Origin of the sequence: Savagea serpentis (assembly GCF_015351395.1) — a bacterium.
GTDB classification, from domain to species: Bacteria; Bacillota; Bacilli; order Bacillales_A; family Planococcaceae; genus Savagea; species Savagea serpentis.
This window is the reverse complement of record NZ_JADKPV010000001.1, coordinates 749,729-807,399: the sequence shown is the minus strand read 5'-3', so window position 1 is coordinate 807,399 and position 57,671 is coordinate 749,729. Positions and strand designations below refer to the sequence as shown.

At 42.1% G+C, this 57,671-nt stretch carries 59 protein-coding genes, 2 pseudogenes, 1 CRISPR repeat array and 1 riboswitch (2 of these 63 running past the window's edge); of the genes and pseudogenes, 20 read left to right on the top strand and 41 right to left on the bottom strand.

Translation table 11 applies throughout. The annotated features are described in order from the left end of the window. Nucleotides 1-1,306, top strand: partial view of an aconitate hydratase AcnA gene (gene acnA, locus IRY55_RS04115; protein WP_194561975.1) — the final stretch only. The gene continues 1,415 nt to the left of window position 1, outside the view; only the last 1,306 of its 2,721 coding nucleotides appear in the window; its start codon lies beyond the left edge, outside the window; the stop codon is at nt 1,304-1,306. 43 nt (nt 1,307-1,349) lie between these two features. On the opposite strand, the gene IRY55_RS04110 is transcribed toward acnA, so the two are convergent. Next, entirely contained in the window at nt 1,350-1,769 is a 420-nt protein-coding gene (locus IRY55_RS04110) for a hypothetical protein (RefSeq protein WP_194561974.1), read from the bottom strand. A gap of 300 nt (nt 1,770-2,069) precedes the next feature. Here IRY55_RS04110 and IRY55_RS04105 point away from each other — a divergent pair, with 300 nt between their 5' ends. The 4 genes and pseudogenes from IRY55_RS04105 (at nt 2,070) to IRY55_RS13645 (ending at nt 3,562) form a co-directional block, all read left to right on the top strand. Beyond that, entirely contained in the window at nt 2,070-2,279 is a 210-nt protein-coding gene (locus IRY55_RS04105; RefSeq protein WP_194561973.1) for a hypothetical protein, read from the top strand. 21 nt (nt 2,280-2,300) lie between these two features. Beyond that, on the top strand, nt 2,301-2,735 hold the full coding sequence (locus tag IRY55_RS04100) for an acyl-CoA thioesterase (protein ID WP_194561972.1): 435 nt from the start codon (nt 2,301-2,303) through the stop codon (nt 2,733-2,735). Next, nucleotides 2,735-3,028, top strand: a pseudogene (locus IRY55_RS04095) (hypothetical protein); the annotation flags it as partial. The gene IRY55_RS04100 and the pseudogene IRY55_RS04095, both read left to right, overlap by 1 nt. Nucleotides 3,029-3,091: 63 nt before the next feature. Further along, entirely contained in the window at nt 3,092-3,562 is a 471-nt protein-coding gene (locus tag IRY55_RS13645; protein WP_456238889.1) for a DUF3885 domain-containing protein, read from the top strand. A gap of 38 nt (nt 3,563-3,600) precedes the next feature. Here the strand turns inward: IRY55_RS13645 and IRY55_RS04090 are convergent, their stop codons facing one another. Beyond that, nucleotides 3,601-3,891, bottom strand: a complete 291-nt coding sequence (locus IRY55_RS04090) for a HesB/YadR/YfhF family protein (RefSeq protein ID WP_194561971.1) — start codon at nt 3,889-3,891, stop codon at nt 3,601-3,603. Nucleotides 3,892-3,901: 10 nt separating this feature from the next. Next, nucleotides 3,902-4,504 (bottom strand): glycerol-3-phosphate 1-O-acyltransferase PlsY, encoded by a 603-nt coding sequence (gene plsY, locus IRY55_RS04085; protein WP_194561970.1) that lies wholly within the window; start codon nt 4,502-4,504, stop codon nt 3,902-3,904. A 257-nt stretch (nt 4,505-4,761) separates the two neighbouring features. On the opposite strand from plsY, the gene parE reads away from it, so the two are divergent. The 3 genes from parE to IRY55_RS04070 all read left to right on the top strand — a co-directional run bounded on the left by parE (nt 4,762) and on the right by IRY55_RS04070 (nt 10,447). Further along, nucleotides 4,762-6,723 (top strand): DNA topoisomerase IV subunit B, encoded by a 1,962-nt coding sequence (parE, locus tag IRY55_RS04080; RefSeq protein ID WP_194562384.1) that lies wholly within the window; start codon nt 4,762-4,764, stop codon nt 6,721-6,723. Continuing rightward, on the top strand, nt 6,720-9,140 hold the full coding sequence (gene parC / locus IRY55_RS04075) for a DNA topoisomerase IV subunit A (RefSeq protein WP_194561969.1): 2,421 nt from the start codon (nt 6,720-6,722) through the stop codon (nt 9,138-9,140). Before parE ends, parC begins: the two co-directional genes overlap by 4 nt. 122 nt (nt 9,141-9,262) lie before the next feature. Beyond that, nucleotides 9,263-10,447 carry an MFS transporter gene (locus IRY55_RS04070; RefSeq protein ID WP_194561968.1) on the top strand — a complete coding sequence of 395 codons (1,185 nt, stop codon included), beginning with the start codon at nt 9,263-9,265 and terminating at the stop codon, nt 10,445-10,447. A gap of 40 nt (nt 10,448-10,487) precedes the next feature. On the opposite strand, the gene IRY55_RS04065 is transcribed toward IRY55_RS04070, so the two are convergent. Beyond that, nucleotides 10,488-11,138 (bottom strand): DUF5052 family protein, encoded by a 651-nt coding sequence (locus IRY55_RS04065; RefSeq protein ID WP_194561967.1) that lies wholly within the window; start codon nt 11,136-11,138, stop codon nt 10,488-10,490. Nucleotides 11,139-11,227: 89 nt separating this feature from the next. On the opposite strand from IRY55_RS04065, the gene IRY55_RS04060 reads away from it, so the two are divergent. Further along, complete coding sequence (locus IRY55_RS04060) at nt 11,228-11,989, top strand: hypothetical protein (protein WP_194561966.1); 762 nt, start codon at nt 11,228-11,230, stop codon at nt 11,987-11,989. Nucleotides 11,990-12,622: 633 nt separating this feature from the next. Here the strand turns inward: IRY55_RS04060 and IRY55_RS04055 are convergent. Beyond that, complete coding sequence (locus tag IRY55_RS04055) at nt 12,623-13,636, bottom strand: Abi family protein (protein ID WP_194561965.1); 1,014 nt, start codon at nt 13,634-13,636, stop codon at nt 12,623-12,625. Between the two features lie 383 nt (nt 13,637-14,019). On the opposite strand from IRY55_RS04055, the gene IRY55_RS04050 reads away from it, so the two are divergent. Then, the gene (locus tag IRY55_RS04050; RefSeq protein ID WP_194561964.1) at nt 14,020-14,343 is read left to right on the top strand and encodes a hypothetical protein; all 324 of its coding nucleotides are present in this window, start codon (nt 14,020-14,022) and stop codon (nt 14,341-14,343) included. Here the strand turns inward: IRY55_RS04050 and IRY55_RS04045 are convergent. After that, a complete protein-coding gene (locus IRY55_RS04045; RefSeq protein WP_194561963.1) occupies nt 14,332-15,162 on the bottom strand; it encodes a patatin-like phospholipase family protein in 831 nt (276 codons plus the stop codon). The two genes, IRY55_RS04050 and IRY55_RS04045, sit on opposite strands and share 12 nt — an antisense overlap. 217 nt (nt 15,163-15,379) lie before the next feature. On the opposite strand from IRY55_RS04045, the gene IRY55_RS04040 reads away from it, so the two are divergent. From IRY55_RS04040 to IRY55_RS04030, 3 genes are all read left to right on the top strand, one after another. Further along, complete coding sequence (locus tag IRY55_RS04040; protein WP_194561962.1) at nt 15,380-15,535, top strand: hypothetical protein; 156 nt, start codon at nt 15,380-15,382, stop codon at nt 15,533-15,535. Nucleotide 15,536: 1 nt separating this feature from the next. After that, nucleotides 15,537-15,800, top strand: coding sequence for a hypothetical protein (locus tag IRY55_RS04035; protein WP_194561961.1), 264 nt, complete (start codon nt 15,537-15,539; stop codon nt 15,798-15,800). A gap of 95 nt (nt 15,801-15,895) precedes the next feature. Next, complete coding sequence (locus tag IRY55_RS04030; RefSeq protein WP_194561960.1) at nt 15,896-16,420, top strand: GumC domain-containing protein; 525 nt, start codon at nt 15,896-15,898, stop codon at nt 16,418-16,420. Between the two features lie 88 nt (nt 16,421-16,508). On the opposite strand, the gene IRY55_RS04025 is transcribed toward IRY55_RS04030, so the two are convergent. The 3 genes from IRY55_RS04025 to IRY55_RS04015 form a co-directional block, all read right to left on the bottom strand. After that, nucleotides 16,509-17,444: a helix-turn-helix domain-containing protein gene (locus IRY55_RS04025; RefSeq protein ID WP_194561959.1), complete on the bottom strand. Its 936-nt coding sequence runs from the start codon at nt 17,442-17,444 to the stop codon at nt 16,509-16,511. A 189-nt stretch (nt 17,445-17,633) separates the two neighbouring features. After that, on the bottom strand, nt 17,634-18,647 hold the full coding sequence (locus tag IRY55_RS13585) for a DUF418 domain-containing protein (RefSeq protein ID WP_194561958.1): 1,014 nt from the start codon (nt 18,645-18,647) through the stop codon (nt 17,634-17,636). 101 nt (nt 18,648-18,748) lie between these two features. After that, nucleotides 18,749-19,423 carry a hypothetical protein gene (locus IRY55_RS04015; protein ID WP_194561957.1) on the bottom strand — a complete coding sequence of 225 codons (675 nt, stop codon included), beginning with the start codon at nt 19,421-19,423 and terminating at the stop codon, nt 18,749-18,751. A 262-nt stretch (nt 19,424-19,685) separates the two neighbouring features. On the opposite strand from IRY55_RS04015, the gene IRY55_RS04010 reads away from it, so the two are divergent. Further along, nucleotides 19,686-20,786 (top strand): tyrosine-type recombinase/integrase, encoded by a 1,101-nt coding sequence (locus tag IRY55_RS04010; protein WP_194561956.1) that lies wholly within the window; start codon nt 19,686-19,688, stop codon nt 20,784-20,786. A gap of 53 nt (nt 20,787-20,839) precedes the next feature. On the opposite strand, the gene IRY55_RS04005 is transcribed toward IRY55_RS04010, so the two are convergent. The 5 genes and pseudogenes from IRY55_RS04005 to tnpA all read right to left on the bottom strand — a co-directional run bounded on the left by IRY55_RS04005 (nt 20,840) and on the right by tnpA (nt 24,831). Further along, on the bottom strand, nt 20,840-21,358 hold the full coding sequence (locus IRY55_RS04005) for a DUF3841 domain-containing protein (protein ID WP_194561955.1): 519 nt from the start codon (nt 21,356-21,358) through the stop codon (nt 20,840-20,842). 10 nt (nt 21,359-21,368) lie between these two features. Continuing rightward, nucleotides 21,369-22,658, bottom strand: a complete 1,290-nt coding sequence (locus IRY55_RS04000; protein WP_194561954.1) for an NCS2 family permease — start codon at nt 22,656-22,658, stop codon at nt 21,369-21,371. 89 nt (nt 22,659-22,747) lie between these two features. Beyond that, on the bottom strand, nt 22,748-23,011 hold the full coding sequence (locus IRY55_RS03995) for a hypothetical protein (RefSeq protein ID WP_194561953.1): 264 nt from the start codon (nt 23,009-23,011) through the stop codon (nt 22,748-22,750). Between the two features lie 307 nt (nt 23,012-23,318). Further along, nucleotides 23,319-24,431: an RNA-guided endonuclease InsQ/TnpB family protein gene (locus IRY55_RS03990; RefSeq protein ID WP_194561952.1), complete on the bottom strand. Its 1,113-nt coding sequence runs from the start codon at nt 24,429-24,431 to the stop codon at nt 23,319-23,321. Nucleotides 24,432-24,442: 11 nt separating this feature from the next. Further along, nucleotides 24,443-24,831, bottom strand: a pseudogene (gene tnpA / locus IRY55_RS03985) (IS200/IS605 family transposase). 178 nt (nt 24,832-25,009) lie between these two features. On the opposite strand from tnpA, the gene IRY55_RS03980 reads away from it, so the two are divergent. From IRY55_RS03980 to IRY55_RS03970, 3 genes are all read left to right on the top strand, one after another. Further along, entirely contained in the window at nt 25,010-25,453 is a 444-nt protein-coding gene (locus IRY55_RS03980; protein ID WP_194561951.1) for a DUF4825 domain-containing protein, read from the top strand. A gap of 240 nt (nt 25,454-25,693) precedes the next feature. After that, a complete protein-coding gene (gene abc-f, locus IRY55_RS03975) occupies nt 25,694-27,289 on the top strand; it encodes a ribosomal protection-like ABC-F family protein (RefSeq protein ID WP_194561950.1) in 1,596 nt (531 codons plus the stop codon). Nucleotides 27,290-27,370: 81 nt separating this feature from the next. Beyond that, a complete protein-coding gene (locus IRY55_RS03970; RefSeq protein ID WP_194561949.1) occupies nt 27,371-27,901 on the top strand; it encodes a GAF domain-containing protein in 531 nt (176 codons plus the stop codon). A gap of 557 nt (nt 27,902-28,458) precedes the next feature. Here IRY55_RS03970 and IRY55_RS03965 read toward each other — a convergent pair. From IRY55_RS03965 to IRY55_RS03880, 18 genes are all read right to left on the bottom strand, one after another. Next, nucleotides 28,459-29,067: an alpha/beta hydrolase gene (locus IRY55_RS03965; protein WP_194561948.1), complete on the bottom strand. Its 609-nt coding sequence runs from the start codon at nt 29,065-29,067 to the stop codon at nt 28,459-28,461. Nucleotides 29,068-29,071: 4 nt separating this feature from the next. After that, nucleotides 29,072-30,043, bottom strand: a complete 972-nt coding sequence (locus IRY55_RS03960) for a ring-cleaving dioxygenase (RefSeq protein WP_194561947.1) — start codon at nt 30,041-30,043, stop codon at nt 29,072-29,074. Then, nucleotides 30,043-30,588 carry an NADPH-dependent FMN reductase gene (locus tag IRY55_RS03955; protein ID WP_194561946.1) on the bottom strand — a complete coding sequence of 182 codons (546 nt, stop codon included), beginning with the start codon at nt 30,586-30,588 and terminating at the stop codon, nt 30,043-30,045. Before IRY55_RS03955 ends, IRY55_RS03960 begins: the two co-directional genes overlap by 1 nt. A 118-nt stretch (nt 30,589-30,706) precedes the next feature. Next, nucleotides 30,707-31,198, bottom strand: a complete 492-nt coding sequence (locus IRY55_RS03950; RefSeq protein WP_194561945.1) for a GNAT family N-acetyltransferase — start codon at nt 31,196-31,198, stop codon at nt 30,707-30,709. Nucleotides 31,199-31,315: 117 nt separating this feature from the next. Then, nucleotides 31,316-31,855, bottom strand: a complete 540-nt coding sequence (ssuE, locus tag IRY55_RS03945; RefSeq protein ID WP_194561944.1) for an NADPH-dependent FMN reductase — start codon at nt 31,853-31,855, stop codon at nt 31,316-31,318. 130 nt (nt 31,856-31,985) lie between these two features. After that, the gene (locus IRY55_RS03940; RefSeq protein ID WP_194561943.1) at nt 31,986-32,813 is read right to left on the bottom strand and encodes an aldo/keto reductase; all 828 of its coding nucleotides are present in this window, start codon (nt 32,811-32,813) and stop codon (nt 31,986-31,988) included. Between the two features lie 35 nt (nt 32,814-32,848). Beyond that, a complete protein-coding gene (locus tag IRY55_RS03935; RefSeq protein WP_194561942.1) occupies nt 32,849-33,607 on the bottom strand; it encodes an AIM24 family protein in 759 nt (252 codons plus the stop codon). 96 nt (nt 33,608-33,703) lie between these two features. Continuing rightward, on the bottom strand, nt 33,704-35,056 hold the full coding sequence (locus tag IRY55_RS03930; RefSeq protein ID WP_194561941.1) for a GntP family permease: 1,353 nt from the start codon (nt 35,054-35,056) through the stop codon (nt 33,704-33,706). 12 nt (nt 35,057-35,068) lie between these two features. Continuing rightward, entirely contained in the window at nt 35,069-36,181 is a 1,113-nt protein-coding gene (locus IRY55_RS03925; protein ID WP_194561940.1) for a glycerate kinase, read from the bottom strand. 68 nt (nt 36,182-36,249) lie between these two features. Then, nucleotides 36,250-37,296 carry a sugar diacid recognition domain-containing protein gene (locus IRY55_RS03920; protein WP_194561939.1) on the bottom strand — a complete coding sequence of 349 codons (1,047 nt, stop codon included), beginning with the start codon at nt 37,294-37,296 and terminating at the stop codon, nt 36,250-36,252. 66 nt (nt 37,297-37,362) lie between these two features. Next, nucleotides 37,363-39,135 (bottom strand): glycerophosphoryl diester phosphodiesterase membrane domain-containing protein, encoded by a 1,773-nt coding sequence (locus tag IRY55_RS03915; protein WP_194561938.1) that lies wholly within the window; start codon nt 39,133-39,135, stop codon nt 37,363-37,365. Between the two features lie 100 nt (nt 39,136-39,235). Further along, nucleotides 39,236-40,870, bottom strand: coding sequence for an AMP-binding protein (locus tag IRY55_RS03910; protein ID WP_194561937.1), 1,635 nt, complete (start codon nt 40,868-40,870; stop codon nt 39,236-39,238). Beyond that, nucleotides 40,867-41,580, bottom strand: a complete 714-nt coding sequence (locus IRY55_RS03905; protein WP_194561936.1) for an ABC transporter ATP-binding protein — start codon at nt 41,578-41,580, stop codon at nt 40,867-40,869. The genes IRY55_RS03910 and IRY55_RS03905 overlap by 4 nt, the downstream gene beginning before the upstream one ends. Next, nucleotides 41,571-42,386, bottom strand: a complete 816-nt coding sequence (locus IRY55_RS03900) for an ABC transporter permease (RefSeq protein WP_328799612.1) — start codon at nt 42,384-42,386, stop codon at nt 41,571-41,573. The genes IRY55_RS03905 and IRY55_RS03900 overlap by 10 nt, the downstream gene beginning before the upstream one ends. Nucleotide 42,387: 1 nt before the next feature. Next, nucleotides 42,388-43,353 carry an aliphatic sulfonate ABC transporter substrate-binding protein gene (locus IRY55_RS03895; protein ID WP_194561934.1) on the bottom strand — a complete coding sequence of 322 codons (966 nt, stop codon included), beginning with the start codon at nt 43,351-43,353 and terminating at the stop codon, nt 42,388-42,390. A 34-nt stretch (nt 43,354-43,387) separates the two neighbouring features. Further along, on the bottom strand, nt 43,388-44,770 hold the full coding sequence (locus IRY55_RS03890) for an LLM class flavin-dependent oxidoreductase (RefSeq protein ID WP_235961010.1): 1,383 nt from the start codon (nt 44,768-44,770) through the stop codon (nt 43,388-43,390). Between the two features lie 93 nt (nt 44,771-44,863). Further along, nucleotides 44,864-44,969: riboswitch (SAM riboswitch) on the bottom strand. A 324-nt stretch (nt 44,970-45,293) separates the two neighbouring features. After that, nucleotides 45,294-45,728: a PH domain-containing protein gene (locus IRY55_RS03885; protein WP_194561932.1), complete on the bottom strand. Its 435-nt coding sequence runs from the start codon at nt 45,726-45,728 to the stop codon at nt 45,294-45,296. Between the two features lie 73 nt (nt 45,729-45,801). Next, nucleotides 45,802-46,171: direct repeats of the CRISPR family, unit length 33 nt; unit sequence ATTTCAATCCACTCCCTCTATGTAGAGGGAGAC. Between the two features lie 180 nt (nt 46,172-46,351). Continuing rightward, nucleotides 46,352-46,777, bottom strand: a complete 426-nt coding sequence (locus tag IRY55_RS03880; RefSeq protein ID WP_194561931.1) for a hypothetical protein — start codon at nt 46,775-46,777, stop codon at nt 46,352-46,354. Nucleotides 46,778-46,963: 186 nt separating this feature from the next. Here IRY55_RS03880 and IRY55_RS13580 point away from each other — a divergent pair, with 186 nt between their 5' ends. The 3 genes from IRY55_RS13580 to IRY55_RS03865 are packed head-to-tail and all read left to right on the top strand — an operon-like array spanning nt 46,964 to nt 50,055. Continuing rightward, nucleotides 46,964-47,659 carry a response regulator transcription factor gene (locus tag IRY55_RS13580; RefSeq protein ID WP_194561930.1) on the top strand — a complete coding sequence of 232 codons (696 nt, stop codon included), beginning with the start codon at nt 46,964-46,966 and terminating at the stop codon, nt 47,657-47,659. Nucleotide 47,660: 1 nt separating this feature from the next. Continuing rightward, a complete protein-coding gene (locus tag IRY55_RS03870; protein ID WP_194561929.1) occupies nt 47,661-48,872 on the top strand; it encodes a sensor histidine kinase in 1,212 nt (403 codons plus the stop codon). Between the two features lie 16 nt (nt 48,873-48,888). Beyond that, nucleotides 48,889-50,055 carry a DUF418 domain-containing protein gene (locus tag IRY55_RS03865; protein ID WP_194561928.1) on the top strand — a complete coding sequence of 389 codons (1,167 nt, stop codon included), beginning with the start codon at nt 48,889-48,891 and terminating at the stop codon, nt 50,053-50,055. A 40-nt stretch (nt 50,056-50,095) separates the two neighbouring features. On the opposite strand, the gene IRY55_RS03860 is transcribed toward IRY55_RS03865, so the two are convergent. From IRY55_RS03860 to IRY55_RS03820, 9 genes are all read right to left on the bottom strand, one after another. Then, nucleotides 50,096-50,587, bottom strand: coding sequence for a CueP family metal-binding protein (locus IRY55_RS03860; protein ID WP_194561927.1), 492 nt, complete (start codon nt 50,585-50,587; stop codon nt 50,096-50,098). Between the two features lie 183 nt (nt 50,588-50,770). Continuing rightward, entirely contained in the window at nt 50,771-51,409 is a 639-nt protein-coding gene (locus tag IRY55_RS03855; protein WP_235961009.1) for a glycerol-3-phosphate responsive antiterminator, read from the bottom strand. Nucleotides 51,410-51,501: 92 nt separating this feature from the next. Beyond that, entirely contained in the window at nt 51,502-52,281 is a 780-nt protein-coding gene (locus IRY55_RS03850) for an HAD-IIA family hydrolase (protein ID WP_194561926.1), read from the bottom strand. A 9-nt stretch (nt 52,282-52,290) separates the two neighbouring features. Continuing rightward, the gene (locus tag IRY55_RS03845; RefSeq protein WP_194561925.1) at nt 52,291-53,088 is read right to left on the bottom strand and encodes a sugar phosphate isomerase/epimerase family protein; all 798 of its coding nucleotides are present in this window, start codon (nt 53,086-53,088) and stop codon (nt 52,291-52,293) included. Beyond that, on the bottom strand, nt 53,088-54,194 hold the full coding sequence (locus IRY55_RS03840) for an ABC transporter ATP-binding protein (protein ID WP_328799611.1): 1,107 nt from the start codon (nt 54,192-54,194) through the stop codon (nt 53,088-53,090). Before IRY55_RS03840 ends, IRY55_RS03845 begins: the two co-directional genes overlap by 1 nt. Nucleotides 54,195-54,209: 15 nt before the next feature. Next, nucleotides 54,210-55,034 (bottom strand): carbohydrate ABC transporter permease, encoded by an 825-nt coding sequence (locus IRY55_RS03835; RefSeq protein WP_194561923.1) that lies wholly within the window; start codon nt 55,032-55,034, stop codon nt 54,210-54,212. Then, nucleotides 55,024-55,929: a carbohydrate ABC transporter permease gene (locus IRY55_RS03830; RefSeq protein WP_194562382.1), complete on the bottom strand. Its 906-nt coding sequence runs from the start codon at nt 55,927-55,929 to the stop codon at nt 55,024-55,026. The genes IRY55_RS03835 and IRY55_RS03830 overlap by 11 nt, the downstream gene beginning before the upstream one ends. Before the next feature lie 69 nt (nt 55,930-55,998). Further along, the gene (locus tag IRY55_RS03825; RefSeq protein WP_328799610.1) at nt 55,999-57,291 is read right to left on the bottom strand and encodes an ABC transporter substrate-binding protein; all 1,293 of its coding nucleotides are present in this window, start codon (nt 57,289-57,291) and stop codon (nt 55,999-56,001) included. A 229-nt stretch (nt 57,292-57,520) separates the two neighbouring features. Then, nucleotides 57,521-57,671, bottom strand: partial view of a hypothetical protein gene (locus IRY55_RS03820; protein WP_194561922.1) — the end only. Its footprint extends 950 nt past the window's final position; 151 of the gene's 1,101 nt are visible here — the last part of the coding sequence; its start codon lies off the right edge, out of view — the gene reads right to left on this strand; the stop codon is at nt 57,521-57,523.

The following is a 57,671-nucleotide window of genomic DNA, read 5'->3' as shown; positions in this document are numbered from 1 at the left end:
ACCACACGTGAAAACTTCACTCGCACCAGGTTCTAAAGTTGTTACAGGTTACTTAGATGATTCAGGTTTAACTGAATATCTTAATAAAATCGGATTCAACACAGTTGGATACGGATGTACAACATGTATCGGTAACTCAGGTCCATTATTACCTGAAATCGAAAAAACAATCGGAGAAAACGACCTTTTAGCAACTTCTGTTCTCTCTGGTAACCGTAACTTCGAAGGACGTATTCACCCATTCGTTAAAGCGAACTATTTAGCTTCACCACCACTCGTGGTAGCATATGCACTCGCTGGAACAGTGGACATCGACTTCGAAAAAGACCCAATCGGTCAAGATAAAGACGGCAACGATGTATTCTTCAAAGACATCTGGCCAACAACGGAAGAAGTTCAAGAAGTTGTTAAAGCTTCTGTAACACCAGAAATCTTCCGCAAAGAATACGAAACTGTTTTCACAGCGAACGAAGCTTGGAACGCAATTGAAACTTCAGACGATCCAATCTACGAATTCGATGAGAAATCAACATACATTCAAAACCCACCATTCTTCCAAGGTCTCTCAAAAGAGCCAGAAGATATTCAAACACTTGAAGGTATGCGTGTTGTTGGTAAGTTCGGCGACTCAATCACGACTGACCACATCTCACCAGCAGGAGCGATCGGTAAAGATACACCAGCTGGAATCTACCTCCGTGAAAACGGCGTAGAGCCACGTAACTTTAACTCTTACGGATCACGCCGTGGTAACCACGAAGTGATGATGCGCGGTACATTCGCGAACATCCGTATCCGTAACCAAATTGCACCAGGTACAGAAGGTGGATTCACAACGTACTGGCCAACAGGCGACGTTATGCCAATCTACGATGCATGTATGAAATACCAAGAACAAGGTACTGGTCTAGTTGTCCTTGCAGGTAACGACTACGGTATGGGTTCTTCACGTGACTGGGCTGCAAAAGGTACAAACCTTCTCGGCATTAAAACAGTTATCGCACAAAGCTACGAGCGTATTCACCGTTCAAACCTTGTCATGATGGGTGTTTTACCACTTCAATTCATGGAAGGCGAATCAGCAGATTCACTCGGCTTAACAGGAGAAGAAGAAATTTCTGTAAATATCGCTGAAGGTGTTAAACCACGCGATATCCTCACTGTAACTGCGAAAGCGAAAGACGGAAAAGTGACAGAGTTCAAAGCTCTTGCACGTTTCGATTCAGAAGTTGAAATCGACTACTACCGTCACGGCGGAATCTTACAAATGGTTCTCCGTAACAAAATTAAAGAAGCTACAAAATAATAATAAAAATCCCTTCGAAGCAATGATGCTCGAGGGGATTTTTTTATCCAATTGCCTTTTGAGGACAAGAAGATTGCGCATGCGGTATTTTCTTTCCCGCTATGTATAAAGTAGCGGTGCCATCCGCTTCATATTTTTCGTAATCGATCGTATAATGTCGTATGATTTTGCCAGAACACTCATCTTCCCACACTTGTTGCCATGCTTTCCAAAAGCCTAACTGTTCTTTCAAAGGGATAGTATACGAAATGTAAGAGGTTTCGGGAATTTCAAATGTACCGTTCGGATCTTCCACACCAAATGCGACAGAATAATCTTCAGTAAAGCGATGTGCATAATGAAAATAACAAACATACATTGGACGAACGGGAGGGGCTGTTTTCCATAATCGTTGCAACTTCATTGTTAACTCAGCATCCGAGAAATTATTCGTACGAATTGACTCACCTAAACGTAGTAACATATGCAAATCCCACCTTTTTCTTCCATAATACGGGATATTCCTAGGAATGAACAGTTCATTTTGAACGATTTTTTGTAAAATTCGCTTTCTTATTTATGGAGGAAAATATTGATTTTTTCATTATAAGCAAGTCTTTATATATAGATATATGAAACTAAAAGATTATCTATATAATAATAATACTATTTTAATTAAACGAAAAGACTAAATATTAAAAAATGGTGCATGTTTGACGATGTAGGAAAAGCGATTGACGTCTTCTAAAATGATGCGATAATAATAAAGTAGAGGAGTGACAATATGAGTAAAGTATCTTGCCTCACCTGTGGAGGAGAATTAAAGTTAGAGGAAACGAAAGCAACATGCATAAAATGTTTTCGTGTCCATACAGCAGAAGACTTCCCAACCAACCCAGATTGGTCAGAAGATGCTGCAAAAGCTGTGAAAGAGACAGGATGGATTTTAATTGGAATGATTGTTTTCGTTGTAGCGGTCATTCTTTTTGTTTAGTATAGAAGAGAGGTGAAAACAATGGGACTAATCAATGAAAAACAAATCGAAGTACGCTATGCAGAAACGGATCAAATGGCCGTCGTCTATCATGCGAATTATCTCGTATGGATGGAGATCGGACGCACTTCGCTCATTCAAGAACTCGGATTCACATATGCTGGATTAGAGGAAGAAGGCTATTTATCCCCGGTGGTTGACTTAAATATTCAATATAAACAAGCATGTACATATGGAGAGACAGTCACTGTGCGCACATGGTTGCGTGAACACGGTCGTGTGCGTACGATTTATGCGTACGAAATCGTAAAAGAAAACGGGGACATTGCAGCGACTGCGGAATCGACACATGTGCTCGTGAAAAAGGGCAGTTTCCGTCCCGTGTCCCTTAGCAAAGTCGATCCTGCTTGGCATGAAGCTTACGAACAAAATGTTATTCCGAAGGTAGAGAAATAATGGCTTTCGGTGTGAATCGAACGCAGCTACAACAGTGGAAAAAGCGAGTAACGCAAGGTGAGCTCGCTTTTTTGACGCATTATTGGCTCGACGACCGATTTCCTGGCTGTCATACGGTGACGAAGGCGGGCTGTGCAGATCTCGACCGTTTAATTGAATGGGGGAAGGGATACGGATTACAACCCGAATGGATCGATCGACATCCGACATATCCGCATTTCGATTTGCTAGGAGACCGGGAGCGCTATATTTTAAGGCAGGAGGGCTTACAACATCAATACGAGCGCTTTTATCCGAAAAGCTTACGTGCCCCTGAACAATTTGATTACCGTCTCTATCACCGCTCTCCTTATGCGGTGCATGTATCAAATGATCGCTCGGTGACGGATTGTGTAGATTTTTATGTGCAACGAACGACCGATGAACGTGTCCGTTGGTTAAATGAATGGATTCGACGAGAGGATGAGATCCGACTTATCGTGACAACGTATCCGACGCTTCATCGTCAACCGTTGACGCTCCACCGTTACATCTCGCCTGAACTACGTTATCAGATGCGCACGCATTCATTTATCATTCAGGCAGAAGAGCTGCTTGCGGAGCAGTTTTTCGTGACTGGAACGTATGCGCAATTTGATATTCCGAAGTTAGTTCATCGAACAGTGGAAGCGGATATCAGGAGACCATTTAAAGGGCACATTTATAGCCCATCGATTTTTATTGAACATATTCCAACGCTTACCGTTTTTCATTCGTATGATGATCGTGGATTTGAAGTCATTGCGCCTTCTCCTGAAATTGCAGAAAAATGGCAAGAAAAAGCCTGACGTTATTATTGATTCGTCAGGCTTTTAGCATTATCCTTTTATTTTTCGTAAGCGAAGTGCAGTTCATTTAAATCATCATTGAGAGAGACGAGTAAATGATGATCTTGGAAAAACCACGCATCATGTTCATCGATGTAATACGTCACGTCATTGATGACCGTCTTCGCAACAATTTTATCGGGTTCGCTTTTTTGAATGCCGAGTGAGAAACCTTCATGAAGCGGGCTTGAGCCTCCATAACGCGCATAAAATTGTACCGTTTCTCCTGGTTCGACGTCCATTTCTGTCTCAAACCAACGGACAGCATCTTCGGTTAGTTGAATGTTCATAAAACTCCTCCTAAAGCCACGTGATTTTTGGTTCTGTACCATTTTTAATCCGTTCTAAATTCGCACGATGTCGATAAATGATAAACAGTGCCATACATATGACTATAATAGAAAAGGAATAGTTTTGCGAACGAATGAACTCGACGATTGCGATAATAATCCCTGAACAAGCGACAATCACAGAAGAGAGTGAAACCATCTTCGTTACTTTCAAACTGATAATAAAAATGGCTAAGACGATGACAAATACAATCGGTGCATAAGCGAGTAATACCCCTGCGCTTGTAGCGACTGCTTTTCCACCCCGGAAGCGAGCGAATAACGGGAACATGTGACCGATAACTGCGAATAGACCGATGACGATCGTTTCAACGGGAAGTGGTTGAAAGTATGCGAGAGAAGCGATCCACACAGCCGCGCTCCCTTTCAATATATCGAGTAAAGTGACGATGATGCCTGCTTTTTTGCCGAGCACGCGGAATGTGTTCGTTGCACCTAAGTTACCGCTTCCATGCTCGCGTATATCCGTTTTAAAAAATACTTTCCCGATCCAAAGGGCAGATGGGATAGAGCCTAGTAGGTAGGCGATGAGTATGACGAGAACGATATTCATAATGGTACCCCTTTACGCTAGAAATAAATACAAGATAAGTCTATCATACCGTAAAAAGAGTGCCAACAATAGTTGAAAAAGAAAACTATTTTTTGAATGCTTGCTTTTAGAAGTTCGTTGCTTTTTTTGAAAATGTTCTATACAATTAATTTTCGAATGTCGCAGAGCGTGATTTGACAATGTTTTCAGCATAGTTGATAATAAAAAAGAGAACACATGTTTTTATGGAGGGTGTCGAAGTGACGAATACAAATCAAATGATGAATTATGATGATGATGCGATTCAAGTACTAGAAGGGCTCGATGCAGTGCGAAAACGTCCAGGAATGTATATCGGTTCGACCGATGGACGTGGCCTGCATCATTTAATTTATGAGATTGTCGATAATGCCGTCGATGAAGCGTTAGCAGGATTTGGTCGCGAAGTGGTCGTCACTTTGCATCAAGACGATTCTGTCAGTGTCCGAGATTATGGACGAGGCATGCCTACGGGGACTCACCAGACCGGTCGACCGACAGCAGAAGTCATTATGACTGTGCTGCACGCGGGAGGTAAGTTTGGACAAGGTGGTTATAAGACGAGTGGCGGGCTGCACGGTGTCGGTGCATCTGTCGTCAACGCGTTATCAGAGTGGCTCACGGTAACAATTTACCGCGACGGTAAACAGTTTACACAACGTTTTGAAAATGGCGGAAAGCCAGTGACCACATTAGAAGAAGTCGGCGCGACAAAACAGAAGGGAACATGCATTCATTTCAAGCCAGATGCATCGATCTTTTCAACGACGACGTATAACCGAGAGACGATTCGTGAACGATTGCGCGAATCTGCTTTTTTATTAAAAGGTGTCGCTTTCCGTTTGATTGATGAACGCGAAGCAGAAAAAGTCGAAGAGACATTCCAATATGACGACGGAATCGTCGCTTTCGTCCATTATTTAAACGAAGAGAAAGATACATTGCATGAAGTCGCTTATTTAGAAGGGACGCAAGAAGACATCGAAGTCGAATTTGCGTTTCAGTTTAATGACGGCTATTCCGAAACCGTACTCTCTTTCGTCAACAACGTGCGAACGAGCGACGGAGGAACACATGAAACAGGTACGCGTACGGCGATGACGCGCGTCATTAACGAATACGCTCGAAAAACAGGATTACTGAAAGAAAAAGATAAAAATTTAGATGGCGCGGATATTCGAGAAGGATTGACTGCGATTATTTCCGTGCGCATTCCTGAAGAGATTTTGCAGTTCGAAGGGCAGACGAAAGGGAAGCTCGGAACGAGTGAAGCCCGCACAGCGACAGACGCGGTCGTCAGCCAACAGCTGAACTATTATTTAGAAGAAAATGCGGAGTTTAGCGCTGAGCTTGTACGAAAAGCGATCCGCGCCCAACAAGTGCGCATGGCAGCGCGAAAAGCGCGAGAAGATGCGCGCAACGGGAAAAAGCGTAAACGTTCGGACACTTTACTATCAGGGAAATTAACCCCTGCGCAGTCTCGCAATGCGAAAAATAACGAACTGTACTTAGTCGAAGGGGACTCAGCGGGAGGCTCTGCAAAACAAGGACGCGACCGAACATTCCAAGCGATTTTGCCACTGCGAGGAAAAGTGTTAAATACTGAAAAAGCAAAACTTGAAGACATTATGAAAAACGAAGAAATTAACACGATTATCCATGCGATTGGTGCTGGTGTCGGGTCTGATTTCACTGTGGAAGATTCCAATTATGACAAAGTGATCATTATGACGGATGCGGATACGGACGGGGCGCACATTCAAGTGCTGTTGCTGACGTTCTTCTTCCGCTACATGCGCCCACTCGTAGAAGCTGGGAAAGTGTATATCGCGATGCCACCCCTTTACAAAGTGTACCGAGGAGCGGGGAAGAAAGAAGTGTTGCGCTACGCTTGGACGGAAGAAGACCTTCAAGAAGCGATTCAAGAAATCGGCAAAACGTATAAATTGCAGCGCTACAAAGGACTCGGGGAAATGAACCCGGAACAGTTATGGGAAACGACGATGAATCCTGAAACGCGCACATTAATTCGCGTCACGATTGAAAATAGCGGACAATCTGAAAAGCAAGTGTCGACATTAATGGGCGATAAAGTAGAACCACGCCGAAACTGGATCGAGAAAAACGTCGACTTCAGCATGACAGAAGAAACGAATATGTTAGAAAATGAACTCATTCATGTGGAAGGTGAGGAAGTATGAGTCAACAAGAGCACATTCAAGACTTAACATTGGAAGAAATTATCGGCGATCGCTTCGGTCGATATAGTAAGTACATCATTCAAGACCGTGCATTACCAGATGCGCGCGATGGGTTAAAACCGGTTCAACGTCGTATTTTATACGCGATGCAACAAGACCATAACACGAGCGATAAGCCGTATAAAAAATCAGCAAAAGCCGTCGGAAACGTCATCGCTAACTATCACCCCCACGGAGATATATCGGTGTATGATGCGATGGTCCGGATGAGCCAAACGTGGAAACTGCGCCATGAATTGATTGAGATGCAAGGGAATAACGGTTCAGTAGACGGAGACCCTGCAGCAGCGATGCGTTATACAGAAGCGCGTCTTTCCGCTGTGTCGGAACTCCTCCTTGCTGATATCGATAAAAAGACGGTCGACTTCATTCCGAACTTTGACGATGCGACGATTGAGCCGACAGTACTTCCTGCACGTTTTCCGAATTTGCTCGTGAACGGTTCGACCGGAATTTCAGCAGGATACGCGACAGATATCCCGCCACACAACTTAGCGGAAGTGATCGAAGCGGTATTTATGCGCATGAAAAATCCGAATGCGACCGTTGATGAACTGATGACAGCGATTCAAGGGCCTGATTTTCCGACAGGAGCGATCATTCAAGGAAAAGAAGGGATTAAAAAAGCGTACGAGACAGGGAAAGGACGCTGTGTCGTACGCGCTCAGTCGACGATTGAAAAATTAAAGGCTGGAAAAACACAAATCGTCTTTACCGAAATCCCATATGATGTAAACAAAGCGAATGTCGTGAAAAAAATGGACGAGTTACGTATCGACCGAAAATTAGACGGCATCGCAGATATTCGAGATGAAAGTGATCGAAAAGGATTGCGTATCGTCGTCGAGTTAAAAAAAGATATCGATCCGGATGCGATTCGTAATTTCTTATTTAAAAATACCGATTTGCAAATTACGTATAACTTCAATATGGTCGCGATATTTGACCGTCGCCCACGTTTAATGAGTTTGCCGATGTTGTTGGACGCTTATATCGGTCACCAACAAGAAGTCGTGACGCGCCGTACGAAATACGACGTCGCCCGCGCAACGAAACGCCTTCATATCGTAGAAGGATTAATGAAAGCTTTATCGATTTTAGATGAAGTGATCGAAACGATTCGCTCTTCAACGGATAAAGGGAATGCGAAACAAAATTTACAAGAAGCGTTCCAATTTACAGAGCCGCAAGCCGAAGCGATCGTCTCTTTACAATTATACCGTTTAACGAATACAGACATTACGGCATTACGTGAAGAAGAACGTGACCTTCATGAACAAATTGCACGCTATGAGCTCATTTTAAGCAGTGAGAAGCAGCTGAATCGTGTCATTCAACGTGAATTGAAAGACGTTCAACGGAAATATGCGAACAGTCGTCGCAGCATTATCGAGCCAGAAGTTGAAACGATCGAAGTCGATTTAAGTGTGCTCGTTCCAAGTGAAGACGTCATCGTTTCGGTGACAAAAGATGGCTATGTGAAGCGGACGAGTGTCCGTTCTTATAGTGCGTCGAACGGTGAAGGAATGGATATGAAAGAGTCCGACTATTTATTGTATGTCGCACCACTCAATACGCAACATCATTTGCTCCTATTCACTTCACTCGGGAATTATATGTATCAACCGGTCCATGAATTACCGGACATTCGTTGGAAAGACCTCGGACAACATTTATCGAGCATCATTTCTTTAGCACCGAATGAAGAAGTGATTGGTGTCATCGGTGTGCCGAGCTTTGATGAAGATCAATATGTCGTCACGACGGGCAGTTTAGGAAATGTGAAAGTTTCAGCATTAAAAGATTATGAAGTAGCCCGCTACAATCGAACGTTCCGTGCGATGAATACGAAAAAAGAAGAGACGATGACATCCGTCGCGCTCTGTACGTTAGAAGATGAGCTTTTACTCATTTCGGAACATTTCCAATCGACTCGTTTCCCAGTAAGCGAATTAGCGGTCACGGGAGTGCGTACAGCGGGAGTGAGAGGGATTCAGTTAAAAGATGACGACACGTTACAACGTGTGCACATCGTGAAAGAAGAACAGTCTCTCGTCTTATTTACAAATCGAGGTCATGTGAAGCGTCTTCGTTTAGAAGATATTCCAGAAACGTCACGTGCTGTTGTTGGAAATGCTCTCGTTCGTCGTTTAAAGTCGAATCCACATCTTTATAACAGCAGTCATCTCGTCGATACGACGGATGAGCTTTATGCCGTTAATCAACATTTTGAACAAGTGAAACTGCTCGTAAGTGAACTGCGTTACATGGATTTAAATTCAGCAGGTAGCGCATTATGGGAAAAAACCGATGCCAATATGCTGGCGCATACGTACGTTCAACATACTATCGAATAAAGGAAAACTGTCTACTTCATAGGAGGTAGGCAGTTTTTAGTTTTCTTTCATGACAATTGTGAACATTCCGTGTATAATAGTTCGAAAATCGAAATACTTAAGAAAGATAGAGGAATGGACTTATGTGGCGTAATCGAAATGTATGGATTATTTTAATTGGGGAGTTAATTGCAGGAATTGGGTTATGGATGGGGATTATCGGGAATTTGGAGTTTATGCAGGAGAAAGTGCCTTCCGACTTCCAAAAAGCTTTAATTTTATCGACAGGGCTGCTTGCAGGGGTGCTCATTGGACCTTTTGCGGGGAAGGTGATTGATCGAACGAGTAAAAAGAAAGTGCTCATAGGAGCGGGAATTGGGCGTCTCATGAGCGTGCTCTTTATGTTCGTGGCGATTCAGCAAGATTCGATCGCTTGGATGATCGGCTTCGTCATTAGTATTCAAATCGCGTCTAGTTTTTATTTTCCCGCGTTACAAGCGACGATTCCGCTCATTGTCGATGAACATCAATTGCTTGTGATGAACGGATGGCATATGAACGTCGCGACAATTGCTCGCGTATTAGGAACGGCGCTGGCAGGACTGTTACTCATTCAAATTTCATTAAGCGCTCTTTATTGGATGTCGTTTTTCGCGTATATTTTCTTACTCGTGACGACGTCGATGCTCATCGTGGAAGAAGCGGTTATTCCGAAGCGGGCGAAAGGGGATAAGAGCGGGGGATTCAAAGAAGTGTTCCCGATTTTACGGGAATTCCCACAAGTGACGATGACGCTCATTATGACGCTCATCCCCTTACTCTTTTTAGGGTCCTTTAACTTGATTGTCATTCAATTAAGTCAAATTCAAGATTCTACGTCTATTAAAGGAATCGTCTATGCGATTGAAGGAATCTCCTTCATGATTGGGACCATCGTCATTAAGCGCATTACGTTGCACGTTCGAACGAAGACAATCTTGTTTACGTTCGCGTGGATCGTCGGCTTAGCAGAGCTGTTTTTATATGTTCCGACGAATGTGCCACTCGTTTTGCTCGCATTTGCTTTGCTCGGCTTTTCACTCGGTTGTTTCTTTCCGACGGCGATGCTCGTGTTCCAGCAGCAAATGCCAAGAGCTTACCACGGGCGCTTTTTCGCTTTCCGTAACATGTTAGAGCGTGTCATGTTCCAAGTCGTCTTATTATCGTCTGGTGCTTTACTCGACTGGATTGGCTTACAATGGATGGCGGTCATCTTTGCGCTCGTCAGCGTATCTCTCACGACGTTTTTCTGGCTTCAAACGAAACGAAAAAATTTGCAATTTGATTAAAAAAACATCCCCTCGATCACGGAGATCAGGGGGGTGTTTTTTATTGTTCCAGCAGGGCGCGGTCGTAAATGCTATAGTCGCTGCGGTAAATAAAGAGTAGTTTTCCATCGATTAAAAGAGCGGTCGATTTTTCGATTTCAGTCTCTTTAAAAACAACTTTATTCCCCGCGAATGTCGCAATCGGTTTCCCGCTTTGCGAACGGATTAGCACGACTTTATCCATCCCTTGGAAACGATTTTTCATGTCGTTGACGAATTTATTCACAAAGGGTACCGTACGATTTGTGTTATCAATTGTAATCGTCTCACTATATTCGTCTAAAATATTATCGAGTCCCTTTTCGTAAGCGATTAAGCTAGAGCCAACGTGAATCGCTTCGTGGCCACCGACTGTAATTTTTAACACTTGAGATTTTTTAATTTCATCTCCATCTTCATTGTATAATGAAAACTGTTTATCGGCATCGATCGCTACAGATTTGCCGACCATTTTGTCCAATGCTTGCCCGTCATCATCGTACGTTTGAAGTGTCGTTTCAATTCCTGTAAACTTCTCTTGAACGGATTTACCGAAAAACGATAAATTTTTAAAGTTCAAGACGAGCACAAGAAGAAGGACGAGTAATACTACGGATAAAATGATGATCGTCCAACGTTTCAATTTGTTTGAAAAGCTTGTCGTTTCACTCATACTGTGTCTCCTCACTCTTTTATTAGTCGATTCACTTCATTTTACCATATTCTTTGAAATAACAGGAAATATCGAAAGGAGGAAGTCGGATGGCAGAAGAGAAGCGGGGCGTTATGTGCTTTACGGTCGGTTCTATCAACTATTCTTTAGAAACGGAGTCGTCCGATCGAGACGAACTTCACTTTGTACTCCCTTCATCACTCCGACATGTGATGCTCGGCAATATTTGTAAGACAACTCAAACCATCGACGAAGAGGCAAAAATCGATCGGTTGGAAGTCGATGTGCGCAACATGATGCAGTGGATTAAAAAGCCAAATATGAGCAATTCATCGTTTCTTTGGGCGAAAGAAGTGCGTTGTACGAAAGAATTTCAATCGTTTTACGATGAATTGGATGCGTCAGTCCCGTTTATTTTGTATGAAAACCGCAAAAACTTGCTATATAGTACGCTCGGGATGCTTACGAAATCAATGGATTGCATTCAGAAAGAGAAAGATGCGAAAGCGCTCGTCAATTTTTACTTATATGCGCTGCATACGCAATTTGTTTGTCAATTTGGAGAGCGGATCGATACAGAAGAGCTAAAAGCGTACTTTCAAGGGAATCATCCGTTGAAGCGGGATGGTCGATTACATGAGACGTTACGGCAGTTTAAACGAAATCATACAGAGCAAGCGTTTAATGAATTGTTGCGGAAAGTTTTCGAGTTGCAACGAACATTGCAAAATGAGTTAAACACCATGGAATATGAAAAACATGATCGGTTAGATGAATGGATGAATCATTTAGAAAATCTTTTAGCGCAAGCCATTTGGCAATGGACGAAAAAAATACAACATATCTCATGAAATTTTGATTTTATCTCAATATTACTTGTATACTTATATATGAGATATAACTTCCTATAAGTTATATTATGTAAACTAAAATAAAAATATGGAATTCTAATCTCATTGTTTTTAATATGTGATCATCACTACTCCACTAACACCTTGCTTTTATAATCATTTTAATGTTTATAAAATAGCGATCATTTCTGCTAGTGCCACTTCGATTTGTAAAAATATACTCCACCTGCTTCTCGGCTGACGATATTTTGACGGTGTACCGCTACATATCCATAATGTGCTAGGAAAAAATAATGAAAAATTTTTAAAAACATAAAAGTGCAGAGTTTTTCATGGCAATGTATAATCTTTCACCATAAAAACTCTGCACTTTTATAAAGTAAAATCAACAAAAAGCTGACGTATAGCCCGCTTCTTGCGAATGGTCGAACCATTCTTTCTATGCAATAAATTTTAACGGATAGATAAAACATTGTCAAATGTTTTAATGGCTTTTTTGAGAAAAAACTTTCAAATATGAAGAGGAAATTTTAGATTTCGAGATATTTTATCATGAATATATGGAAAATCACAGCCAAATTTTGAGAATCAAAAAACACTCTATATAGAGTTATTTACATAGAGTGTACAGCCTTAATTCTTCTTATAAATATCATCGTAAATTTTTTGGAGATTTGTGAAGAAGAAAGCAACATCATTATTAGTAGTTGGAAATAATGAATCTGTTTTTATTTTTTTAAAAAGAGCATCTAATGCCCCAATCATCGGATCGTTAGATGCATTAGCATCTTCTCGCAATATTTTATAGAGTTTAAAAGTAGATGCTATATCTTTAAATCGGTGCGTGAATTGAATTGGTTTTGCAATCTTTCCTCTTCTGAAATGATCTTGTAATAAAGAGTTTAAATACCGTTTATTAATACCATTTTTCTTAATTGCATCACTAGGATAAGCGGATAAATTGATAAGCAAAGGATTATTATGTGCTGCCGCATTTCTAATATAGCGACTACTAACCATTAAACTAACATAAGGTGGCACGTCGATATATTTTTCTTGGAAGCGTGTAAAGTAATATTCAAAGAAATATTGTAGCTCTCGGAACTCCATGAATTCAATAAGTTGCCAAATCGCTATGTAGTTATTGTTCTCTTTTACTTTATTGTAAATACCATGTCCTGCACTGCTCGCACTCCTTCCTCTTTTGATAAAGTTTTCAATCGAAATCTTTTTTAGAAAAGGAGATTTTTTACTATACTTTGCGTTATAAGAAGATATATAATCATGCACAATCTCATATCCATCCACTTTAGGGTTATATGAAATATGACGCAAAATTTGAGTTTTTATATTGTGTTCAATTTCTAAGATCATTGTAAGCAAAATATGTCGCAGCTCTTTATCTAAATCAGAAAGATGAACCAAATAACCAAAATCTAAATCTTTATATTTCTTCTTTTTATCCTTCCAAAAGTTCTTTCGGTAACATGTAAATTTATAATAATAGTTTAAATCTTTTAGATAAGGGATCGCATCTTCTTCTTTAACTATTTCAAACTTTACACCATTCGGTTTTAAAATATGTTTCACCAACTCTTCTGGTGTTTTCTTTGATTTATAAGGTAGTTGTTTGATAACTCTCCCCACCCTTCCTTTTTCTTCTCATAAGTATAACAACCATATTATATCAAATTAAGAAAAGCATAGCTGATAAAGAACTTGTTTATTGGTAGATTCTCTTTTCATATACACCAAAAAGAACCATTCTTCTTTGTCCGATTACTTTACGTTTAATGTAACATGAGCAAGAATCATAGGAATTGACAGTCTGTTCAGACGAAAATATATGATAGATTACTAACTCTTTATTTGATTTTATTTTTTATACAAGTCTATACAATAAATGAAAGTCTCACCCTCGGGAAAAATGATAATTTGAGAATAAAAATACTTTAACTTGTATTTTTAAAAGAAAAATGGATTTTGTCGCATATGTTATACTATGTTCACGTTATGAAAGGAGTTTTCGCATGTCTTTCGTGTATGACTTGTTTTTATGGATCGTTTTAGTAAGTGTTTATCTTTATATTCGCTCTGCTTTTCCTTCGTTTAAAGGAAAACGTGGGATTCCTTTTCTTCTGCTGATCCTCGCTTTCGCAGTTTTGATTGGGCTTGGACAAAGTGAAACGATTCGGATCACTTACGGGTATGCTGTGAGTCGTATCGTATTTATCGTTTTATTATTCATTTATAGTATTGTGGAATGGTTTATTTATCGCAATCATGAAAAGAAAAAAGCGGTGAAACGTCGTCAAATGAAACAACGTCACCGCTTACCTTCTTCACGTAAATAAAGTGTTTATTTTAGCTTCTCCGTGCGCTCGGCCCATTTGATACGTTTTGTTCATTTGGCCAGCGTCTTTTTCGAAGCTGTTGAGCGCATATTCTGGACGGAAGACGACCGCTTCTCCTGATCGTTCTAACTGTTCGATTCGCTCTATTGTCGCATTGTAACGCTCCGCGCGAATCATCAGCAACTCAGCAATGTTCGGATACTTTTTACGTAACATGTACGTTCCGAATTTCGCTTGTCGATCAAACGTTTTTCGGTACCCTTTTGGCCGCGTTAAAATGATGACATGTTGATGGAATCCTTTGTCTATCGCGCGCTGCAACGGAATTGGATCGGCTAATCCTCCATCGAAGTACCCTTCATTCTGCACTTGAATTTCAGGGAAAACGAGCGGAATGGCGCACGTCGCTTGCAACATATCACATGTCCGGTTCATCTCCAATGCATTCGCATAATGAATGTCCCCTGTCTCTGCATGAGTTAATCCGAACTCTAATTCTCCTTCATATGTATAGAACGCTTCCCAATCGAATGGATCTGCTACGTTTGGAATGTAATTGTAGGCAAAGTCGAGACCGAAATAGCTTCGTTCCTTTAAGAAGTTCCGCCAGCCCATGTAACGCGTATCGTGGCGGTAATTTCGAAAGACGCGCAACGTTCGCTCAGGTTGACGAGAAGCGAAAGAACAAGCCGCTAGCGCCCCGGCTGAAATGCCGACCGTATACGGAAATCGAATATCATGTGCTAAAAAAGTATCTAAAATGCCTGCTGTGTAGATGGAGCGAAATGTGCCCCCTTCTAATATTAAACTCGCATTCATTCCAATACCTCCTTTCTTTGAGTAGTATACAGGAGATGGAGATGCATTTTCGTAAAAAAGCCTCTTTTTCGAGCGAAATTTGTTACACTAAGAGAGGGATATCGAGAAAGGGTGAGGCGAAATCGGAATTTTAATAGACGTAACGATTGTTGGACTTTTCATTTATTTATTAGTGAGTTCAAAAGATACGTTCCAGCACGATTGGATGACGAAATTTATGTACGTTTGGCTCTTTTTATATGCGATTGTGATCGGATTTGAATGGCTAAGTCCTTATAAAGGAACATTCATACTACAAGCGCTAAACATCGTCTTTTTAACAGGTGCCCTCGTCCTCTTTTTACTCAATATGAAACCGAGAAAGGAAAAGTAATATGCAAAATGTCTTTGCTATTTTTGATGTCGTTTTATTTGTGACGATGATTGTTTTATTGTTGTTATTAATGCGTACTCCTCGCTCTAAACCTTTAAATGAAGAGCTGCCGATTCCATTATTTATATTCGGAATTTTAGCATTAACGGTTTTCCGTATGTTCACACCATTTGGAGATCATATTATTTTAAGTGTCGCGAACAGTTTGTTTTTATGCTTTATCGTCATTCAATTATTTATGGCTTATGTGAAAAACAAGAAATAGCTCAATTTGACAGACTAATAATCAATATTCGACAAAATCCCTTTAAATAGTGTAAAATTATGTATACTATTTATAGTACGGAAAGGGGTGAAAGCATGTCTGCTGTAACGTTGGAACAATTGATGGCTGTGATGATCGATATGCAAAAAGAAATCGGTTTGTTACGCAAGGATATGAATCGAGAAATTGGTTCGTTACGTGAAGAGATGCACCAGGAAGTGGGTTCATTACGAACTGAAATGGGCTCATTACGTGAAGAAATGCATCAAGAGATTGGTACATTACGTAATGAAATGCATCAAGAAGTTAGTTCATTACGCACTGAGATGGGCTCATTGCGTGAAGAAATGCATCAAGAAATTGGTTCATTACGTGAAGAAATGGCGGCGCAATACGAGGAACTTCATCGTAAAATCGATATTACGATGGAAGAAGTCGCTTCTATTCGTGAAGAGATGGTCACGAAAGCGTGGTGGGAAGAAGAACGTCATAATGATTTCCGTCGGGAAGTCCGTTCTAAATTCCGCTTGTTGTCCGACCGCTCCATTACACAAGAAGCTTCTATCGAAGAGGCGCATGCTCGCATCGATCGTTTAATTGAGGAACAAGCATCATCGTAAAAAGATGACATAATAAAAACAGTTCTACTCGACTTAAGAGGAACTGTTTTTATTTTATTTTTATTAAGTTAACATAATATAATTACCGTCAACTTAATTGTTTTGCGATTGCTCGCTCAATCCATTCGTTCATCGTTTCACCATTTTGACGTGCACGAGTTTTCACTTCTTCAATCATCGCTTCATCAAGCAATAAACTCGTTTGTCGCTTCGTTCCTTTTGCGTGCCACACGTCCTCTTCAATCATAAACTGCCCAGATTGCAGTCCGTCCTGTAGCGCTCCGATGATTGAATGATTTGCTGTTTCACGCAATGTGACGACACCCGTTTTAATATGAACGGTTAATGTATCGAGATTTCTACTTACTTTACAATTTTCGACACCGAAGTTTGTATAAATCCAATCAATCGTTTCCCACGTATCGGACTGCTGCATCGATAACATGAACGTAATAGTGTCCGCTGCACGCATCACTTCACGATGAATCGGATAATATGGTTTCCAATTCGATTGCAAAGGCATCCAAATGGACCCATGCATATAAGCGCCCCACTCTTTTTTCTCTTCATGCCATACGACACGTAACGTTTGCCCCTCGCTCACTTCCATCTTTTGATACAGTGCGACATCGTGCGTCGAATCATAAAACAAAGGCTCCGCTCCGATGCTCTCAATATGTTGTGTAATTTGTTCGCATTCTGTTATAGACAAGTCGTACAAATCGCGTTTTCCTTGTTTTCTTTTTCGTGGTTGTAATTGCAGTTCACGTATCGCTTCATAAACGAAGTGGGGAGGTATGTTGAACTGTTTCGCTAATTCATGCGGTGTTTTTCCTTTTTTAATGGATGCGCTTCGTTCCTCTATTAATTGTTGCACAGATTGTTGTGTAATTCGTTTTTCTCCAAATAATCGGTGTGGATCGGGAATGTCTTCTAACTTCCCTTCTCTCACATACTTATAAATCGTCGGTTTTGATAACCCAATCTGTTCGGCCGCTTCTTGCACAGTTACCCAGTTTTTCAATTGTATCATCCTTTTAAAATACACATATTTTAAGTATTCAATAATAATCATATGATTTATTTTAAATAGTATACCATACCTAAACAAAGGGTACATTTGTTTAGGTAAATTATTTAATCAAAAAATACATATATATTAAATAAATATAATAAAAAACACAATATCTTAAAAGATACTGTGTTTAAAATGTTAACGGTAAGAACCGTACGCATTCGATCTGAAACCGTATGTGAATTTTCGCCATATCCATTCGAGTGGCCCGATGCGGAATTTTTTGAAGTAAAGTACACTCCAAATGACTTCGATTACGTAAATGATGACGGCTAACCAGAGTGCTTCTCGGGAAGTGACCGTCTGAAGTTGGAAAAGTTTAATCAGCGCGACACCGAGTAAATTTTGCATAAAATAGTTCGTAAATGCCATTTTACCGACCGCTCCGATCGGCGTCCAACGTTTTGCGCGCGTTGCATCGTTAAAAAGTAAAAAGAATAACGCGATGTACGCATATGCTGTCGGAATCGCAAATAAAGCAACGAGATGACTCAATCCATTTTCTGTTGAAGCGGCACTGTACGTCAATACACCACCGAGCAGAGCGACAGGAAGTAAGATGAGGACGACTCGTGTCCATAAGCGCTGCATTTTTTCTGTCGGCTCTAACCATCCTTTCTTCCCTACATATAACCCTGTTAAAAACATGATGAAAATGACGAGCATATCTCCGACGACCCAGCCGTTAATGGATGGGAACCATAGTTGGAAAATGAGTCCGAGCGATTGAAAGGCGAGTAAAACGATGATCCAACTCGCAATCGTCTTCGTAGACCTCCGGTAAAAAGGAAGTAAGAAGAAACCGATAACAGCATAAATCGGTAAAATCGACCCAAAAAATAAAAAGAAATGGAAAATCCCGAATAAGAGTAAAAAGAGTAAGCGCTTGGAGAATAACGATAACGGCGCACGCCCTTTTTGTTCAGCGCGTGAAGCAAATATGAAAAAGCCAACCCCGAATAAAAAGGAGAAAATCGAGAAGAATTTTTTCTCAATGATGATAGAAATCCAAATGTCTAATGTCGTCGTTTCTGGAAACATTACCGCTTCGTCTGACGTGACAAACAACGTTTCATAAGCAGGTATGTTAATAAGCAAAATCCCAAATAGCGCAAGTCCTCGCATAATGTCTAATGTGTCATAACGTTTCACGTTTTGTCACTTCCTTTCACACGGCTAGGACGCCGCATTTCAAATAAAAGTTGCGAAACGATAAAAATCGCCCGGTGTTTATGACACATCGAGCGACTCGTCTATTGAAATTCAATAGGAAATGTAAAAATTTCTGGTGCTTCTGGACAATAATGAACGAGAGCGACGTAGTACGGTGCTGTCATTTTGTCATATTCTTCTCCCGTCAACATAATGTCACGCGTCACTTCTCCATCTGCATTTTGAATCAACAATGTGATCGTTGCGAGTTGGTGTTCATGCGGAGATAACGTTTGATCTCCGTGCAAACGAATCGATTGAATGAGGGCGGTCGAGGGTTCGTGATGCGCTTCCCACTTTGTGCGCTCTAATGGCGATAAATGCGCACACTCATAGTCGATGCGACTATTCTCGACAATCGCTTCATTTTCTTCGTTTTGTTCGGCAGGATGCACATGCTTCGGCGCATATGGATCGAACCAAACCGGAATCCACGCTTCATCTTGCCGGTCCGAAAACGAAAAAAATCCTGTATACGAAGATGGAATCCATTGCCCTTCATAAAGTACGAGTACGTGAACGATCATTTCATCTAAATATCGTTTTGACAAGCCGGTCGGTTCGTACTTTACAACACGAGCAGCGGTTACCTCTCCAGTTCTCGTTACTTGTTGTTTCGTCTTCCATTGTTTACTTTGCTTGCGAAAAATCACATACACGGTCAAAATGACGATAATCAAACTAAACAGCAATGCCCCTTTTGATAACCATTCCATCCATCTCTTCCTCTCCGAATTTTTTCGTTTTGCTTATGACGAAAATTTTCAAGGAGACTCCCTTCCATCTCCTATTTCAGTCATTCATACGTATACGATGCATTTGGAGAAAAGTTCCATGAAGTCGGATAAACTTCTCTTATGGTACACTAACGATAAGAGACAATGCTAAGTTTTCACTGAGAGAATGGATGGGAATATCTGGAAGATTTCATCCGAACCATAAGAGAGAAGACATAATGCAACAGCAGGAGGATGCTAGATGGAACTCGTTCAACAACCGATCGGATCAATCGTCAAACGAGACCCCGAGACGATGCGCATGCTTGAACGCAAATACGATGAAGCGGAACGGCAAGGAATGGATGCTTTTCACCATTTTAATGATTTGGAAATGGTCCATTGGTTTTTATATGCGCCGAAACATTTAAACCGCGCTCATGACCGTTCAGCACGGACGATTCGAGAGTATGAACTCGAACTGAAACAACTGATCACTTATTTATTGCAGTACGGAGAAGAGATTGGACTCGACGTGACGTGGGAGCAACAATCGCTTTGGAAGTCGCTCGATAAACGTCACATTCGTCGCTACCAACAATGGCTCGCAACGGACAGTCCGTACGTATTGCAGCGCGGGGCTTATTCTTCAGCGACATTAGAGCGAAAAACGAGTATTTTATCGGCGTTTTTCCGTTTTTTATATGAGAGTGATTACATCACACGACCGATTGGCGACGGTTTACGAATCGCCACCGTTCAAAAAGACGAACGTCCGAACCGCGATCTCGGAGTGTATGACGTAAAGCGCCTCCTCACCTACTTCAAACAACAGCAACATCCGATCATGTTTGCGATCATTCAAATTTTAACGACGACTGGCTTGCGAAATGAAGAATTTTGTTCGTTGACGGTCGAACAGTTAAAAGAAGACCGCATCCGAGGAGGCCATTACTTACACGTCATCGGAAAAGGGAATAAACGTCGGATGATTCCGCTCCGCCCCGACACACTGCGAGCGATTCAACTATTTCGAGAAACACGTCATGCGTCAGATGAGGAGACTGCCCCGCTCTTTACGACATCTCGCGGCTCTGCATATACGCCTTCTTATTTTGCGCAATACGTCAAAAAAGAACTGAGCCGAGTGCCGGATTCTTACTTACCGCAAGACGTCATCGTCACCCCTCACGTATTCCGTCACGCCTTCGCTATTATTTCGAAACAAAATGGTGCGGACATCTACGACATTATGCGCTCGCTCGGACATGAAAAGATTGAAACGACGATGATTTATTTGGAAAAACTATTTGAAAAAGAACGTCATACGATTCATCAATGGGATGAAACTTTTGAATTTTAAACATAAAAAATCCTTCCTTTCTCTACCTATCATACGTAAAGAAAGGAAGGATTTTATTTCGCTGTAAATGGTTGCACATGCATGACATCGGCAGTCGCGATATAAGGTGTGACGCCTTGTACGGTAGGCTCTCCCCAATCGGGATGATTCCTGAGCCAGTCGAAGTCAAAAATGCGCTCCCAGCTTCGTCGTTTCTCACATTCCGTCCATGTCGTCACATGTTCACGCGCATCTACACTTTCTTGTAGAAAATCATTCATTAAAACGATGTGCCAAGCTTGAAAATCGGAAAACAAAATCTTATTCGCTTCTAATTCGACTTTCAGCAACACGCCGCGTGTTCCTCTTTCTAAATGGCCGCTCCTTCTAAGGTCAGGCCGTTCTGTCCATAGCCAAACCGGCTGTTGTTCTTCGGTCATCGGTAAAGAAAGGCGACGGTAGATTTGCTCTTTCATCCAGTTATACGGAGCGAGGAACTCCGGCCATACTGCGCCTCGTTCCCCGATCAATACTCCTTTTTGTAAAGCGAGTGTCCACTTTTGTTCCGTTTGAATCGTCCAATAAATCGGCATCGGTCTCCTCCTAATGCATCGGGAAGAAAATGAGTTGAATTGTAAACAATATGCCGAAGACGACGATGATCGGGTGAACTTCTTTTCCTTTACCTGATACAAATTTCAATAATGGATACATGATGAAGCCCATCGCAATCCCTGTCGCAATGCTCGACGTAAGCGGCATCGTTAAAATGACCGCAAATGTCGGAAATGCTTCGTCAAATGTATCCCATTTCACTTTCGCTAAGCCGTTCATCATATAGCTTCCGACGATAATGAGTGCAGGTGCTGTAATGGCTGGAACGCTTGAAATCGCTTGAACGAGCGGTGAGAAAAATAGAGCGACTAAAAATAATACAGCGACGACGAGGGACGTTAATCCTGTTCGTCCACCTGCTGCGACACCCGCAGAAGATTCGACATACGCACTAGACGGTGTCGACCCGAGAGAAGCACCGACTGTAGAAGCGACCGCATCTGCTGTTAATGCGACATTCGCTCTCGGCAATGTGCCATTTTTCATTAAGCCTGCTTGTTCCGCTACGCCGATCATCGTTCCCGTCGTGTCAAAAATCGTCACGAGTAAAAATGCGAAGACGACGGCATATAAACCGTGTGTAAACACTCCGCCTAAATCAAAATCGAAAAAGACGGGAGCGGGTGGTAAGGAAGCGATTTTCTCAATGTGCAACATATCGAGGAAATACGCTAAAATCGCCGTAATAAACATCCCGAGAAACAGTCCGCCGTGCACTTTTCGTGCGACGAGAATGAGTGTTACGATAATGCCAAATACGGCGAGAGCTGTTTCAGGAGCGGTCACATCTCCGAATGCAACAAACGTACCTTCTGCCGGTACGACAATCCCTGACATACGAAGTCCTAAAAAGGCAACGAATAATCCGATACCCGCCGTAATGCCAACTTTTAACGGTTCCGGAATCGATTCAATGAGCAACTCACGAAACTTCGTAAACGCGAGCAATACGAATAAAATACTTGCGAAAAATACCGTTCCAAGCACCGTTTGGTAACTGACACCTTGTGTAGCGACAACGCTCGCAAAATATGCGTTCATGCCCATCCCTGGTGCGATCGCAATCGGATAATTCGCAAACAATGCCATAATTAAAGTTCCGACGACCGCTGATGCGATTGTTGCGATAAACACTTGATCAAAAGGTACCCCTGCATCCGATAAGATGAATGGGTTGACGATAATGATGTACGCCATCGTCACAAACGTTGTTAAACCTGCGATGACTTCCGTTTTCACATCGGTCTTCATCGCCTGCAAATTAAAAAATTGTTTCATTTTATACGCCTCTTTTTCTTTAAGAGTATCAAACGTTACTATTCTATCGGAAAAAGCGACTTCTTTCAAATGCAAAAAGACAACCTGTCTTAAGATGCGGTTGCCTTTTTTCGTTCTTCTTTATATTGTGCGCGCACTTCTTTGCACATCGTAATAAAAAATGCATAAAATACGATGCTGAGTAAAATGATTTTTAACGTTTCCCCAGGGTTATAAAAAGCGACATTGACACAATGAACGATGAGCGCCATAAATAAAAAGATAGGCAATACCGTTCCCCAAAGTTTAGAAGGTTGTCGCAACAAAATATATTGAATGATTAAAATACAAGATGTCAATAAAACAATATGCATCGCTAATTCCCCCCTTTATTTCTTTTAGTATACATGGAAAAGATTGTCGAAAGGTAAAGTGAACCTTAATGCTACCTTAAATTTCGAAAAATGTGAAAAATCTTAAACAATCTTCAGAAATTCTTCAGATTTTCGTCTATTTTTTCACGTATACTTACAAGTAAAGGAGAGATCGTATGAACTATGTGAACTACCCTCCACTTATCAACCTTACGGTTTGATTGAAGTGGGGGCTTCTCGGGTAAATCCCGTCTAATGACAGAAAATTTTACCGAGCTAACCCTCTCGTTCCGAAAGTTATTATTCTTTATGCCAATAAGCGTAATCCCTCATTTTTAACATTGATTGCTGAATTGTGATCACGATCTAATACAAAGCCGCAAGAACATTTATATACACGTTCAGATAATGGGATTTCTTTTTCCTTGCCGCAACATGAACATTTCTTAGTAGAAGGAAACCACTTATCAATTTTCACAAGCTGCTTCCCTTGTTCTTTTAGCTTGTATTCTAAAAAATTCGTGAACATACCCCAGCCGTTATCATGAACGCTTTTTCCAAAATTGAGGGCTTGAGACATACCTTTCATGTCTAAATCCTCAATAATCACGGCATCATAGTTTGTTGCTAATTCTTTTGACTTATGATGAAGAAAATTTCTGCGTTGATTCGCTGTCTTTTCATACAGCTTTGCTACTTTTAGACGTTGCTTTTCCCATCGTGCAGAACCTTTCTTCCTTCGAGAAAGAATTCGTTGTGCTTTCGCTAATTTGTCTAAAGCTTGCCGATAGTAACGTGGATAATTGGCTTTCTCACCCCGTTCACTCTCAACATATAGACCATCCATAGCAAAATCTAAGCCAACAACTTTCTGGATTTTTATTGACTGAATATCTTTCTCGTATTCTGTCAAAATAGAAATATAGTATTTGCCTGTCTTTGTTTTAGAAATCGTACAAGATTTGATTTTATGATCAGCAGGTATTTCTCTATGCTGTTTTATTTTTATTGGCTTTTTGATTTTTGGCAGTTTGATATGACCATTTTCTAGCTTAATATTGCTATTAACCATGTTGGTTGTGTAAGATTGTTTCTTTTTCTTGCTTTTGAATTTAGGAAACTCCGCACGACCTTCAAAAAAGTTCTTATAAGCATTTTGCAAATGGATCTGTGCGTTTGCTAAAGCTAAAGAATCCACTTCTTTTAGGAATGGAAATTCATCTTTATACTTTGCTGGTGTCGGGAACTTTTGTTCTTTAAGCTGTTCTTTGTCGTCTTTGAATTTCTCGTACATTTCTTTACGTTCTTCCAGCATCTTATTATAGACAAAGCGAACGCAACCGAAAGTTTTAGCTAAAAATATTCTTTGTTCTCTATCTGGCAATAAACGATATTTATAAGCTTTGTTTTGTTTGGTCATATCATTTCACCTCACTTTTGACCTTGATTTTCAATATATTTTTTGATGGTATCTATTGGAGCACCGCCCGTTGTAAGTAGGCAGAAACTTCTTGACCAAAACATTTCTTTCCATAGTTTTTTTCTGATATGTGGAAAGTCTCTTTTGATCAATCGAGAACTTGCACTCTTATAGGCATTGATGAATTTTGATAGCTCAGAGTTAGGATGTGCTTTGAACAAGATGTGGATATGATCTTTATCATGATTCCATTCCACTAAAGAAATATTGTATTTGCTTCCGATCTCAGCGAACATATTTTTTGCAAAATCAGATATAACACTCGTCTACGGTATTTTACAACCAGTACAAGATGATAATGCAGTAAGAACACTGAATGATTATTACTATCTAATTTCATTGATATATCAATCCTTTATTCTATATAAGACTGATTCTACCAAAGCCTTTAGCTAAAGCCAACCGAAATTCATCTCCCACCTACTCATTGGTGCTATTCGCACCTTCACACTCCTTGAGGATGGGAGACTTCTTTCGGAAAGCCGTTAAAAATAGGGTTACTCGCCCTTCTTTTAAGCGTGGCGGGTTGCCAATCGAGTGCGCCAACCGAATTCGAACAACTAAAACCGTATTATGCAAGTTACGTCGGCGATAACTCAGCGATGGGGGCAATCGTTCATTTAACTCCAGGGTCCGATTATTTCAAACAGATGGCGTTAACAGAGACGAGCATTACATTATGTTACGAAGCTCCTCCGATTACGTCTAAAGAACAACAAGAGGCCTACAATCGTTGGAAACCGGAGCGGGCGTTCGCATACAATGCCGCGGTGTTCTTTTTACTCGTCCAAAACTTAGAAACGATCACATTTGAATGGACGAACGATCTTGGAATGACGGATACGTATGTCGAGTCGAAAGAAGCATTTTTTGAAGCGTATCCGGAATTGCATGAATTAGCATCAGAACGCTTAATGGAGCAATATCTCGAAAAAGCCCATACATTATTTCATGCATCGTAATGGACATTTTTGAAAATGTTCGCTATAGTGAGCATATATTATGAAAGTCAGGGGTGAAGTGTGCAGATGATTCAGTAATCTTTTACGTCATATTTTTTGCGTAAGGGATTCGTCTGCACTTTTTTACCATCATCTTCTTTTGAAGTCGATGTTTTTAAGCGTGACGAATCCTTCTAAACTATTCCGTTTAGAAGGATTTTTTCGTGTCCTTTTAAACGATTCAAAAAGGAGTTTTTTTATATGCTACAATTACCTGCTCAAACGATTCAAATTCATGAAAATCAAAGCATTCAACACGACTTACTCACCATCGAAGCAGGGCAAGCAATCGGATTGATCGGAGCGAACGGCAGTGGGAAGACGAGCTTTTTACATGCGATGTACCAAAGCGCTCCAAGTGACGTTGTGATAGAGTTTGTACGGTTTAACCTCCCTCCTCCCCGCCTTGCATCTCATTTAAAAAAACAAGTGATGGAAAGATGGAATTTACCAAAACGCGCTTACACAACGTATAGCGGTGGTGAACAATTGCGTTATCAAATCGGCGCTGCATTAACGACAGAAGCTGATCTTTATTTATTGGATGAACCGACGAATCATTTAGATGAAGAAGCCGTTCGATGGCTAATTGAAATAATTCAACAATCTCGGGCCGCTTGGATTATCGTCTCTCACGATCGTCATTTTTTAAATCATATTGCAACGCACATATGGGCGATTGAAGACGAGCACATTCACACGTTCCGAGGAAACTATACCGCCTATGAACAAGAGCGTGAACGAAAAAGACAGCAACAACAAAAGCGTTTCGAAGAACAACAACAAATGATTCAAGATACAGAACGCAAAATGAAAGCTCTTCACGATTGGTCGGAGCATATCCATCGTGAGTCTACCGCTTCTCATCATCCGAAACAGATGGGAGCGAAAGAGTATTACCGAACGAAAGCAAAGCGAGCTGACCGGCAAGTGAAATCAAAAGAGAAACAGTTACAACGCTTGCGAATAGAAGAACCGATCGAGCGCCCTTCCCCTAACCGAACGATTCAATTTGAAATAGAAGATAGTGCGCAACGAGGCATGCAAGTCGCTTATATGCGAGATGTGACGCTTGAACGAAGCGGCATTCAAGTTTTACAAAATATTCATTTTCAATTGACACGAGGAGAAAAAGTAGCACTCGTTGGGCCAAATGGGAGCGGAAAATCAACATTACTTCTTGCTCTATTAGGCGAGCTCCCCATCAGCTCGGGCACATTATGGATGTCCCCTCATTTGAAAATCGGCTATTTGGCACAATCGGTCACTTTCGAAGACGAACAACTACGGGTTCGTGATTTATTAGAGGGTTCTGCTCATTTAATGGTCAAACGACAACAGCAACTTTTCCATCTCGGTTTCGCACCAGAACGCTGGACGAGTATGCTTAAAGATTTAAGTATGGGAGAACGTTTAAAAGTGAAATTGTTACAATGGATGTCAGAAGGTTGTCATTTACTTCTTTTAGACGAACCGACGAATCATTTAGACCTCCCTTCTAAAATTCAACTAGAACATGCACTCATACAATACAACGGCACCGTCGTGTTCACTTCACATGATGCGACGTTTCGAGAACATGTGGCGACGCGGACATTTGATGTGCAAAACAATCAACGACCGAAAAGTCCAAATACGGCAATACGCGATACATTAATGAACTTGGAGAACGAACAAATCATACTCATCCATCAATTAACGGAAGCAAAAATAGGAAGTGAGGATTATCAACAATTGGATGCTCAATTTCAACATATTCAAAAGAAAATTCAAACATTACGTATGAAACTGAAATGATTTGCGTATTTCGTATATGTTGAAAATAGCGTCCGTTATAAAATATTGATATACTAAACGATAAGAAATGGGGGGTTGCTCATGTTTGAAACAACGATGTATACAGGAGATCGCGCGCAAGATTATGCGACGGTCCGCTCACAGCTTATGGCACTCATTGACGGTGAAACGGATATCGTGGCGAATTTGGCGAATGCTTCTGCTTTATTAAATCATTACTTACAAAATATTAATTGGGTCGGCTTTTATTTATGGAAAGAAGACGAACTCGTACTCGGTCCTTTCCAAGGGCTCCCTGCTTGTATTCGCATCCCTGCTGGAAAAGGTGTATGCGGTACGAGTATCGAGGAAGAACGCACATTGCGTGTCGCCGATGTCGAACAGTTTCCAGGACATATTGCATGCGACGCAGCGAGTCAATCGGAAATTGTCATTCCGATGATCGTCAATGGCGAAAAGTTCGGCGTACTCGATATCGATAGCCCGGTTAAAAATCGCTTCGATGAAGTCGATGAACGCGAACTCGAACAGTTTGTAACCATTTTAACGAATTTCCGAAAGAAGTCTCCCATCCTCAAGGAGTGTGAAGGTGCGAATAGCACCAATGAGTAGGTGGGAGATGAATTTCGGTTGGCTTTAGCCAAAGAATTTGGTAAAATATAGACATAATGTTCTTTGACAACTGGATATATGGAGTTGCATACGGAAATAAGAGCGAAAACCAAGCCCCTCGTATGTGTAAAATATCCAAGGTACTAAAAACATTGCGTATCAGTAGGGTTGGAATGCCCCGAATTCACGCTCGTGGAGAACACATAAGACTTGCTTGCAAGCTATGTTCGTGGAAGCGAGAAGCCCCCACTTCAAATAGACCGTAAGGTTAACTAAGTGGTGGGTAGTTCACAAACGAACCTCAATTAATGAAACATTACAAAAACACTTTCGAAGTCGTACTCTTGTAAAAAGTACTGACATCGGAAGTGTTTTTGTATGGATAAAAATGTTTATACGAGCGAAGTGAAATAGGCGGTAATGAAAGCTAAGGAAAATGTTCATACATTTTGTTGCCTACTTCAATTATGATAATGAAGAGCTTATCCAAAAATAGGCTGCTTCACACTTTTAGATTTCAGTGTGAAGCAGCCTAATAAAGGTACTTTATAGTCGTCTTAAATTCTACTAAGTGTCGTTAACCACTGTTTCGCCGCTTCTAATTCAGTGTACGTGATCTGATGTCCGTTTGATTCAATATGTGCTTTGACATTGGCATGCGCGGAGCGGTACATGTCGAGTAATTGTTCGGTTTCTTCGTAAGGGACGAGCGGATCGTGAATGCCTGCTGAGATGAAGATACTCGTTTCATCGAGTGATGCAACGTTATGTCGTCTTGTCGGAACCATCGGGTGCAGTAAGATGCCTCCTTTTACTGCATTCGGAAATTGTAATAAATAGTTCGCCGCAAAGTTTGCACCGTTAGAATAGCCGATAAATACGATATCTTGTAAAGAAAATGTATACTCATTCGCCCAATGAGTTAATGTTTCGTGAAATTGAGCCGTTCTTGCGATTAAGTCGTCTTCATCGAGCACGCCTTCCCGCAATCGTTTGAAAAAGCGTAACGCCCCATTTTCATTCACTTCGCCTCGCACACTTAATACATTCCACTCATCCGTCAGATGCTTAGCGATCGGCAACATACTTTGTTCATTACCACCTGTGCCGTGCAGTAAGACGAGTGTTCCTTTCGCTCGTTCGACAGACGTATAAATATGTTCCATCTTATCACTCACCTCTTTTTGTATGGAGCGGTTTTAAGTTCGCTTCAATGATGGCGCGGTCGTTTTCTAAAAATGGCGGAAGCGATAATGCTTCACCGAGTGTATCTTCGGGTTCATCAATCGCAAAACCTGGACCGTCAGAAGCGATTTCAATCGTCAAACCGTTCGGATCTTGCATGTAAATCGATTTGAAATAGAAGCGGTCGACGAATCCTGAATTGCGTACTCCAAATTGCTCGAGTCGTTCAATCCATGCATCAATATCTTCTTCTGTCGAAACGCGTAAAGCGATATGGTGAACGCTACCACGCCCTGCCCGTTCTACTGGTAAATCTTCCCGGTGCTCCACATGGATTTCAGCCCCTGAGCCGCCTTCTCCTGTTTCATATACTTTGTAGCTCGTACCATCCGCTTCATACGTTCCCGCTTCACGGAAATGTAAAACGGTTGTCAGTAAGGCATCCGTCGCTTTTGCATTCGCTACTGTGAAATACGAAGGCCCTAATCCATAAATCGCAAACGATTCTGGAATATCGGCCACTTTCCACGGAATCCCTCCTGCGACTCCTTCATTATGTTCATCGGATACGAGCATAAGTCGTTGTTTTTCCGGATCGCGGAAGCGTAAAGTTTGGCGCCCTGCTCGTTCTGTAATGTCTTCATGCGCCACATCGAATTGTTCAAAACGCTCTTTCCAAAAATGCAACGCTTCATCTGTCGGCACACGGAAAGAAGTAGTCGAAATGCTGTTCGTTCCTTCATGTGTTTGCCCGACGACGGGGATTTCAAAGAAAGTCATTTCTGTTCCTGGTGAACCTTCCCCGTCCGCGTAAAATAAATGGTACATCGACGGTGAATCTTGATTGACCGTTTTTTTCACGAGACGGAATCCGAGGACGTTCGTATAAAAATCGAGATTTTGTTGGGCGCTTTTCGTAATTGCTGAAACGTGATGTAATCCTGTAAATTGTAACATTATGCATGCACTCCTTTTGTATTTTGGATAAATTGAATGAATTGCTGTACGTAGCGGTCGACGTAACGGAATGTGTTCGGTTGTTCCGCAACTGCGCATAATTCATGAACCCGTGAGACGTGTAATTTTTCATGTGGTAAAACATCAGCACGCATCGCTTCTAACACTTGTCGTAAGTGGATTTGTGCGAATGCCGTTCCCATTCCACCAGGGGTCGCGCCGATAATGCCGACTTGTTTATTGTGAAAAACAGAATTGGTCACCGGACGTGATCCCCAGTCGAGTGCATTTTTCAACACACCTGGTATGCTGCCATTATATTCTGGCGTTAAAATAATGAGCCCATCCATTCGTTCTACTGCTGTTTTAAACTGTTGAACAGCATGTGGGTCTCCATTTGTTTCTAAATCTTCATTGAAGAAAGGTAATTCCCCAATTGAAATCCGTTCAAACGTGACGTCAGAAAAAGCTTGTGTAATATGTGATGCAAGTTTCGTATTGTATGATTGTTCTCGTAAACTACCGATAATGAATCCGATATTCATATGATCGTCTCCTCTGTTTTGAAGTTAATTGTAGTATCGCACATAATTATCTTGAATTCAAGATATATGTTTCAAATAAAAAACCTCTCGAAGTTTGATGCACTTCAAGAGGTGGATATCATAATAAATAACTCATCGTCAATTCATCGACATACAATTCATTAATACGAAGAGAATCACGCTTGACGCCTTCTTTTTCAAATCCGCATTTTTCATATAATCGAATCGCTTGTTCATTAATTGTAAGAACCGTTAATTCGAGTCTGCGGAGAGGTGAATGTTTCGCCCAGTCAATCACATATTCAAGAAATTCTGTTCCGATCCCTTGACCACGTACTCGCTCATGCATGCCCATCACGAGATGTGCACGGTGACGAATTCTTTCAGGTTGCTCCCCTTTAATAAATATGTAGCCCGCAATCCCTTCTTCATCTTCCGCCACGAAAAAACCAGAGCGTGCTGTATCTTCTTGTTCAATCGATTGCGCAAATGTTGCTTCTTCCATTTCTCTCTCTCCAGGACTCCATAACATTGTTCCTGCTTGCTCTGCATTTTCCATTACAGCAATAATTCCTGCTGCGTCTGCTTTTGTCGCTTTACGATATTGCATATGTCACAACTCCTTTCACCTCTTACGTCATTCTTTATTAGTATACAACGACTTCACATTCTCTGCCAATAAATGAGGATAACAAAAAAGAGACTAGCATCGACTAGTCCCTCTCTTTTAAATTTCACATGTTGGATCGATAATTTCGATAAAGTTTTGAAGTTGTTGCATCGTACGTGCATATGTCGCTTCATCGACGATCGGTTGCTCTGGTTGTTCACGATCGATATAGGAATCAACATAGTAAATGCCACGCACAGGCGAGCCTTGAACGATTGAAATTAAAGGCTTCAATGCGTATTCTAAGGCGAGTAAGTGATAATGGCTACCACCTGTCATAAATGGTAATACCGTTTTCCCTGCCAACAACTGCTGGGGGAGCACGTCGATAAAGGCTTTAAATACACCTGGATAAGATGCTTTATAAACCGGTGTTCCAATAACGACACCGTCTGCTGCTTCGATTTGTTCACCGATCCGGATGACCGCATCACTATTCCAATTGCCATCGATTAAATCATTCGCTGGAATATCTTTCATCGTAATGAGCTGTGATGTATGCCCTTTCTTTTTTAACGTTTCACTCATAAATTTAAGAACGGCTTCCGTACGTGAGTAAGGTGTCGGACTCCCTGAAATATATACAATATGACTCATAATGTCCTCCTATGGTAAAATATTTATAATAGTAAGTATAACAGAACAAAGTGAGTTTGTGAAAGGGTGAGCAATGGTTTTATTGGTTGGGTTTTTGCTGTTTGGTTGGGATAAAATTGTCGGATAATGTTTATTTAAAGTGCTCTAAAAAGTTAGGGTCTGCTGGATTTGCCCCTGTACGGCCATTACACTCTAACTCATTGATTGATTCCATACATTCATCCGTCAATTCTACTTGCCCGACTGCGAAGTTTTCATCGATTCGGCTCGGCGTAACCGATTTCGGAATGATGATACGACCTTGTTGTAAATGCCACTGCAAAATCGTTTGTGCAGGTGTAATCCCATATCGCTTCGCTACTTCACGAATCGCTGGATCTTGCAAAGCTTGGCCACGTCCGAGTGGCGCCCATGCCGTCACCGCAATATGATGCTCACGACAAAACGCCATCAATTCACGTTGTTGTAAATACGGGTGAATTTCGACTTGATTAATGTTTGGATACTCCCCTAATTCTTCATGAATCGTCTCTAATTGTTCAATCGTATGGTTACATACACCAGATGCGCGCACTTTCCCTTCTTCCGTCAACTTTAAAATGGCACGATACGTCTCTACATATTTTCCAGGGACTGGCCAGTGCGTTAAGTATGAATCGATGTAGTCGAGACCTAATTTTTCAAGAGATTGTTCAAAAGCATGCAACGTCTCTTCATATCCTGTATCATCGTTCCACACTTTCGTCGTAATGAAAATCTCTTCCCTTGGAATGCCGCTCTCTCGCACTGCCCGACCGACGACTTCTTCATTATGGTAAAAAGCTGCCGTATCAATTGAACGATATCCTACTTCTAAAGCGTGACGAATCGCGCGATACGCTTCTTCTTCATCCGTCATTTTATAGACACCTAATCCGATTTCAGGCATCGGAACGCCATTTTTTAATTGTTTCTCCATATTTTTTCACCGTTCCTTTCTCATGAAGGGCTTCTTTACACAAGAGGGGCCATCCATACTTTTCCTGTACCACGGTAAACGTTTACTAAACCTTCTCCAGAAGCTGCAGAACCCATCCACGACTTTCCAGCACGTTCTACTGTGAAATTTAAGCTACCTGACCATGCGATCGCCATATTGCCATCGACTTTTAGTTCATCGTCGTGTAAATCAATCTCAATCAACTCCGCGCGTGGTACGTCCGATTCTAACGCTACGACGCCATCACCTGTCAAAGCTAAGTTAAACAACCCTTCACCACCGAATGCGGCTGAAGATAAATTGCTGCGCATGACGACTTTATGTTTCACATGATGTTCGCACGCTAAAAATAACCCATCTTCTATTACTATGGAACCGTTCCAGTCGTTTAGATCAACGAGTAAAATATGTTTATACGTCGGTTCTAATACGAGCATCCCTTCTCCCGTATATTCTGGCTTAATCGCTGATTCATTCGTCACCGAACCGCGCAAAGCCTTGCCGATAAAATCGCCGACTCCTTTCACTCCTGTCGTCGCTTTCACATCGCCGACTGTCCACTGCATCGCACCCGCTTGTACCGTAATTTGAGAAGGTCCAACTTCACAAATTAATTGACGCTTTCTCACATTCATTTTAGAAGCGTAATAAGCCGCTTGCGCTGTCGCATAATCGACGCTTAAATCTTTTTCATATTCCAGTACTTGAAACGGACCGGTCTGTTCAATAATTGAACCGTTCTCTCGTTTTTCTAAATTACGTATCGTATACATCCGATTCCCTCCCTTTTCATTCTAGTATAGTCGATTTTGAAGAAACCGAATAGAAAAACCTTCCTCTTTTTGTAGGAGAGAAAGGTTTTTTAAACATTATACTAAAATTAACCAAAGAATAAATGTCGTAGCGAACGCTGCGAGCCCTTGGAATAAAGTCGCCATCGTTTGCGCTTTGTACGCTTGTGTGACTGACATACCACTAAATTGCGTCACAACCCAGAAGAAGCTGTCGTTCACATGAGATACGACCATCGCACCTGAACCGATCGCCATAACGACGAGCGCGAGTGGAACAGCCCCTGTGATCCCGACTTCAGTGAGAAGTGGTGCAACGAGTGAAGCGGTAATGACGAGCGCTGCAGTGGATGACCCTTGCGCCGTTTTTAAAGCCGCTGCGATTAAAAACGGAATGAATAAAAATAATGCTCCTGTGAAAAATGCATTCGAACCAACGTTTTCAATGACTTCGACAATCGACGTATTTTGAATCACTTTCCCGAAAGCGCCGCCCGCTCCTGTGATGAGTAAAATCGGTGCAGCTTCTTTTAGTCCATCACCAATCCAATCATTCAACGTAACTTCAGAATATTCAGGTAATAAAAGGAAGGCAAATAGTAAACCGACAAATAGTGCGACAACCGGTGACCCTAAAAATAAGAAAATATCAAAAAAGACGCCTTCCCATTTCATAAATGTAATGACTGAACTAAAACCGATGAGTAAAATCGGAACGATGATCGGTGCAAAAGATTTCGCCGTTGAAGGCATTTCACCGAATTCTTTTATAATCGTGTCGTAATCGTATTGTAAAACACCATCTTCTTCCCCTTCGATATGAATCGTCGGACCGACTTTAATCGCCCAAAGATATCCCGCGATTACAGCAGGAATAGAGACGATGAGGCCGAATAAAATAATTGTACCTAAATATGCTTCCGCTCCAATATTTCCTGCAGCTGCGATTGGACCAGGTGTCGGTGGCACTAAATTGTGCGTCGCAAACAATCCTGTCGCGAGCGCAATGGACATCGAAGCAACCGTCACTTTCGTCTTATGTGCAATCGCTTTCTTTAAAGAAGATAAAATGACGAATCCCGAATCACAAAATACAGGAACACTGACAATAGCCCCGATGATGCTCATCGCAAGTTGCGGATGTTTCGGCCCGACGATACGCAAAACGACTTCCGCCATACGTAAAGCCGCTCCTGAACGCTCTAAAATAATCCCGATTAACGTCCCGAAGACGATGACGAGTCCAATCCCACCCATCAAGCCTCCGAATCCTTCGTTCACAATTCCACCAATGCCTGCGATCGGTAATCCAGCCGCAATTCCTAAACCGAAAGATGCAATAATTAATGATAAAAACGGATGTAACTTTAATTTCGCTGTCGCAAATACGATAAAGGCAACAGCCACAGTAACTAAAATAACACTTAACATAACGTTCCCCCCTTAAATGGATTGTCGATAAAAATGAATAATATTTTTCGTCATTTCGACGATAGATTGTTCCGCGTTTTCCATGGCATCCCTCAATGACATCGGTTGCATAACGGTCGAAAAGACACCCGCAAACACTTCACGAAGTGCTTCTAGATTTCCCGTCACACTGCCAGAAAGTAATACGGTCGGAACCTTTTGTTCCCGGGCAAACTGTGCGACGACGTACGGCGCTTTTCCGAAAAGCGTCTGTTCATCAGACTGCCCTTCCCCTGTCAAAACGAGGTCCGCACGTCGGATACGTTTTAACAATTTGCTTTCTTTTGCGATTAATTGCGCACCTGGTTGCATCGTTCCGCCTAGTTGTAAAAAAGCGAATCCGAGCCCTCCAGCAGCCCCGGCTCCCGGCTCATCGGCCTCTCGCTTTTCGAAAAGCTTAGCATAACAGGCGAGCGCTTCATCGAATCGAGTAATGTCTTCTTCTTTCACCCCTTTTTGAGGACCATAAATTGCCGTCGCCCCTTCTTTTCCACAAAGGGTATTTGTGACGTCGTTTGCGATAATAAATGTCGCCTCGCTCAATCGCTCATCGCGAGACGACGAATCGACAGCCGCTACTTGAAAAAGATCGCTCCCGTTTCCTTCGAGCTCATTTCCTTTTGCGTCTGTAAATGTATAACCGAGTGCCGTAAGCAACCCGATTCCGCCATCATTGACAGCTGATCCGCCAAGGCCAATGATAAACTTGCGATACCCTATCGCTAACGCTTCACGAACGACAACACCTAAACCGTAAGACGACGCATTCATCGGATTGCGCTCTCGCTCCGCAAGCATCGGCAAACCGATACATTTGGCACATTCAATGACCACCGTGTCGTCATGGATGACGGTAAATGTCGTGTCTATCTTCCGTCGGAGTGCGTCACATGTCGAAACGCTCACCGTCTTGCCTTCTAGTGCGACTGCTAGCGCTTCCTCGGTCCCTTCGCCGCCATCGGCCATCGGAAGTAGATCGACGGTTATCGAAGGATCGATTTCTTGAACGCCTCTTTTCATCGCTTCTGCTACTTGAATCGCTGAAGCACTTCCTTTAAATGAATCTGGTGCTATTACAATATGCATGTCATCACATCCTTATCGTTAGTATACAAAAGATGAAAGCGGTTTCCATCGGTAATTTAACCAAATATTCACAACTCTTTTTTGTGCAAATGAACAAATAGGGCATATAAGAAAAATAATTGATCGAATCGTTGCGGGTGAAGTCCCGTTTGTTCGGCAATTTTTTGCAAACGATACGTTAACGTGTTGCGATGAATCATTAATTGCTTAGCAGTATGTTTTAACGAACCATTTTGTTCGACAAACTGCGCAATCGTCTCCCAATCTTCCGCTTTCAACTGAGCGATTGCTTCTTTTTCTTCTTTGAAAAACGTCTCCCAAATATCTTCTGGAATCACTTGCACGAAAACATCGAGTTGCTCTTCTTCTACTCGATGCCCGTTTAAGCGAAGGTGTGGAAGAGTGCGCAATGTCGTTCGAAATTGCTGAATAGTTTCGATAGGTTGACTCATGACCCACTGCCATTCAGGCCATCTGTTTTGTTCATGGAAAGGCTTACCGCTTATCCAAATGAACAAACCTTCCGAGATTGCATACGTACAAATGACATGTACCGCAAGACGCGCCACATCATTTTTCACACGTTGAATCGCAACGGGATCAAGCAATGCATGAAAGTACAGTAGTTGACTGTTCTGTGGGAAAGAATGATCGGTAAGCTGAATGAAACGCGTTTCGATTTCGTCATCGGATAACCGTTGTTCACGTGCACAATGCATAAAACGATTCCATCGTTCTTCACGTTCGCGTTGTTCATTTTGAATGAATAGTTGCTCCATTAACAATTGCACCGTTTTTTGTACGAGCTTCGCCATCGGCAAAATATCATTCGGCTGACCGCTAACGCCGACGACACCCACTACTTGCTCTTGAAACCAAATCGGTAAATTGACCCCGCTTTTCGTGCCAGGATAATCGTTTTGGTTCGCGAAACCGATCGTAATCGGTCGCTTTTCTTGAATGGCAATCATCGCTCCCATATGTTGTTCCCCGATGCGTGAAACGTCCGTACTTGCGACAACATACCCTCGTTCGTCCATTAAATTTAAATGATAGTCGATGATCGGACTCACTTGTTCAATGATCGCCTGTCCGAGTGATGCAGATAATAACATACCGAAACCTCCTTTTTAACTAGTATGCCATAAAAAAAGAGCCGATTTCATATCGACTCTTTCTTTTTATTGATTTTCTTCAATTAACCAAAGCAAGCGCTGCAACAGTCCTTGCTCTTCTTCATACGTATCGCGCACATCGACGGCGTCCGATACGTGATTCGTAATGAGTCCGTACACACCCATTCGAATGTAATGATGCATTAAGTTTTCTTTATTGACGGTCCAAACGAATATTTTTTTATCTTCTTTTTCTGCATTTTTCACAAGATCCGCTGTCACTGAAAAATCTTCCAAACTTAAAAACATCGATTCTGTTTTCGGCACGCGACCTACGTTCAGTGCGATGACGTCACTCGTTGGGATGAGCGGGTCGATCGCTTGTATTTTGCGCAAATGAGGAATGTCGAGCGATTGAACGACGTAATCGTACGCAACTTCTTTTTCATGCAATAATTTCACGAGATTTCGCTCCATCTCCGCTGACTCGTGGCCGTATGTTTTCGTTTCCACAAGCAAGCGAATGTCGAGCTCTTTTGCTCGGTCGATGTATTCTTCAAAGGACGGGAGCGGTTCGATATGATGACCGTCCGTCAACGTCACCTTCGTCAATTCATCGAACGTCATTTCTCCAACGACACGTGAATCTCCCGCTAGACGGCGCAACGTTTTATCGTGATAGACGACAAAATGACCATCTTTCGTTTCTTGAATATCCATCTCCACCATATCGGCTCCCGCCTCTGCTGCTGCATCTAAACTTGCAATCGTGTTTTCAAGTGCGACCGCCGCATAGCCACGATGCGCAACTACTTTCGTCATCGGCTGATACACCGTTTCTTTCAATGTATTCGTATGAATGAAAGCGAAGACGATAAAGCCGAGTGCCAACAACGGCCAAAAGCGACGCAAATACGTCCCGAACGTTCGGCGATAACTCGTCACTTTCCCGAGGCGCTCTTCTCCTCGCTCGATGATTGTCACAGCTTCGGTCAACATCGGCTGCATGAGCGCACTCGTCGTAAACAAAATTCCTTGAATGATCGTAAAACTAATCCCTGCGACAATCGGCAACTGCATTTCAAAGTAAGATTCAGCGATAAAAAGGGGCGCAAGCGTTAGCGTAATGAGCACGGTCGCACTCGCCGTAAACGTGAAAACGATCGTCACTAAACTCGTCACGATGCGCAATACTTTCCCTTTCGAATGGCGCCAACTTTTCTTTAATGACTGACGCATCGATGCTTCTCGCTCTGTTGAAAAATAAAGCACCGTAAAGACGAAGCGAGCGTTCACATAGAGCACGACCGCCAGCCCGATGCCGAGCGCGATTTTGCCGTACGACATGTTCGCTACTTCATCGGTAATAAAATATGGAATTTGTAACGCTTCTGTCCAAGACGTACTCATTCCGAGTGAAGCAATCGGCAACAACAAAACGAGATAAATCGTAAAAATGAGAAAGTGAATGCTAAAAAACTTCGGGACTTTCGCATTTAGCTCACGCAAAATCGTACGAAACGTAAACGGTTCGCCTAGTCGTTGATATTTCGCTACTAAAAAATAATACCCGAACTCGTAAAAGGCGAAAAAGGTGAGTAAAAAAAGTAAAACGATTAAAATTCCGAGCGCCAGCGGACTTGCCAACAATTGAATGATATTCGTATTCGTCACACTGACGAGTCCGGCGGTATTTAACATCGTGTAAAACAAAAAGGTTACGAGCGGAACTGCCAATGCCCAGCGCATACTTTGCAATAAGAAAAACCCGAATAAATATTCTTTCGGATCCATCAAAATACGCCTCGCACTCATCCGCATCACCGTAAACATTTTCATAAAAAAAGCCTCCAATCCATTCGTCCATTGTAGACGAAACAGAAGAACTCGACAATGAAAATGTCGAATACTTCAGGATGGGAGGCTAAACAACTCATCGTTAGACGCGATGTCTCTGTTTTAATTCTCGACGCATAATCTTTCCGCTAATCACCGTTTTAGGCAATTCTTCGATGAATTCAACATAGCGGGGTGCCGCATGCGCAGCTAAATGCGTTCGAACATGTTGAATAAGTTGTTCTTCTAAAAGCGAAGATGGTTCGACATGATCATGTAATGTGACGTAAGCTTTTACGACCTCTCCCTTCACTTCATCCGGCACACCAACGACACCCGCTTCCTTTACTGCTTCATGTTCTAACAGCGTACTTTCAACCTCGAACGGACCAATACGTTCTCCAGCGCTCATAATAAGATCGTCATCCCGACTCGCAAAAAATACATAACCGTCTTCATCCATATACGCTAAATCTCCTGAATGATACCATCCTTCTTCATTAAAGTACTGATTAAAACGCTCCTCATTATTCCAAATTGTTTTCATCAATCCTGGCCAAGGAGCCTGTATTGCTAAATGTCCCACCTCATAAGAAGGTAAAAGTTCTCCGGTATCATTTAAAATTCCAACTGTAATACCAGGAAAAGCACGTCCCATCGATCCTGGCTTAACCGGAGCATGAGGGGCATTGACAATTAAATGTGCACCTGTTTCTGTCATCCACCACGTATCGTGTAAGCGGATCTTCAGCGTTTGTTCGAACCAATGAATGACTTCTGGATTTAATGGTTCGCCGACACTCATCGCATGACGAACAGAAGAAAGGTCATACTGCTTATGTGCATCTGAAGCAATAAGTAGACGATAAGCGGTTGGCGCACTATATAAAACCGTCACTTTCAGTTTTTCAATAACCGAATACCATTCTGAAGCATCGAAACGTCCGCAATGGACAACGACAGTTGCGCGATTAAACCAAGGAGCTAAAAATCCGTAAACACTTCCTGTCACCCAACCTGGGTGAGACGTGCACCAATAAATATCGTCATCTCGTAAATCAAGTACCCATCGGCCTGTCAAACGTTGATGATAAAACGCTCGTTGCGCATGCAAGACGCCTTTCGGTTTTCCCGTTGAACCACTCGTATAATGAAGAAGAAAAGGAGCTTCTTTATCTTGATAAACGATACTTGCTTCTTTTTTCGGTGTAAATTGTTCAATCGTAGACGTATATAAAAAATGACGGATAGAAGGAAGACGTTGCAAGGGCACTCGTTGACCGAGCGTTTCATCCGTGATGAACGTCGTCGCTCCACTATCTAAGACACGATCCACAATCGCTTCTTCCATAAATGCTTCGAATAAGGGAACCGCAATCGCACCAATTCGAATCGCTGCAAGTAAAGCGATATAATTTGTTGCACATTTTGGTAAAAAGATTGCAACGCGTTCTCCACGACGAACATCTAATGCTCGTAATACGTTAGCATAATGTCTCACTAAATCATCAATTTCCTGAAACGTGTATGAACGAACTTGCCCTCCCTCTACTTCATACAAAGCGACTTTCTTTCCGTAACCTTCTTCCACATGTCGAGTGACCGCTTCGTACGCAATATTTAAAGGGCGATTTTCTACATAATACTCCCATCGAAATTCTCCTTCTGGAACATCGCTTGTCCAATTTGTCGCCGTTGCAACAGGGGGTAATATTTGCGGCTTCGTTTGTAGTGTCATTCCACTTCCTCCTCCAACTGTAATAATTTCAAAAGCTTTCCTTTGTAGCGCGCCAATATGACGTCATCTCGTCTACGCGGCTTGGGCACGTCAATAGTAATCGTCGCTTTTACTAATCCAGGTTGCCCGTGTAAAACGATAATGCGATCACATAAGTAAAGCGCCTCTTCTAAATCATGTGTTACGAGCACCATCGTCGTCCGTTCTGCTTCCCATAAGTCTAATAATAAGCGTTGTAATTTCATTTTTGTAAAGGCATCGAGCGCGCTGAATGGTTCGTCTAATAATAAGACTGACGTTTTTCTTACAAGCGCACGAGCAATGGCGACACGTTGCGCCATTCCTCCCGATAATTCATTCGGAAAAAGTCGCTCCGCTTGTTCAATTCCGACTTTTTGTAAATACATTCGCGCTCTTACTATCATCTCTTCCGTTTGAGCAAGCCCAAATAATACATTGTCTAGCACCGTAAGCCACGGGAATAATCGTGCTTCTTGAAAGACGACACTCGGATGTTGTTCCTCTTGATATAATTGACCTTCATATTGAGCATCCAGCCCTGATAAAGCACGTAAGATGGTACTTTTTCCGCTCCCGCTCGTTCCGATGATTCCCACAATTTCCTCTCGTTCAATCGAAAAATTCACTTGGTTCACGACACATGTTTCTTCATAATATTTTGCGAAATCTTTCGCTTCGATTACGACCATTGGCTGCCTCCTTTGTATACACGTCTTTGGATGGACACAAGAATCCAGTCTGTTATTTTTCCGATGCAAGCAAACAATACGATGCTTGCGATAATCATATCGGGAGAGAGCGTATTTTGACCCATGACGAGTAAGTAGCCGAGCCCTTCACTCGCCCCCATTAATTCAGCTGCGACAACGAACATCCACCCGAGTCCTAAACCACTGCGTAACCCGACAAAACAAGAAGGCAGACTTGCGGGTAATAAAATTTTTCGGACGAGTTGAAGACGAGAAAGTTGATATAACCTTCCTACTTCAATCCATTGTTTTGGGACTTGTTGCAAGCCACTGACTACACTTAAATACACTGGAAAAAACACACCAACCGCAATTAATACTACTTTGGATGTTTCCCCAATGCCCATCCATAAGACGAAAAGAGGAACCCATGCTAAAGAAGGAATCGCTCGTAACCCTTGAATGAGTGGATCCGTCAATTGGTGCACAGTCGGAAATAAACCGTTACAAATTCCGAAAATGAAAGCGACGATAGATCCGAGGAAAAAACCAGCCAGGACACGGAGTGTTGTCATCGAACCATGCGTCCATAACGTGCCATCAAGCAACCATTCATACAATGTTCCACCAATTGTAGAAGGAGCGGGCAATTGGTAACTCTCCACCCATTGCATATGGCTCGCCAACTCCCACACAATAAGTAATAAAAGTGGTATGAGCCATCCGTATCCGTTCGTTAATCGCCATAAGTTCGGGAGAATGTGACGTGTTTTCACTTTTTCTTGATCTAAAATGATAGCCTTCACATCATTGCGCTCCTTCCCAAACATCTTTATTTAATAAAGCGTCAATCGTTTCATCTAGCAATACGTCTTGCTTTAAAAAATTTCCTTGCAGTAATGTTTCACCGGCGCGTCGCAATGTTTCATTTTGAGTTGACGTTAAAACGCTTGATTCAAAACTTGTGCGTTCAAGCTGTATTCGAGCTACTTCTATCGGGATGTTTGCATCTTCACTTAACAATTGTGCTGTTTCTTCTGGATGTTCAATCACCCATTGTCGTGCTTGTTCATACGTTTCTAACACTGTTTGAACAATTTCTGGATGTTCTTGTAAAAAGGCTGTGCGAACATTTAACAAATTGTACGTATTAAAATCGACATTTCGATAAAATAACTGTCCGCCTCGTTCCACTTCTACGCGAGCCATATGGGGATCTAATCCTGCCCAAGCGTCCACTTGTCCACTCGATAAAGCATTTGCTCCATCGCCATGTTGCACATTTACGATATCCACTTCATCAAGAGATATACCTTGTGCACTCAAGGCCTGCAATAAAAAGATATAAGGATCTGTACCACTTGTCGCAGCAATTTTTTTACCTTTTAATTGTGAGACATCCGTAATAGAACCTGTAGATACGAGTGCTGTCCACTCTGGTTGAGATAATACGTAAATGCTTTCAATAGGTGCGCCGTTTGCTTTGGATAATAAGGCCGCCGCTCCCGCCGTTGAGCCGAAATCGATGCTATTACTATTCAAAAATTCAAGCGACTTATTACTTCCTTGACTAAACACCCATTCTACTTTGATTCCTTGTTCCTCTAATCGTTCCTCTAACCAACCAAATTCTTTCAATACTAAACTCGTTGGCGAGTAATGCGCATAATCTAATCGCACTTTTGAAAGTGTCTGCTCAGACGCAGCAGGCGAACAGCCTGCCAAACTTCCAAATAAAATAAGTGCGAATATTACCTTTGTCCATTGCTTCATTTTATTTCCTCCTAAATACATTAAACATATTGTTTTAATTGGTTTTAACTGTGTGAATACGATTATAATAATGCTTTGCAGGATGATATGGCGGTAAATCATCTCCCTTTCCAAACGCTTGATGTCGAAAGGATCCCTCTACACGTTTCCCTCTTCTTCCTCTCTCTTTTAAAATGGGAATCACCTCTCGGCCGAACTGTTCAAACGTATCATGAGCTAAAGCATATGCTAAATTAAAACCATCGACGTCTGCTTCATCCATCCACCGTTCTAATTCATCTGCTACTTCTTCTTTCGTTCCTACTGTTGCCGTTCCCATCCCACCAATACCTATTGAATGTGCAATTTCTCGAATCGTCCATTTGCGTGTCGGGTCTATCGTCGTAAAACTTTCGAGTGTTGAGCGAATCGCATCATTCTCCACATATTGCACTTCGTCATCTGGGTCAAATGATGATAAATCAACTCCCGTCCACCCACCGAATAATGCTAAGGCTCCTTCATAACTGCTATGCGCTACATATTCGTCATACTTCGCCTGCGCCTCTTCTGTCGTTTCTGCAACAATCGGTGTAATCATCGTAATGATTTTAACATCGTTCGGATCTCGTCCATTGATGACTGTTTCCTCTCGAATACGTGATGTAAAAACTTTCGCTGCTTGAATCGTCGGAGCTCCGATAAAAATAAACTCCGCATGCTTTGTCGCAAAAGAGCGACCAGACGGTGAAGCCCCTGCTTGAAATAAAACGGGTGTCCTTTGAGCGGACGGTTCGCATAAATGAATTCCAGGTACTTCGAAGTATTTTCCTTTATGTTCAATCGGATGGACTCGCTCTCCGTGTGTAAAAGTACGTGATTTCCGATCTCTTACGACAGCTCCATCTTCCCAACTGCCTTCCCACAACTTGTAGCACACTTGCACAAACTCTTCGGCAATCGCATACCGCTCCTCATGCCGAAGAGGCTGATCTTTCCCCATATTTAACGCGGCACTCGCTAAGTAAGATGTGACGATATTCCAACCGATTCGTCCTTCAGTTAAATGGTCAAGTGTCGTCATTTTCCGTGCAAATAAATACGGATGTTCATGGGTAACAGATGCTGTAACTCCAAAGCCTAAATGTTTCGTCACATGCGCCATAAGCGGAATGACAAACATCGGATCATTGATTGGTACTTGTGTTGCTTCTTTTAAACTCGTCTTGTCATCACCACCATAAACGTCATAAACCCCAAGTACATCTGCTAAAAATACCGCATCGTATTCATACTTCTCCAAAATTTGAGCGAGTTCGATCCAATAGTTTGCCTCTTTGTATCGAGACGATTGATCGTTCGGATGTGTCCATAAGCCTGGAGACTGATGGCCAACACAGTTCATTTCAAATGCATTAAGATACATTCTTTTTTTCATAAGCATCCCCTTTTTTCTTTTTCATTCAAACAAAAAACGCTATCCTCTTCTGAAGAGAATAGCGTCATATTTACGAATGTAAATGTAACAAAAATCTCATCTTCAGAATGATTATTCATTCTCTGAAAGGAGCACCAATGCAGTTTGCTGGTTGCTGAAGCGTCATTGGGTCAGGTCCCTCGACTTCTCTGGATAAGAAAATATATGTTGTTGTTTGAATGTTAGCTGTATTGTAAACCTATTCTTTTCCTTTTGTCAAACTTTTCTGCAAAATTAAGAAATTAAATATTTAGTTTCACCATTTCGGTAATCGATAGGTCGGTATCCATCCTTGTACAGCAGCGTATTCCCACGTGAGGGCAACGATAAGGAAGAGAACGATTGTAACAATGGGTGACATAAGGGACCCTCTCCTTTTTTCCATTTCATTCACCTCTTATATATTATTCTTATCAGTTTACTAGGTATTAATGAAAAAAGAAAGAGAAAATGAATTTTTGTGAGGGAAATTCGTTTTCTCTTTCTATATCGATAATTCCACTGGTTCATCTCTTTGTTCATTGATCACTTTTACAAATGTATTCATGTTTTCTGGAGCGATAATGGTGACATCCCCTAAACCATAATACAAATAATAACGTTCTTTGGAAAGAGCAGCTGAAGCTAATGGCGTATTCGTCTTTTCGATTTTTTGAATCGTCTCCAGCTCAATCCGTCGTTTCATTGGACCGACATATATCATTAAATGTTCATCGGTTATAACGTAAAAGGTTCGGTACCAAAACGATAAAATGACGATGGCAAAAATCCCACATATAGAAGAAAAAATCGAACTTGCGACAAGGCCAGCCTCATGATAAATCGGGAGAAACAGCCCGATCGATAATCCTAAAAACAACAAGACCGATCCCCATACGATCATTCGATACATGAAGTCTTTTTTTGCTTGGAACTTCAAAAACAATACACCTCCACTTCCACCGCTCCTCATACGGAAGAAAACGATTCATTTGTTTCGCGGTTTTTTATTTATTTCAATCTACTCCCCATATGCAGAGGGAGACGAATTATTAAAAGACAGTGCCTATGTAGATGCAATATTTCAATCCACTCCCTCTATGTAGAGGGAGACTATTTCGCCTTTCACCAAAATTATTAGCTTAATGATATTTCAATCCACTCCCTCTATGTAGAGGGAGACTAATCGTTTCATCTTCTAAAATTGCTTGGTCCTATTTCAATCCACTCCCTCTATGTAGAGGGAGACCTCCTTTTAAAGTCCGTGTGCGTCAATGTAGTCATTTCAATCCACTCCCTCTATGTAGAGGGAGACAAAAGAAAAAGTTTTTACATTTTTTGAAGAAGAAAATTTCAATCCACTCCCTCTATGTAGAGGGAGACTGCGAGAGGTTGTTTTGTTTGCCTCTCTATTACTACATATTGTGCCTCATTTCCCTTTTTCTTGCAAGTGACGTTTGGAACTTCACTAAAACTTCATAAAAGGTGTGATTTTCTTTGCGAAGGTCCTATGGTTTTCGTGGGCACTTCACGTTCGCGCGTGCAAAATGATACGATTTCTCTTTACATTTCGCCACTCCGAAGCGCGATGTTTGGGTCTGTCGAGGTGATCGATAGTTTTTTCGTTTTCTCATCTACAAATACCCGGTCTTCGTAAATGTTTTGAATGCCATCCTCTTCTTTCGTCACATGTACGATGAAATAGTAATGTGCCCCGTCTAGATGCTCAACTTGTTGGATCGCATAGCGCGTGAATGAAGCGGGTGATGTTTGCAATGCTTCTACTTTTTTATCGATGGATGCGTCTTTCGAGTCAACGTGCACGAGCTCAAGCGCTTCTTTCCACTTTTCCTCTTGCAATAACGTGTAATAACGATGGACACGTAATTCATCTTTTTTGATGGTTGCTTCAACCGAAAATTGATTTTGAATAAATAGTACGCTAAACATCGTCCCCAATATAAACAATGGAATGATCCATTTTTTCATACAAATTCCCCCCTTTTCTTTATATTCTACGCTTTATGCCAAAAGAAGTTCCCGCTCTGTGACATTTCGTTGACATAATCGTGACTTCGCTGTGGGGATTTAAAGTGACATGCTCTTTATACTACAAGTAGAACTATATTCCTCGTGGGAACGTCTTTACTATCAAATTAGGAAGGAGGGCTTTGAGTGGAAACGATTTTTATTGCAGAAGATGATGAGGCGATTCGAGAGTTACTCGTTTCATTTTTAAGCGCTGCAGGTTATGACGTGTTCGCTTATGAAACGGGTGATGCTTTATTGGAAGCTTTTGATCACCACCATGCGGACTTGCTCATTTTAGATATTATGATGCCGGGTATGGACGGGTTGACGATTTGTAAAACGATTCGCGAACGGTCGACCGTGCCGATCATTATATTAACTGCTAAAGATAGTGAGCTCGACTATGTACAAGGCATTACACTCGGCAGTGACGATTATTTAACGAAGCCGTTCCGACCGACTGTGCTCATGATGCGCGTCAAAGCTTTACTCCGTCGTGTCGAAATGGCGAAAAGTGAACGACAAACGCCCGCTTCTTTACAATTTGGTCATTTGCGTTACGTTGAAGATGAGCAGACGATTTATGCAGGCGATCAACCGATGCCCCTAACAGCAACCGAACGCAGTGTACTCATTTATTTTATGCAACGCCCGAAAAAAGCGATTCACCGCGATGAGTTACTCAATGACATTTGGGGATTTGATACCGAAGTCGAAACTCGCGTCACCGACGAAACGATTCGACGCATTCGTAAAAAAATGCTCGCCCACCCGCTCGATGTGACGATTCAATCGGTTTGGGGATACGGGTATCAACTCATCTTACGGGAGGAAAATTAAGATGAAAGGACGCGCGAAAAAACGCATCGTGCTCTTCGTCACTTTAAGCATCGTCTTATCCATTATTTGCATTATGCTCATCTTTAATTACATGATGAACCGCTACATCGAAAACGAAGCAAAACAAGCGCTCCAAGGAGAACAACAAGCGTTCCAGTTAGATCATGAAGTCGATCATGAATCGATGATTATCTCATTCGATACGAATACGTCGATGCAAGTGAATATGCTCTTTTTAACAGAGGAAGGGACATCGACGTATCCGTACATGACCGATCAGGAGAAACGGATGATTACGTTCATTAACCGAACTACTCCTCCAAAACAAGTGATTTTGTCGGAAACGATTCAAGATGAGCACATTTATTACATTTGGTTACCGCTTCATACAGAGGCGGATGTGCTCGAACAATCGATGGTTTTGTACGTGAATGTCACCCCTTTAACCGCTTTTGCGAAAACGATGAATGTTTTATTTATTATCGTCTTACTCCTTTGTACGTTTATTGCGAGTTTTTACGGATTCCGTCTCGGCAAACATATCGAAAATACAGAAGAAAAAATGCAACAGTTTTTTCAAAATATGTCCCATGAATTAAAAACACCGATCATGTCGATTCAAGGATATGCGGAAGGGATTCAAACGGAGATTATTCCGACTGAACAAGCGGTAGATGTCATTTTAAATGAAAGTCAAAAAATGGAACAACTCGTCGAAGAATTGCTCTTCCTTTCTAAAATGGAAAGCGGCCAGTTACACGAACAGAAAGAAGCAGTGGAATGGGATGAAATGATTTACGACTGCGTCCGAACGATGGACCCTGTCGCCAAACAACGTCACCTCGTTTGGCAACTTCACATTCCGGATGCTTTACCTCTCTTTTACGGCAATGAAGCGCAACTGACGAAAGCTTTCTCCAACGTCTTAATGAATGCCGTTCACTACGCGAACAACACTGTCACAATCGTGCTTAAATGGGATGCTTCTCATTGGTATATCGCCATTCAAGACGACGGACCGGGTGTGGCGGAACAAGATGCCCCTTATGTATTTGATCGCTTCTTCAAAGGGAGTGGCGGACATACTGGAATTGGACTCGCCTTAGCGAAAGACATCGTCACGCTACATCAAGGGACGATCCGTCTCATTCCGCCCGAGACAAAATATACAACAGGCGCTCTCTTTTTAATGACGTTCCCACGAAACGATTAGAAAGAAGGAACTTTTGATGAAACGATTTCGCGCATTAGATATCGCAAGAGGCGTTGCCATTGCAGGCACCCTCGGCACGAATATTTGGATTTTTACAATGTCGATGGAAGCGAGTTTTCTCTCCTTGCTCTCTAGCACATTAACGAACGGAAAATTTCTCGGATTATTAACGATCATGTTCGGGATTGGCATGCAGTTAAAACATGACCATTTACAAAAGCGAGGCCTTCCTTGGTATCGCATTTACATTTGGGCGATGGTTATTTTATTTCTCGACGGGTTGCTTCATTACATTTTCGTCTTTGAATTTGACGTGCTCATGAGTTATGCCTTCGTTGGAATACTCGCTTCTTTCATCATTACGCGACCGAAAAAAGTGATCATTACCGTAGCGATTTTATCATTAAGCCTTCACCTATCGAACCAATTCGGGTGGACGAACTTCCCGTCCGTTCCTTACGATATGGAGGATCATGACTTCATCGAACGCACGTTGACACGCGAAGAAATGAATGAACAAATTCGAATGGAAGATGCGATCGCGGAAGGGTACGTTATGTTCGAAAGTGACCACACCACCTACTCCGAACAAGTGAAAGATCGCCTCGCCAACTTTTGGATGATGCGCGGAGAAGCGGTCATGATCATTCCGATGAACTTAGCGCTCTTTTTATTCGGCGCTTTGCTCGTACAGAGTGGCTGGGTCGGCTTTGATGAGCGTGCGCGTCGCTTACAAAAACGTTTGCTTCTACTTAGCGGGACTCTAGGCATTCCGCTATTAATCGCAACGTATTGGAGCGATGCACTCGTCTCTTATGAACGCTACATCATCGCACCGATCGTCTCTTGTTTTTACTTAAGTGTCGTCGTCTACTGGGCACGCACATCGATTGCGCCTCACATACAACGAGGGTTTGAAAATATCGGCAAAATGGCGCTCACTTGTTACATTGGACAAAATATCATCAGCTCGATTTTATTTTACAACTGGGGATTCGGCCTGGCGCCGCTCGCAAAAGATTGGCATACGGTCGTCGCATGGTTCGGAATCGTTACATTCCTTATGATCTTTTCAACGATTTGGCTCCGTTTCTTCTCACGCGGTCCTATTGAACTCGTCTGGAAAAAAATCGAATCGCTCGCCTATCCGAAACAACCTTCCCCAACCATTTCACAAAACTAAAATAGGCAAGACATCATACACTTTGATGTCCTGCCTATTTTTAAGATTTTTGTAACTGCATCGTCGTGATGCACGTCGGGCTGTCCGAATACGTCGTCAACTCCGCTTCTACTCGTTCTTCTCCAGATTCAATGAAAACCTGTAATGTTTGATCACGCGGTAGCCATAAATCGATAAAACCATTTACGCCAGTACTGTAATTGTCTTGATTCACAATGTCCCCTTTTTCATCTATAACGGTTACCGTAAATGTTTCATGAACGAGCTCTCCTTGACAACCCGTTAAGCTATGAATTTCACAATCGTGTGTGACAGTACGATAAGGAGCAATCGAGACGAAAAATTCATCCGTCGGAATCGGGATTTCCAGTTGCTCCCCCTCTTCTGTAATCCATAACGCTTCACCTGTAATGGACGCTGCCTCGCTCGCTAATTCTCGATCTCCATAAGCTTGAACAACATTTTTAAACTGTTCGGGAGTCCATGATTCATGTTGCGCTTCCGGTGAACAACCTACTAAAAACAGCATCATTATAAATATCCAGCTATATTTTTTCCACACTATTTTTCGTCCTCACTTCATCATTTTTTCACTAGTATTACACATCTCGATGAAAGTTTGACGAATTTGTCGCTCGATTTTTGAATCTCGCATTTTTAAATGCAAGGACGCTCATTGTTCAAAGTAAATTTATGTAATACAAAAAATGAATTTTCAAATTACAATCGAAGGGTTTTCTCGTTCTAGTGGATGAGGCAAAGAAAAATCGTGCGTCCACATTTCCACATTGGATGTTGTAACCGCCGTTGCACCAGCATTTAACGCTTCATAAGCTTGCGTGACAGTATGTAATAATCCACCGGTTAAAATCGGTTTATTCGCTTCAGATGCGATGCGCTTTACAAAATCAGGCGCCCGGCAAGGCATAATTTCTACGGCATCTGCTTGTAAAGTAGGCAAGTCGTCCATGAGGTGTTCGTACACTTCAGTATCGATTAAAAACACACGTTGAATGACAAATAAGCCCGCTGCTTTCGCTTTTTTAATTGTTCCTGTACGTGTTGTGACGATGCCGAATGGTTTCACATAGCGCTTCATAAATTCAATCCCATCGCGGTCCATATGCAATCCTCCTATTTTTTCGACATGGACGATGACGGGCAATCCGTGAGATTGAATGAAACGAACATATTGTTCAAGTGTCAACACATTTCCAGTCATCAAAAGGACAGCACTGACTCGCTCTTTTTCTTGCACGACTCGTTCTAGTTGCTTCGGGGATTTTACGGCAGCGACGAGGCGATGTTGCTGTAAACGCTCCATAAAATGACGATGTAATTTCAATTCACTCATTGTTTTCCTCCTATTTGTTCTCTTCTATTCTTTCAGTGTGCATGAAAGAACCGTTTAGCAACAAGGGCTAAACGGTTAATAAAAGGTTAAGTTTATGTTAATAATTGATGCATCGTTTCAATGATATAAGTCGGTTGAATATTCGTTCGAATGATATCTTGACGTTGAGAAGCTCCTGTTAAGACGAGACAAGTCGGAATATCGTGTTGCAATCCCATCGCAATATCAGTTTCTAAACGATCGCCGATAATGATGGCTCGACTGTTTTCACCTAACATTGCACATAGATGGGTCACATAATAAGATGAAGGTTTTCCGACTACTTGTGCCACTTCTACTTCACTCGCCGTTGCGATTGCACTCGCGAGCGCATACGTATCGGCGATAAACCCTGTCTCGACAGGACAAGCGACGTCAGGATTCGTTGCGACTAAATGAGCGCCACCTCTTACCGCTTCCATCGCTTCGTTTAAAGTGGTATAGGTGAACTTACGATCTAATCCGACGAGAACATGTGTCGCTTCTTTCGGATTCGTTGTGAGCGAGACGTTTTGCGCTTCGCACTCTTCTCGTAACGGTGCTTCTCCGACGAGAAATACACGCCCTTCTGGTTCAATCTCCCGAAAATAGCAAGCAGCGACATAAGAAGCGGTCATAATATCGCAAAGCGGCGCTTCTATCCCAAATTGAGCGAGGACGAGTTGACAATGCTTCCTCGTTTTTGTCGGGGCATTCGTTATAAACAGTACTCGCTTATCGTGTGCTCGCAACGTCTCAATCACTTCCTTTACGCCTGGCAATAATCGATCCCCAACATATATTGTACCGTCTAAATCGAAACAATAGGCATCAAATTGATCGAATGTCGTCATACGCCCTCCTTATTGACGTTCATTTAAGGCTGATCGCCAACGTTGTTCATCTTCTTTCAAAGCATGAAGCGGTGTGCCGGGCGCATATTCTAAAATGACGGTGCTGTCATTGTTTAACTGAACGAGCTCGTCCCATATTGCTTCCCAAGGAATCGTACCGTGCCCGATACGCCAATGATCGTCTCCTGTTTGGTCATTATCGTGTACGTGTAACGCAACGAGTCGATCTGACGTTTCACTAAGGAGAGCTGGAATATCCCAATCATTTAAATGCGCATGTCCCGTATCGATTAAGTAAGAAGCGCATGGATCGAGTGTTTTTACAAATTGCACATACTCCGCTTGTGTAAATAAAGAAGAACCGTGATAGCCGACGTTTTCAATGCCTAGCGTAATACCGAGAGGTCGTGCTACTTCACATAGTTGCTCTATTCCTTCTTTCGCACGCTCCTTCGCCACTTCTTTCGAAAAAACAGGAGAAAATGTAAAGCCAGGATGAATGACGACGTGTTCTGCGCCAATCGCATGAGCGAAACGAATTGACCTTTCATACTCACGAATCGCTGTCTTGCGCGTCTCTCGGTTCTCACTCGTCATATTAATATCCCATGCAGGAGGGTGAACGGAATATGCCACATCGAAAGCGCGCAATTGTTGAATGAGCGACTCCCATTCTTCTTTTATATTTTCCCATTCTGGGCCGTCGATCATGAGCTCAATCGATTCGGCACCTGCCTCTATTAATGCTTGAATACTCGCTTCAATTGGCTGCGATAATGTAATGAGTTGTGAATAAGCAATTGTCATTATTGTTCCTCCTCTAAAAAATGTATAGGGTAACCGAGTGATAATGTCGTCTCTCGGTCAAAAAAGTGCATTCGTTTTGATTCCGTCGTTAAATAAACCGTCTCACCTTGCGTCCAATTTCGGTACTCATGTAAAGCGATCCATTCCACACCCGCAATGTCGATATAAACCGCGTATGTATCACCGTGATTTTCCACATATTTCACCGTGCCACATAACGCATGTTCCTTCTGTTCTTTATCAATCGAAAGATGTTCCGGACGCACGCCGAAAGTGAGTCGCTTTTGAGATATTCCCGCCAAATGACGTCGCCACGCTAACGGAAGGGGGATTCGTTGCTTTTCTACTTGGATGACGTCGTCAATAATGCTCACGTCGATGACATTCATCGGAGGCGACCCGATAAACGTAGCGGTAAAGATGTTACGCGGCTGATGATACACTCGTTCTGGTGTATCTAACATTTGCAATTCTCCTTCATACATAAGGGCAATTCGTTCCCCTACCGTCATCGCTTCCACTTGATCGTGCGTAACGTAGACGAACGTTTGACGATACGCTTCATGAATATTGACGAGCTCCTTTCTCGCGGTCGCCCGCAACTTAGCGTCCAAATTCGACAAAGGTTCATCGAGTAAAAAATATTGGCTTTGCCTGACGATCGCTCGAGCTAATGCGACACGTTGCCGTTGTCCGCCTGATAAATCTTTCGGCAAACGATCTTCATATCCTTCTAATTTCAACATGCGCACCGCTTCATTTGCTCGTTTTTTCACTTCGTCTTTCGGCACACGTTGAACGCGCAATCCGTACGTAATGTTTTGCCAAACGGTCATATGAGGATAGAGCGCATAGTTTTGAAACACCATCGCAATATCACGCTGCCCGCTCGGCACATCATTGACACGCTCGCCACCCATATATAAATCCCCCGTCGTCAACGGTTCGAGCCCCGCAATCATCCGTAATGTTGTAGACTTTCCGCATCCGGAAGGTCCAAGCAAAATAAGCCGTTCTCCTTCTCGTATCGTGAAATTTAATGATTTTACAACTTCTGTTTCTCCGTATGATTTACTCACTTCATCAAAGCGAATTTCTTTATTCACGTGCATCACCTCATCTTATTTAATTCCGGACGATGTAAACGTACCGATGATATATTTTTGAAACGTTAAATATAATAAAAGAGGAATGATCATCGTCACGACAGCGACCGCCATAGCGACTGTAAAGTGCGTGCCTCCTTCTGAACTCATATACATTTGCAAAGCGAGCGGTAACGTATATTGCTCGACCGACTTCAACATTAAAACAGGCCAGACGTATTCATTCCAAGACAAAATGAAAAACCAAATGCTCGTCGACGTCACGGCTGGCTTGACGAGTGGTAACACGATATCTTTCATAATGCGGCGGTGAGATAAATTATCGAGTCGTGCGACTTCAATCAGAGACATCGGAATCGTTCGCATCGACTGATGTAATAAAAAGATCCCGATCGCATCCGCTAATTGAGGCAACATCACTCCCACTAAATGGTCAGACAATCCGATATCCGAAATGACTAAATAGTTCGGAATCATCGTCACCGAAAACGGAATGAAAATCGTAGCGATAAATAAAAAGTACAACACATCTTTTCCTTTAAATTTTAAAAAGACGAACGCATACGCTGCTAAAAAAGACGTGCACACTTTAAATAACGTGACACACGATGCGATTAAAAATGTATTGAATGTAATCTGAATAACATCCATACTGCCGAAAAAGATGCGGTAGTTTTCCAACGTAGGATTCCACGGAATAAAATTTAACACATCATTGTACGCTTCCTCTAACGGACGAAAAGATGAACCGATTGCAAACAATATCGGAAATAATAAAGTCGTAATGAACAATAAGAAAACGATATGCCAAGGTATGGTGTACCTCCACTTAGTTTGCATAATGAATCCCCCGTTCCACGAACTTAAATTCGAGCCATAATAAAATAAAGAAAATGAACATCGTTAAAATGGATAACGCTGCAGAATGCCCTGTCCGATATAATACGAATGCTTCGTGATACGCTTGATAAATTAAATTCGCACTACCGTAATAAGGCCCACCTTGCGTGAGAACTTTAATCGGTGTAAATACGTATTGCAGTCCTTGCACGATCGTAATGATGAGCACGTAAATCCCGGTCGCGCCACTTAATGGCAAAACAATTTGAACGAAAATGCGCCATAACGGGACGCCATCTAATTTTGCCGCTTCGATCACTTCACGGGAAATCCCGTTAACGGCCGCATATAAAACGATGAAATTGTAGCCGAATACTTTCCATGACGTGATGAGACTTAAGCCGACGATGACCCAACCGTCCAACTTACTCCATACAGGCATCGTAATTCCGAACGCTCCGAGTACGATGGCCACCGGACCAGATACTGGGTTTAACAACCACATAAACAAAATCGAACCGACGACGAGTGAGATGACAGAGGGTAAAAATATCGCCCCTTTATAAAACCCTTTCCACCGATGTAAGACGAGATCGAGAACGAATGCGAAAATGTAAGGAACGACTAAGTTCATCGCCAATAAAAGCACGATATAAAACAACGTATTCCGCAACACTTTGTACGTGATGGGATCCGTCAGTACATCTACATAATTTTGAAATCCTACAAATGTTTTCGTCGGTGCGACCATATTCCAATCAAAGAAACTTAAATAAATCGTATAGAAAAAAGGCCAAATCATAAATAAAGCAAAAATGATGAGAGACGGAAATAATAAGCCATACGCTTTCCACTGCTCATAAGATCGTCGTCCTTCCCATTTCGAAACATGCATCAATCGCTCTCCTCCTACATCTCCTCCTTCCGCTCTCTTTCGGCGAAAGGAGGTTTAACCTATCGTTGCTTATTTCAATAATTCATTAATGCGTTCTTCTGTTTCTTTCAAGCCTGTTTCGACGTCTACAGAACCGCCTAATATTTGATCGCGAACGTCTAATAACAACTGCTCTGCTTGTAAGCCAGCGTCTCCTGGGAAAGAAGTCCATGGAACGACACCGTCCATTTGATCAATGGCCGCTTTCATCATTTCGTTTTCTTCTAAAAATGTTTTCAATCCGTTTTCAGCTTCCGCAACGCCTTCACGTGGCGGAACATATCCTGTCCCTTCCGTCCATGCAGCGACGGATTCAACACTGTATAAAAATTTCATAAATTCCCATGCTGCACGTTGCTGTTCTTCTTCTTTTGCTGTAATCGCTAACATCGCTCCTCCTGCAGGAAGTCTCACTTCTTTCCCTTCCCATGTAGGTGACGGTACAGTTGCGACATCGAAACGTGCGTTATCTTGAATTTGCATGCGACGCGCAATTGTCGTGTACACCATCGCTACATTGCCATCAATAAAACTTTGTACGCCTTGATCCCAAGGTACATGGAGAGCCGTTTGATCTTTTACGACCATATCCCTAAGCAATGAATACGCCTCAATGCCTTCTGCTGAAGCGAATGTCGCTTTCCCGTCCGTTAACATACGTGCGCCATTACTTTCCAACAACGCTTGTGTCGCCCAGTTATCAGCGGGTTCTTGCATGTAAAATCCGTGCTTTCCTGTCTTTTGTTGAATCGTATTCGAAAATTCTCGTACTTCTTGCCACGTTTTCGGACCTTCTTCCGATACACCCGCTTCGCGTAATAAGTCACGATTGATATATAAAACCGGTGAACTTAATGAATACGGAATCCCTACTTGAACACCTTCTGCATTTTTCGCTAAGTCCATGACGTTCGGTAAAAAATGGTCACTTAAAAATGTCGCATCTTCTTCAAAATGTTGGTCGATAATCGTTTGAGGTGAAACAAATTCAAAGTTGTTTGAAAAATAGTCTAAAAATGACCAACCGACTTGGATAACCGCAGGCGCTTTTCCTGATGCGGCTTCCGCTTGTAAATTTTGCATTAATCCTTTGTACATATCCGGGTTGTATTTAGCGATCACTTCGACCGTATCGCTCGTTTCATTAAACTCTTTCACTAAAGCGTCCACTGTTTGGCCACCTTGTGTTTCAGCATTCACATGCCAATATTCAATCACTGTTTTTCCTTCTGCTTGTTCCTTGCTTCCTTTTGAATCTCCGCTACAAGCGCCTAGAACGAATAACGCCATCAGCAATGCGCCAATTATACTCCATCGTTTCACTTCAATTTCCTCCTCAGTTATACATATTTATCGTGTGCGTGATGCGTACCGACGATCCTCCTTTCAAAAGACGAACAAAAAGAGACCACAAATGACACGTTCGCCTCGATATATCGAGGGAGCGTGCGATTTGTGGTCTCTCTGTCGCGCCAGTAGTTGTTTACTTGTATTTTTATCTTATCAATGTTTTGTAAAGGAAGTATGGTCCTTTTATTAATAGTTTGTAAGTTTACTCATTCATCCACGACGTGTCGACGAGCCATGGGTTTCCGGTTGCGGCTTCGACTGCGTGAATGGCGCCGTGGGAAGCGGGGAATTGTTCGCTTATGCCTCGCACAAAAATCGTATGTTTGTCATCTTCATCATTGTACACTTCCGGC

Bases quoted from the DNA above. Each gene is read 5' to 3' on its own strand.
- IRY55_RS04110 (WP_194561974.1), bottom strand. From the start codon at position 1,769: ATGTTACTACGTTTAGGTGAGTCAATTCGTACGAATAATTTCTCGGAT.
- IRY55_RS04105 (WP_194561973.1), top strand. From the start codon at position 2,070: ATGAGTAAAGTATCTTGCCTCACCTGTGGAGGAGAATTAAAGTTAGAG.
- IRY55_RS04100 (WP_194561972.1), top strand. From the start codon at position 2,301: ATGGGACTAATCAATGAAAAACAAATCGAAGTACGCTATGCAGAAACG.
- IRY55_RS04090 (WP_194561971.1), bottom strand. From the start codon at position 3,891: ATGAACATTCAACTAACCGAAGATGCTGTCCGTTGGTTTGAGACAGAA.
- plsY (WP_194561970.1), bottom strand. From the start codon at position 4,504: ATGAATATCGTTCTCGTCATACTCATCGCCTACCTACTAGGCTCTATC.
- parE (WP_194562384.1), top strand. From the start codon at position 4,762: ATGATGAATTATGATGATGATGCGATTCAAGTACTAGAAGGGCTCGAT.
- parC (WP_194561969.1), top strand. From the start codon at position 6,720: ATGAGTCAACAAGAGCACATTCAAGACTTAACATTGGAAGAAATTATC.
- IRY55_RS04070 (WP_194561968.1), top strand. From the start codon at position 9,263: ATGTGGCGTAATCGAAATGTATGGATTATTTTAATTGGGGAGTTAATT.
- IRY55_RS04065 (WP_194561967.1), bottom strand. From the start codon at position 11,138: ATGAGTGAAACGACAAGCTTTTCAAACAAATTGAAACGTTGGACGATC.
- IRY55_RS04060 (WP_194561966.1), top strand. From the start codon at position 11,228: ATGGCAGAAGAGAAGCGGGGCGTTATGTGCTTTACGGTCGGTTCTATC.
- IRY55_RS04050 (WP_194561964.1), top strand. From the start codon at position 14,020: ATGTCTTTCGTGTATGACTTGTTTTTATGGATCGTTTTAGTAAGTGTT.
- IRY55_RS04045 (WP_194561963.1), bottom strand. From the start codon at position 15,162: ATGAATGCGAGTTTAATATTAGAAGGGGGCACATTTCGCTCCATCTAC.
- IRY55_RS04040 (WP_194561962.1), top strand. From the start codon at position 15,380: ATGTACGTTTGGCTCTTTTTATATGCGATTGTGATCGGATTTGAATGG.
- IRY55_RS04035 (WP_194561961.1), top strand. From the start codon at position 15,537: ATGCAAAATGTCTTTGCTATTTTTGATGTCGTTTTATTTGTGACGATG.
- IRY55_RS04030 (WP_194561960.1), top strand. From the start codon at position 15,896: ATGTCTGCTGTAACGTTGGAACAATTGATGGCTGTGATGATCGATATG.
- IRY55_RS04015 (WP_194561957.1), bottom strand. From the start codon at position 19,423: ATGGAATGGTTATCAAAAGGGGCATTGCTGTTTAGTTTGATTATCGTC.
- IRY55_RS04010 (WP_194561956.1), top strand. From the start codon at position 19,686: ATGGAACTCGTTCAACAACCGATCGGATCAATCGTCAAACGAGACCCC.
- IRY55_RS04005 (WP_194561955.1), bottom strand. From the start codon at position 21,358: ATGCCGATTTATTGGACGATTCAAACGGAACAAAAGTGGACACTCGCT.
- IRY55_RS04000 (WP_194561954.1), bottom strand. From the start codon at position 22,658: ATGAAACAATTTTTTAATTTGCAGGCGATGAAGACCGATGTGAAAACG.
- IRY55_RS03995 (WP_194561953.1), bottom strand. From the start codon at position 23,011: ATGCATATTGTTTTATTGACATCTTGTATTTTAATCATTCAATATATT.
- IRY55_RS03990 (WP_194561952.1), bottom strand. From the start codon at position 24,431: ATGACCAAACAAAACAAAGCTTATAAATATCGTTTATTGCCAGATAGA.
- abc-f (WP_194561950.1), top strand. From the start codon at position 25,694: ATGCTACAATTACCTGCTCAAACGATTCAAATTCATGAAAATCAAAGC.
- IRY55_RS03970 (WP_194561949.1), top strand. From the start codon at position 27,371: ATGTTTGAAACAACGATGTATACAGGAGATCGCGCGCAAGATTATGCG.
- IRY55_RS03965 (WP_194561948.1), bottom strand. From the start codon at position 29,067: ATGGAACATATTTATACGTCTGTCGAACGAGCGAAAGGAACACTCGTC.
- IRY55_RS03960 (WP_194561947.1), bottom strand. From the start codon at position 30,043: ATGTTACAATTTACAGGATTACATCACGTTTCAGCAATTACGAAAAGC.
- IRY55_RS03955 (WP_194561946.1), bottom strand. From the start codon at position 30,588: ATGAATATCGGATTCATTATCGGTAGTTTACGAGAACAATCATACAAT.
- IRY55_RS03950 (WP_194561945.1), bottom strand. From the start codon at position 31,198: ATGCAATATCGTAAAGCGACAAAAGCAGACGCAGCAGGAATTATTGCT.
- ssuE (WP_194561944.1), bottom strand. From the start codon at position 31,855: ATGAGTCATATTGTATATATTTCAGGGAGTCCGACACCTTACTCACGT.
- IRY55_RS03940 (WP_194561943.1), bottom strand. From the start codon at position 32,813: ATGGAGAAACAATTAAAAAATGGCGTTCCGATGCCTGAAATCGGATTA.
- IRY55_RS03935 (WP_194561942.1), bottom strand. From the start codon at position 33,607: ATGTATACGATACGTAATTTAGAAAAACGAGAGAACGGTTCAATTATT.
- IRY55_RS03930 (WP_194561941.1), bottom strand. From the start codon at position 35,056: ATGTTAAGTGTTATTTTAGTTACTGTGGCTGTTGCCTTTATCGTATTT.
- IRY55_RS03925 (WP_194561940.1), bottom strand. From the start codon at position 36,181: ATGCATATTGTAATAGCACCAGATTCATTTAAAGGAAGTGCTTCAGCG.
- IRY55_RS03920 (WP_194561939.1), bottom strand. From the start codon at position 37,296: ATGTTATTATCTGCATCACTCGGACAGGCGATCATTGAACAAGTGAGT.
- IRY55_RS03915 (WP_194561938.1), bottom strand. From the start codon at position 39,135: ATGAAAATGTTTACGGTGATGCGGATGAGTGCGAGGCGTATTTTGATG.
- IRY55_RS03910 (WP_194561937.1), bottom strand. From the start codon at position 40,870: ATGACACTACAAACGAAGCCGCAAATATTACCCCCTGTTGCAACGGCG.
- IRY55_RS03905 (WP_194561936.1), bottom strand. From the start codon at position 41,580: ATGGTCGTAATCGAAGCGAAAGATTTCGCAAAATATTATGAAGAAACA.
- IRY55_RS03895 (WP_194561934.1), bottom strand. From the start codon at position 43,353: ATGAAGCAATGGACAAAGGTAATATTCGCACTTATTTTATTTGGAAGT.
- IRY55_RS03890 (WP_235961010.1), bottom strand. From the start codon at position 44,770: ATGAAAAAAAGAATGTATCTTAATGCATTTGAAATGAACTGTGTTGGC.
- IRY55_RS03880 (WP_194561931.1), bottom strand. From the start codon at position 46,777: ATGAAAAAATGGATCATTCCATTGTTTATATTGGGGACGATGTTTAGC.
- IRY55_RS03870 (WP_194561929.1), top strand. From the start codon at position 47,661: ATGAAAGGACGCGCGAAAAAACGCATCGTGCTCTTCGTCACTTTAAGC.
- IRY55_RS03865 (WP_194561928.1), top strand. From the start codon at position 48,889: ATGAAACGATTTCGCGCATTAGATATCGCAAGAGGCGTTGCCATTGCA.
- IRY55_RS03860 (WP_194561927.1), bottom strand. From the start codon at position 50,587: ATGATGCTGTTTTTAGTAGGTTGTTCACCGGAAGCGCAACATGAATCA.
- IRY55_RS03855 (WP_235961009.1), bottom strand. From the start codon at position 51,409: ATGAGTGAATTGAAATTACATCGTCATTTTATGGAGCGTTTACAGCAA.
- IRY55_RS03850 (WP_194561926.1), bottom strand. From the start codon at position 52,281: ATGACGACATTCGATCAATTTGATGCCTATTGTTTCGATTTAGACGGT.
- IRY55_RS03845 (WP_194561925.1), bottom strand. From the start codon at position 53,088: ATGACAATTGCTTATTCACAACTCATTACATTATCGCAGCCAATTGAA.
- IRY55_RS03835 (WP_194561923.1), bottom strand. From the start codon at position 55,034: ATGCAAACTAAGTGGAGGTACACCATACCTTGGCATATCGTTTTCTTA.
- IRY55_RS03830 (WP_194562382.1), bottom strand. From the start codon at position 55,929: ATGCATGTTTCGAAATGGGAAGGACGACGATCTTATGAGCAGTGGAAA.